This window comes from Parvivirga hydrogeniphila (assembly GCF_023371205.1).
In the GTDB taxonomy this organism is placed as follows: domain Bacteria; phylum Actinomycetota; class Coriobacteriia; order Anaerosomatales; family Anaerosomataceae; genus Parvivirga; species Parvivirga hydrogeniphila.
The window spans coordinates 677,549-735,219 of sequence record NZ_JAMCCO010000001.1 but is presented as its reverse complement, the minus strand read 5'-3'; the positions used below and the strand labels follow the sequence as shown (position 1 = coordinate 735,219).

At 67.2% G+C, this 57,671-nt stretch carries 54 protein-coding genes and 1 other annotated feature (2 of these 55 running past the window's edge); of the genes, 9 read left to right on the top strand and 45 right to left on the bottom strand.

The window, feature by feature from the left end:
* The 16 genes from hisZ to leuC all read right to left on the bottom strand — a co-directional run.
* Positions 1–564, bottom strand: partial view of an ATP phosphoribosyltransferase regulatory subunit gene (hisZ, locus tag MX659_RS03790; protein ID WP_267192136.1) — the beginning only. 702 nt of this gene lie to the left of the window's left edge; only the first 564 of its 1,266 coding nucleotides appear in the window; its start codon is at positions 562–564; the stop codon falls past the left edge of the window.
* Positions 565–644: 80 nt separating this feature from the next.
* The gene (gene dnaE / locus MX659_RS03785) at positions 645–4,121 is read right to left on the bottom strand and encodes a DNA polymerase III subunit alpha (protein WP_267192135.1); all 3,477 of its coding nucleotides are present in this window, start codon (positions 4,119–4,121) and stop codon (positions 645–647) included.
* Complete coding sequence (locus tag MX659_RS03780; RefSeq protein ID WP_267192134.1) at positions 4,118–4,432, bottom strand: YerC/YecD family TrpR-related protein; 315 nt, start codon at positions 4,430–4,432, stop codon at positions 4,118–4,120. The genes dnaE and MX659_RS03780 overlap by 4 nt, the downstream gene beginning before the upstream one ends.
* A 123-nt stretch (positions 4,433–4,555) precedes the next feature.
* Positions 4,556–6,868 carry a cell wall-binding repeat-containing protein gene (locus MX659_RS03775; protein ID WP_267192133.1) on the bottom strand — a complete coding sequence of 771 codons (2,313 nt, stop codon included), beginning with the start codon at positions 6,866–6,868 and terminating at the stop codon, positions 4,556–4,558.
* Positions 6,869–6,932: 64 nt separating this feature from the next.
* A complete protein-coding gene (locus MX659_RS03770; RefSeq protein WP_267192132.1) occupies positions 6,933–7,682 on the bottom strand; it encodes a fumarylacetoacetate hydrolase family protein in 750 nt (249 codons plus the stop codon).
* A gap of 43 nt (positions 7,683–7,725) precedes the next feature.
* On the bottom strand, positions 7,726–9,309 hold the full coding sequence (gene cimA / locus MX659_RS03765) for a citramalate synthase (RefSeq protein WP_267192502.1): 1,584 nt from the start codon (positions 9,307–9,309) through the stop codon (positions 7,726–7,728).
* Entirely contained in the window at positions 9,309–10,226 is a 918-nt protein-coding gene (locus MX659_RS03760) for a branched-chain amino acid transaminase (RefSeq protein ID WP_267192131.1), read from the bottom strand. Before MX659_RS03760 ends, cimA begins: the two co-directional genes overlap by 1 nt.
* A 166-nt stretch (positions 10,227–10,392) precedes the next feature.
* Positions 10,393–11,508, bottom strand: coding sequence for a 3-isopropylmalate dehydrogenase (leuB, locus tag MX659_RS03755; RefSeq protein ID WP_267192130.1), 1,116 nt, complete (start codon positions 11,506–11,508; stop codon positions 10,393–10,395).
* Complete coding sequence (gene leuD, locus MX659_RS03750; protein WP_267192129.1) at positions 11,505–12,002, bottom strand: 3-isopropylmalate dehydratase small subunit; 498 nt, start codon at positions 12,000–12,002, stop codon at positions 11,505–11,507. Before leuD ends, leuB begins: the two co-directional genes overlap by 4 nt.
* Before the next feature lie 91 nt (positions 12,003–12,093).
* A complete protein-coding gene (locus tag MX659_RS03745; protein ID WP_267192128.1) occupies positions 12,094–13,257 on the bottom strand; it encodes a cytochrome c3 family protein in 1,164 nt (387 codons plus the stop codon).
* Positions 13,254–14,201 carry a cytochrome c3 family protein gene (locus tag MX659_RS03740; RefSeq protein WP_267192127.1) on the bottom strand — a complete coding sequence of 316 codons (948 nt, stop codon included), beginning with the start codon at positions 14,199–14,201 and terminating at the stop codon, positions 13,254–13,256. Before MX659_RS03740 ends, MX659_RS03745 begins: the two co-directional genes overlap by 4 nt.
* Positions 14,202–14,382: 181 nt before the next feature.
* Entirely contained in the window at positions 14,383–15,489 is a 1,107-nt protein-coding gene (locus MX659_RS03735; RefSeq protein ID WP_267192126.1) for a multiheme c-type cytochrome, read from the bottom strand.
* Between the two features lie 157 nt (positions 15,490–15,646).
* Positions 15,647–16,885 carry an NHL repeat-containing protein gene (locus MX659_RS03730; protein ID WP_267192125.1) on the bottom strand — a complete coding sequence of 413 codons (1,239 nt, stop codon included), beginning with the start codon at positions 16,883–16,885 and terminating at the stop codon, positions 15,647–15,649.
* On the bottom strand, positions 16,882–17,628 hold the full coding sequence (locus MX659_RS03725; protein WP_267192124.1) for a tetratricopeptide repeat protein: 747 nt from the start codon (positions 17,626–17,628) through the stop codon (positions 16,882–16,884). Before MX659_RS03725 ends, MX659_RS03730 begins: the two co-directional genes overlap by 4 nt.
* A 66-nt stretch (positions 17,629–17,694) precedes the next feature.
* The gene (locus MX659_RS03720; RefSeq protein ID WP_267192123.1) at positions 17,695–19,461 is read right to left on the bottom strand and encodes an O-antigen ligase family protein; all 1,767 of its coding nucleotides are present in this window, start codon (positions 19,459–19,461) and stop codon (positions 17,695–17,697) included.
* Between the two features lie 23 nt (positions 19,462–19,484).
* Positions 19,485–20,753, bottom strand: coding sequence for a 3-isopropylmalate dehydratase large subunit (gene leuC, locus MX659_RS03715; RefSeq protein ID WP_267192122.1), 1,269 nt, complete (start codon positions 20,751–20,753; stop codon positions 19,485–19,487).
* A gap of 133 nt (positions 20,754–20,886) precedes the next feature.
* Between leuC and MX659_RS03710 the strand changes: the two genes are divergently transcribed.
* Together MX659_RS03710 and MX659_RS03705 are read left to right on the top strand one after the other, a co-directional pair.
* Positions 20,887–21,117 carry a hypothetical protein gene (locus MX659_RS03710; protein ID WP_267192121.1) on the top strand — a complete coding sequence of 77 codons (231 nt, stop codon included), beginning with the start codon at positions 20,887–20,889 and terminating at the stop codon, positions 21,115–21,117.
* Positions 21,114–21,533, top strand: coding sequence for a putative toxin-antitoxin system toxin component, PIN family (locus MX659_RS03705; RefSeq protein ID WP_267192120.1), 420 nt, complete (start codon positions 21,114–21,116; stop codon positions 21,531–21,533). The genes MX659_RS03710 and MX659_RS03705 overlap by 4 nt, the downstream gene beginning before the upstream one ends.
* Positions 21,534–21,539: 6 nt before the next feature.
* Here MX659_RS03705 and MX659_RS03700 read toward each other — a convergent pair whose 3' ends face one another.
* From MX659_RS03700 to MX659_RS03610, 20 genes are all read right to left on the bottom strand, one after another.
* Positions 21,540–23,087, bottom strand: a complete 1,548-nt coding sequence (locus tag MX659_RS03700; RefSeq protein ID WP_267192119.1) for a 2-isopropylmalate synthase — start codon at positions 23,085–23,087, stop codon at positions 21,540–21,542.
* A gap of 121 nt (positions 23,088–23,208) precedes the next feature.
* Positions 23,209–24,792 (bottom strand): phosphoglycerate dehydrogenase, encoded by a 1,584-nt coding sequence (gene serA, locus MX659_RS03695; RefSeq protein WP_267192118.1) that lies wholly within the window; start codon positions 24,790–24,792, stop codon positions 23,209–23,211.
* A gap of 4 nt (positions 24,793–24,796) precedes the next feature.
* On the bottom strand, positions 24,797–25,945 hold the full coding sequence (locus MX659_RS03690; protein WP_267192117.1) for a pyridoxal-phosphate-dependent aminotransferase family protein: 1,149 nt from the start codon (positions 25,943–25,945) through the stop codon (positions 24,797–24,799).
* A 51-nt stretch (positions 25,946–25,996) separates the two neighbouring features.
* Positions 25,997–26,998, bottom strand: coding sequence for a ketol-acid reductoisomerase (gene ilvC, locus MX659_RS03685; RefSeq protein WP_267192116.1), 1,002 nt, complete (start codon positions 26,996–26,998; stop codon positions 25,997–25,999).
* A 48-nt stretch (positions 26,999–27,046) separates the two neighbouring features.
* The gene (ilvN, locus tag MX659_RS03680; RefSeq protein WP_267192115.1) at positions 27,047–27,535 is read right to left on the bottom strand and encodes an acetolactate synthase small subunit; all 489 of its coding nucleotides are present in this window, start codon (positions 27,533–27,535) and stop codon (positions 27,047–27,049) included.
* Positions 27,535–29,283, bottom strand: a complete 1,749-nt coding sequence (ilvB, locus tag MX659_RS03675; protein WP_267192114.1) for a biosynthetic-type acetolactate synthase large subunit — start codon at positions 29,281–29,283, stop codon at positions 27,535–27,537. The genes ilvN and ilvB overlap by 1 nt, the downstream gene beginning before the upstream one ends.
* Positions 29,284–29,314: 31 nt before the next feature.
* Positions 29,315–30,973 (bottom strand): dihydroxy-acid dehydratase, encoded by a 1,659-nt coding sequence (ilvD, locus tag MX659_RS03670; protein ID WP_267192501.1) that lies wholly within the window; start codon positions 30,971–30,973, stop codon positions 29,315–29,317.
* Between the two features lie 102 nt (positions 30,974–31,075).
* Positions 31,076–31,333, bottom strand: a binding site (T-box leader).
* Positions 31,334–31,383: 50 nt separating this feature from the next.
* Positions 31,384–32,205 carry a nucleotidyl transferase AbiEii/AbiGii toxin family protein gene (locus tag MX659_RS03665; RefSeq protein WP_267192113.1) on the bottom strand — a complete coding sequence of 274 codons (822 nt, stop codon included), beginning with the start codon at positions 32,203–32,205 and terminating at the stop codon, positions 31,384–31,386.
* On the bottom strand, positions 32,202–32,843 hold the full coding sequence (locus MX659_RS03660; protein ID WP_267192112.1) for a type IV toxin-antitoxin system AbiEi family antitoxin domain-containing protein: 642 nt from the start codon (positions 32,841–32,843) through the stop codon (positions 32,202–32,204). The genes MX659_RS03665 and MX659_RS03660 overlap by 4 nt, the downstream gene beginning before the upstream one ends.
* Positions 32,844–32,896: 53 nt before the next feature.
* Complete coding sequence (gene fcl / locus MX659_RS03655; protein ID WP_267192111.1) at positions 32,897–33,829, bottom strand: GDP-L-fucose synthase; 933 nt, start codon at positions 33,827–33,829, stop codon at positions 32,897–32,899.
* Complete coding sequence (gene gmd, locus MX659_RS03650; protein WP_267192110.1) at positions 33,822–34,868, bottom strand: GDP-mannose 4,6-dehydratase; 1,047 nt, start codon at positions 34,866–34,868, stop codon at positions 33,822–33,824. The genes fcl and gmd overlap by 8 nt, the downstream gene beginning before the upstream one ends.
* A gap of 47 nt (positions 34,869–34,915) precedes the next feature.
* A complete protein-coding gene (locus MX659_RS03645; protein ID WP_267192109.1) occupies positions 34,916–35,689 on the bottom strand; it encodes a WecB/TagA/CpsF family glycosyltransferase in 774 nt (257 codons plus the stop codon).
* Positions 35,686–36,864: a glycosyltransferase family 4 protein gene (locus MX659_RS03640; protein WP_267192108.1), complete on the bottom strand. Its 1,179-nt coding sequence runs from the start codon at positions 36,862–36,864 to the stop codon at positions 35,686–35,688. Before MX659_RS03640 ends, MX659_RS03645 begins: the two co-directional genes overlap by 4 nt.
* A complete protein-coding gene (locus MX659_RS03635; RefSeq protein WP_267192107.1) occupies positions 36,861–38,012 on the bottom strand; it encodes a glycosyltransferase family 4 protein in 1,152 nt (383 codons plus the stop codon). Before MX659_RS03635 ends, MX659_RS03640 begins: the two co-directional genes overlap by 4 nt.
* Positions 38,009–38,917, bottom strand: a complete 909-nt coding sequence (locus tag MX659_RS03630; protein ID WP_267192106.1) for a glycosyltransferase family 2 protein — start codon at positions 38,915–38,917, stop codon at positions 38,009–38,011. Before MX659_RS03630 ends, MX659_RS03635 begins: the two co-directional genes overlap by 4 nt.
* Complete coding sequence (locus tag MX659_RS03625) at positions 38,907–40,286, bottom strand: O-antigen ligase family protein (RefSeq protein WP_267192105.1); 1,380 nt, start codon at positions 40,284–40,286, stop codon at positions 38,907–38,909. The genes MX659_RS03630 and MX659_RS03625 overlap by 11 nt, the downstream gene beginning before the upstream one ends.
* Positions 40,287–40,356: 70 nt before the next feature.
* Positions 40,357–40,692, bottom strand: a complete 336-nt coding sequence (locus tag MX659_RS09170; RefSeq protein WP_407674469.1) for a DapH/DapD/GlmU-related protein — start codon at positions 40,690–40,692, stop codon at positions 40,357–40,359.
* Positions 40,693–40,970: 278 nt separating this feature from the next.
* The gene (locus MX659_RS03620) at positions 40,971–42,161 is read right to left on the bottom strand and encodes a glycosyltransferase family 4 protein (RefSeq protein ID WP_267192104.1); all 1,191 of its coding nucleotides are present in this window, start codon (positions 42,159–42,161) and stop codon (positions 40,971–40,973) included.
* A 36-nt stretch (positions 42,162–42,197) separates the two neighbouring features.
* A complete protein-coding gene (locus MX659_RS03615; protein WP_267192103.1) occupies positions 42,198–43,745 on the bottom strand; it encodes a lipopolysaccharide biosynthesis protein in 1,548 nt (515 codons plus the stop codon).
* The gene (locus MX659_RS03610) at positions 43,742–43,945 is read right to left on the bottom strand and encodes a hypothetical protein (RefSeq protein WP_267192102.1); all 204 of its coding nucleotides are present in this window, start codon (positions 43,943–43,945) and stop codon (positions 43,742–43,744) included. Before MX659_RS03610 ends, MX659_RS03615 begins: the two co-directional genes overlap by 4 nt.
* 172 nt (positions 43,946–44,117) lie before the next feature.
* On the opposite strand from MX659_RS03610, the gene MX659_RS03605 reads away from it, so the two are divergent.
* Complete coding sequence (locus tag MX659_RS03605; protein WP_267192101.1) at positions 44,118–44,759, top strand: arginase family protein; 642 nt, start codon at positions 44,118–44,120, stop codon at positions 44,757–44,759.
* Entirely contained in the window at positions 44,657–45,115 is a 459-nt protein-coding gene (locus MX659_RS03600) for an arginase family protein (protein WP_407674468.1), read from the top strand. The genes MX659_RS03605 and MX659_RS03600 overlap by 103 nt, the downstream gene beginning before the upstream one ends.
* Positions 45,116–45,166: 51 nt before the next feature.
* Here MX659_RS03600 and MX659_RS03595 read toward each other — a convergent pair whose 3' ends face one another.
* The 3 genes from MX659_RS03595 to MX659_RS03585 form a co-directional block, all read right to left on the bottom strand.
* Positions 45,167–46,261, bottom strand: coding sequence for an isocitrate/isopropylmalate dehydrogenase family protein (locus tag MX659_RS03595; RefSeq protein ID WP_267192100.1), 1,095 nt, complete (start codon positions 46,259–46,261; stop codon positions 45,167–45,169).
* Between the two features lie 113 nt (positions 46,262–46,374).
* Complete coding sequence (locus tag MX659_RS03590; protein ID WP_267192099.1) at positions 46,375–46,794, bottom strand: putative toxin-antitoxin system toxin component, PIN family; 420 nt, start codon at positions 46,792–46,794, stop codon at positions 46,375–46,377.
* Positions 46,791–47,078: a type II toxin-antitoxin system Phd/YefM family antitoxin gene (locus MX659_RS03585; RefSeq protein WP_267192098.1), complete on the bottom strand. Its 288-nt coding sequence runs from the start codon at positions 47,076–47,078 to the stop codon at positions 46,791–46,793. Before MX659_RS03585 ends, MX659_RS03590 begins: the two co-directional genes overlap by 4 nt.
* Before the next feature lie 234 nt (positions 47,079–47,312).
* Between MX659_RS03585 and MX659_RS03580 the strand changes: the two genes are divergently transcribed.
* Positions 47,313–49,508 carry a cell wall-binding repeat-containing protein gene (locus tag MX659_RS03580; protein WP_267192097.1) on the top strand — a complete coding sequence of 732 codons (2,196 nt, stop codon included), beginning with the start codon at positions 47,313–47,315 and terminating at the stop codon, positions 49,506–49,508.
* Here the strand turns inward: MX659_RS03580 and MX659_RS03575 are convergent.
* Both MX659_RS03575 and MX659_RS03570 read right to left on the bottom strand, forming a co-directional pair.
* Positions 49,505–50,008, bottom strand: a complete 504-nt coding sequence (locus MX659_RS03575; RefSeq protein WP_267192096.1) for a 3-isopropylmalate dehydratase small subunit — start codon at positions 50,006–50,008, stop codon at positions 49,505–49,507. The genes MX659_RS03580 and MX659_RS03575 overlap by 4 nt on opposite strands.
* A gap of 8 nt (positions 50,009–50,016) precedes the next feature.
* Positions 50,017–51,285, bottom strand: a complete 1,269-nt coding sequence (locus MX659_RS03570) for a 3-isopropylmalate dehydratase large subunit (RefSeq protein ID WP_323745458.1) — start codon at positions 51,283–51,285, stop codon at positions 50,017–50,019.
* 111 nt (positions 51,286–51,396) lie between these two features.
* Here MX659_RS03570 and MX659_RS03565 point away from each other — a divergent pair, with 111 nt between their 5' ends.
* A complete protein-coding gene (locus MX659_RS03565) occupies positions 51,397–51,885 on the top strand; it encodes a GNAT family N-acetyltransferase (protein WP_267192095.1) in 489 nt (162 codons plus the stop codon).
* A gap of 3 nt (positions 51,886–51,888) precedes the next feature.
* Here MX659_RS03565 and MX659_RS03560 read toward each other — a convergent pair whose 3' ends face one another.
* On the bottom strand, positions 51,889–52,464 hold the full coding sequence (locus MX659_RS03560) for a hypothetical protein (RefSeq protein ID WP_267192094.1): 576 nt from the start codon (positions 52,462–52,464) through the stop codon (positions 51,889–51,891).
* Between the two features lie 193 nt (positions 52,465–52,657).
* Here MX659_RS03560 and MX659_RS03555 point away from each other — a divergent pair, with 193 nt between their 5' ends.
* Positions 52,658–52,852, top strand: a complete 195-nt coding sequence (locus MX659_RS03555) for a ferredoxin (protein ID WP_267192093.1) — start codon at positions 52,658–52,660, stop codon at positions 52,850–52,852.
* A 5-nt stretch (positions 52,853–52,857) separates the two neighbouring features.
* On the opposite strand, the gene MX659_RS03550 is transcribed toward MX659_RS03555, so the two are convergent.
* From MX659_RS03550 to MX659_RS03540, 3 genes are all read right to left on the bottom strand, one after another.
* Positions 52,858–54,186, bottom strand: a complete 1,329-nt coding sequence (locus MX659_RS03550) for a glycosyltransferase (protein ID WP_267192092.1) — start codon at positions 54,184–54,186, stop codon at positions 52,858–52,860.
* 4 nt (positions 54,187–54,190) lie between these two features.
* Positions 54,191–54,976: an NYN domain-containing protein gene (locus MX659_RS03545; protein WP_267192091.1), complete on the bottom strand. Its 786-nt coding sequence runs from the start codon at positions 54,974–54,976 to the stop codon at positions 54,191–54,193.
* Between the two features lie 136 nt (positions 54,977–55,112).
* Positions 55,113–55,667: a hypothetical protein gene (locus MX659_RS03540; protein ID WP_267192090.1), complete on the bottom strand. Its 555-nt coding sequence runs from the start codon at positions 55,665–55,667 to the stop codon at positions 55,113–55,115.
* A gap of 123 nt (positions 55,668–55,790) precedes the next feature.
* Between MX659_RS03540 and MX659_RS03535 the strand changes: the two genes are divergently transcribed.
* Together MX659_RS03535 and MX659_RS03530 are read left to right on the top strand one after the other, a co-directional pair.
* Positions 55,791–56,375, top strand: coding sequence for a class I SAM-dependent methyltransferase (locus MX659_RS03535; protein ID WP_267192089.1), 585 nt, complete (start codon positions 55,791–55,793; stop codon positions 56,373–56,375).
* A 105-nt stretch (positions 56,376–56,480) separates the two neighbouring features.
* A protein-coding gene (locus tag MX659_RS03530) for a cyclic 2,3-diphosphoglycerate synthase (protein ID WP_323745457.1) crosses the window boundary here: on the top strand, positions 56,481–57,671 show its 5' portion. It continues 153 nt past the right edge of the window; only the first 1,191 of its 1,344 coding nucleotides appear in the window; its start codon is at positions 56,481–56,483; its stop codon lies off the right edge, out of view.

Sequence of the window (57,671 nt, the reverse complement as noted above, 5' to 3'; positions counted from 1 at the left end):
AGCGTGCGCGGCCCGCAGGACCGCCGTCCCCCACGGATCCGGCATGCCGGCCGCGTCCACCAGCGCTCGCAGCACCTCGACGCTGCCGATGGCGATCGTGAAGCCGGCAAGCCCCGCTGCGCGCAGCGCCTCTGCGGCGAGCGCGACGATCTCGGCGTCGGCAGCAGGCCCCGTCGCGCCGATCAGCTCGACGCCGGCCTGCGTGAACTGACGCGCCTGTCCCCGGAACGACGCGTGCTCGCGGAAGACGGGAGCGAGGTAGCGCACCCGCAGCGGCTCCGGGTCGTCAGCGAGCCGAGTGGCCGCGACCCGCGCGATCGGCAGCGTCATGTCGGGACGGAGCGCGAGAAGCTCCCCGTCGGAGTCGAGCAGCCGGAACGGCTCGGCCTCGCCGCTTTCCGGCCCCGCCGCCGAGACGACCTCGTACGACTCGACGACGGGCGTCTCCACGGGCGCGTAGCCCCAGGCGTCGAAGACCGCGACGAGCGCGGCAGCCACGGCCTCGCGCTCGGCGGCCTCGTCACGGAGCACGTCGCGGAACCCGCGGGGAGTCGCCGGTCGCACAGTCGGTCCTTCCTCTCGCTGCGCCCCTCCCGTGGCAGGCGCTCGGTCACTATAGCACAATATAGTGCTATAGCAACACCCTACTCCTCCCACACCGCCTCCGCGCCGAGCAGCGCCTTGAGCTCTGCGTGCAGACCCACAGCAGCAGCGTCCACACGGCACTCCTCGCCGAGACGCATCCGCTTGATGCGGTCCGGGTACTGGAGCTCCACGACGACGCTGTCCCGCCCCGGGTAGTGCGCGAGTATCTCGCGGAAGCGGTCGTACCCGCCGTTCCCGAGCTCGCTCACCGGAGCGCGCACGTGGAGCACCTTCGGCGGGCGGACGAAGGTGCCGTCATCGGCAAGCGTGTGCACCTCCTGGACGAGCAGCCGCCTGCCGCGGTCGGAGTCCTCCACTTTGGCGCGCACGCGCACGACGGCGTCTTCGGCCACGACGTCGCGGCAGCGCTCGTAGGTCTGCGGGAACATCAGCGCGTCTGCCGAGCTCTCGAGGTCCTCCAGCACGAATGCGCACATGAGCTTCCCGGCCTTCGTCGCGATGCGCTCGACGTCGCGGATCTGGCCTGCGAACCAGCCGACGACGCCGTCTTTGAGCTCCTCGGTTTGGCCGAGCGAGTGCGTGCGTGCCGCCTCGATGATCTCGCGCTTGTCCGACAGCGGGTGGTCCGACACGTAGATGCCGAGCATCTCCTTCTCGAAGGACAGCTTCGTCGCTTTGTCCCACTCGACGCCGTCCGGGGGCGGCGCCTCCTCGCCGAGCCCGTGCTCTTCCGGCGCGAACAGGTCGAACATCGACACCTGGCCGCTTTCTTTGTCGCGCTGCCGCTTGGCTGCCAGCTCCATCGCGTGGTCCATGAGCTCCATGAGCTGCTTGCGCGTGTAGCCGGTCGAGTCGAAGGCGCCTGCCTTGATGAGCGCTTCGACCGTCTTCTTGTTGAGGCTGCGCACATCCACCCGCGCGAGAAAGTCGTGCAGCGACGTGAACGGACCGCCCTCTTTGCGGGCCGCCACGATCGCCTCCACCACCGGCCCGCCGACCCCGCGGATGCCCTCCAGACCGAACCTGATCGCGCCGCCCGTCGCGGTGAAGTCCTTGCCCGAGGAGTTCACGTCCGGCGGAAGCACCGTGATGCCGGCCGCGTTGCACGCTGCGATGTAGCGCACGATCTGCTCGGTCTTGCCGTTGTAGCTGGTGAGCTGCGCAGCCATGAACTCGAGCGGGTAGTGCGCCTTGAGGTACGCGGTCTGGTACGCGAGCAGGCCATATGCCGCCGAGTGGCTCTTGTTGAAGCCGTAGCCGGCGAACTTCTCGATGTCGTCGTACACGCGCTCGGCGAGGGCCCGGCCGTAGCCGTTCGCCACGGCCCCCTCCACGAAGTCCGAGCGCCACTTCGCCATCTCCTCGGGGATCTTCTTGCCCATGGCCTTGCGGAGCTTGTCGGCCTTCGCGGCGCTGAAGCCCGCCATCTCCATCGACAGGCGCATCACCTGCTCCTGGTAGACCATCGTGCCGTAGGTCTCCTCCAGGATGTGCTTGATGCGCTCGTCGTAGTACTCGACGGGCGCGCGCCCGTGCTTGCGGTTCACGAAGTCGCGCACCATGCCCGACTGCAGCGGCCCCGGCCGGTACAGGGCGAGGCACGCGACGATCTCGGCGAACGACTCCGGCTGCAAGTCCTTCACGAGCTGCCGCATCCCCGAAGACTCACCGAGTTGGAAGACGCCGTCCACGTCGCCCCGCTTGAGCATCGCGAAGGTCTCGGGGTCGTCGAGCGGGATGCTGTCGATGTCGATCCCGACGCCGTGGTTCTCCTCGATGGCCTGAACGGCCTTGGCGATGACGGTGAGCGTCCGCAGGCCCAGGAAGTCCATCTTGAGCAGCCCGAGCTCGGCGATCACGGTGCCTTCGTACTGCGTGATGACAGAGCCGCCCTTGGTGTCGAGCTTCACCGGCGCGTGCTCGTGCAGCGGGTCGCGGCAGATCACGACCGCAGCGGCGTGCACGCCCTCGCCGCGCACGTTCCCTTCGAGCGCCCGCGCGGCGTCGATGATCGCCTTCACGTCGCCGCCAGCGTCGTACTCCTCCCGAAGGTCGGGGTTCGTCTCGAGCGCGTCGGCGATGGTCGCGTCCGGCCCTTCCGGGACGAGCTTGGCGATGCGGTCGCCGATCGCGTACGGGTAGCCCAGAACGCGCGCGGCGTCGCGGATCGCCTGGCGCGCCTTCATCGTGCTGTACGTGACCACCTGCGCCACGCGGTCCTCGCCGTACTTCTTGCGCACGTAGTCGATGACCTCGCCTCGACGCTCGTCGTCGAAGTCGATGTCGATGTCGGGCATCTCGGTTCGCTCGGGGTTCAAGAACCGCTCGAAGATGAGCCCATGTGCGAGCGGATCGAGGTTGGTGATGCCGAGCGCGTAGGAGATGATCGACCCGGCCGCGCTCCCCCGGCCCGGCCCGACGCCGATGCCGTTGCGCTTCGCCCACTGCACGAAGTCGGCGACGATGAGGAAGTACGCCGAGAGCCCTTTCGAGGTGATGACCGCAAGCTCGCTTTCGAGGCGAGCGAGCGCGTCTTCCGGGATCGGCTCGCCGTAGCGGCGCGCGAGGCCCTTCATGCACGCTTCGCGCAGGTGCTCGTCCTCGGTCTTCCCGCCAGGAACGTCGAACACGGGGAGGATGATCTTTCCGAACTCGAGCTCCACGGTGCACCGCTCCGCGACCTCCGCGGTCATCGCCAGCGCCTCGGGGTACTCAGGCAGGACTTCTGCCATCTGCTCTGCCGACTTGAGGTAGAACTGGTCAGACGAGAAGCGCAGGCGATCGGTGTCGTCAAGGGTGCGGCCGGTCTGGATGCACACGAGGATGTCTTGCGCCTTCGCGTCGCCGGCCTCCACGTAGTGGATGTCGTTGGTCGCGACGAGCGGCAGCCCGAGCTCTCGCCCCAGGTCCGCGAGCGCGCGGTTGATGTCTGACTGCGTGACGCCGCTGTCCGCCATGATGCCTTGCTGCTGGATCTCGAGGAAGAAGCGCCCTTCGCCGAAGATGCGCGCGTACCGCTCCGCCCACGCGCGCGCGGCTGCCTCGTCGCCCCGCTCGATGCTCTTCGGGACGATGCCGCTCATGCAGGCAGACGTTGCGATGAGCCCATCGCTGAACTGCTCGAGAAGCTCGAGGTCGACCTGCGGCTTGTAGTAGAAGCCCGTCGTCCACGACTGCGACACCAGCGCCATGAGGTTCTTGTAGCCCGTGTTGTCCTCCGCGAGGAGCAGCAGGTGGTACAGTTCAGGCTTCCCGTCGCGCTTCGTGCGCGAGTGCGGCGTGAAGTACACCTCGCACCCGATGATCGGCTTGATGGGCGGCCGTCCGGTCTTCTCGTCTCCGCGCACGGCCTGCTTGTAGAACTCCACCGCGCCGAACATCACGCCGTGGTCGGTGAGCGCGAGCGCCTGCTGCCCGAGCTGGGCGGCCTTGTCCAAGAGCCGCGAGACCTTCGCGTGCCCGTCGAGCACGGAGTACTCGGAGTGCGTGTGCAGGTGGACGAAGCGCTCCGTCACGACGGCTCACCGGTTCCCTCGATGGTGCCAAGACGCTCGATCACCCTGCGATAGCCGCCTGCCCCGTAGTTCACGCAGCGGCTCACCCGGCTGATCGTCGTTGGGGAGGCGCCGGTCGCGCGCTGGATCTCCGGGTAGTGCACGCCGCCAGCGAGCATGCGCGCCACCGCGAGGCGCTGCGCCATCTCCTGGATCTCGCGGATCGTGCAGACGTCGAGCAGAAACGCGTACACGTCGTCGGCGCTGTCGAGCGATGCGAACGCCGCAAGCAGCGACTCGACCTCGGGCGTCCGAAGCGGTTCAGAAGGCATGGTGGGCTCCCTGCGAGCACTCGCGACCACACGATGACGGGTGTATGCTACCACCCCACGACGACATCTTGGGGCTCGTCGCGGCGAGCGGGAGGCGCGTTCCGACAGGCGGCCGACCGAGCGTTACGGTTCCGCGACGATGGCAGCAAGCGCACTCGACACGCTCGTGCCGACCGCGCCCGTCCCGCCGACGACGTTCCATACGAGCACGTCGCGACGGTGCTCGCGGACGATCGTCGCACTGGGGCCGGGAAGCTCGTAGCGTCGGGTGAAGATGACGGCGCTGTTCCGCCTAGCAGCGAGCACGCTCGCCGTGAGCGCGTCCGGGAAGTCCTCTCCCGTGCACACGACGAAGCGCTCCATCGTGATGCCGCGCGCCAGCGCGTGCTCGACGACGGCAGCGGCCGTATCGTATCGCGTCGCTCCGCCCAGACGCGTCGATGCAGCGCCCGGAGCGAGTTCCAGCGCGTGCGCCACCACCGCACCGCTCACGGCCGTCTCTTCACCGAGCACGACCAGCTCCTCTGGAGCTGTCTCAGCCACGACCTCGGCAACCGACGTCGGGATCTCGCTCGGGCGCGTCAAAAGCACCGGCATGTTCTTGCGGGCCGCAAGCACCCCGCCTGCAAGCGCGTCCGGGAAGTTCGCACCGGTGGCGAGCATGAGGCCACGAGGGGCCCCGCGCACGGCCGTCATGTGCCGCGCCACCGCGGCCGACGTGCCGTACCTGTCGTCACCGGCGACCCGCTCCACGCCGCGCTCCTTGGTGAGCTGTGCGCGGACGGCCCGTGCGACGTCTTCCGATACCGCTCCCGGGCCTCCGACGATGATCGCGTACCGCGCGCCGAGCCGCCGGATCTCCGCTGCGACGACGTCGTCGAGCCGGTTCGAGCGCACGAGGAGCAGCGGCGCGCGGAGCGATGCCGCGAGCGGGGCTGCCGCGACGGCGTCTGCGAACCCCTCGCCTGTGGCGACCACCACCGTGGTTGCGCAGGACGGGAACGCCTCGCGCGACACCTGGACTGCGGTCTCGTAGCGGTCGTCTCCCGACAGGCGCGTGCCGCGCGCACGGAAGTCCCTCGATGCGGGCGCTTCGCCGATCTGCAGGAAGACCTTCGAGTCGCTCGACGTGTAGTCGTTGTCGCCCTCGCAGAACAGGACGGCTCGCCTGCCGTCAGGCAAAGCAAGTGCTTGCGGATTGTTGAAGCGCTCCCACGGCCCCGACGCGGCCCGGACGGTATCGCCTCGACGCCATGCGACGCCGTCGTCGGACGTGAATCGGACGAGGTCGCCGCCGCGCGTCGCGAGCGAGGTCGACCAGGCCGGAGTCATCTCGTCAGGGTATCCCCCGACGATGAGGTACGCCTCGAGTCCTCCGCCGTTGGTGAGGAGCGTGCCGGCATCGAAGAGGTTGTCCGTGTCTGCGACCGTCGCCGGCCGGCTGAACGAGCCCTCTTCCGGCGTCCAGCGCACCGATTCCCAGCGGCAGGAGTCGAGGTCTGTCGCATCAGCAGAGACGAACACGATGACGGGCGTCCCGTCGTCGCGCACGCGAACGACCGGCTGGTTGAGGTAGCGGCCCTCTGAAGCGTACGCGAGGCACGTCGCGTCGAGGGCGGAACGGTCGTGCGGCGTCGCTACCGGTGCGCCTGCCGCACTTTCCCAGGCGCCGGTCTCGGCATCTCGCTTCACGTAGTAGAGGTCCTGGCGAGCGAACGCGTCGGCTTTCCAGGCATCATAGTCGAGGCGCGTGGCGACGACGTGAAGGTCGCCGTCAGGTTCGGCCCAGGAGCTCGCGTACCACCCGTACTCCCCGGAAACGCCGTCGAGCACCTGCTCGGGAGCCGACCACGTCGTGCACCCGTCCGAGCTCTCGGCCACCACCCAGTCGCTGAAAAGCCCGCCGTTGTTGCGAAAGAACAGCCGCACCGTGCCGCTGGCGTCGATCGACGGCTGCGGGTACGTGCCCTTCGCCGCTGCTGGCGCGGCCGAGGACTCCGCGCTCCCGAGCAGGACGGGCCCGAGCGCGATCCACCGGCGTGCGTCGTGCGGGCTTGCGCTCCGGGCGTGCAGGATGACCGAATTGTGCGCGCCGTAGAACACGTGGTAGTAGCCCTGCGCGTCTTCTATCAGCGCAGGACCGCCGTGCTCGTCGCCGACGAGCGGGTTGTCCGCGATGCGCCACGGACCCCGCCACTCGCCTGTGCCCACGTCGTAGACGGCCGCGTACGGATCGAAACCGTACCCTTGGTACACCGCCACGAGCGTGCCGTTGGCGTCCTCGTAGTGCAGCTCAGGCCTGATGACGAACTCCTCGTACACCGCCTGGCCCGCAGCGCGGAAGTCGAAGAAGTCCCGCGGAATCGCGTGAGCGGCATCCGGCGTCACGAGCCAGAGCACGACGACGGCAGCGAGCAGCGCGCGCAGACGCTTCACGAACGGCCACCTCCTGGGTCTTGGGACGACGCGGGCGATTGTAGCACGGGCGGCTGACATGCACTCACACGACGTGGTTGATCAGGCTGCCGACGCCCTCGATCCGCACCTCGACCGTGTCGCCTCGCCGCATCGGCCCGACGCCCGAGGGCGTTCCGGTGAGCACGATGTCGCCTGGCAGGAGCGTCATCACGTGGCTGATGAAGCTCACGAGCGCGTACACGTCGAAGAGCATGTCGCTCGTGCGCGACTGCTGCCTCAGCTCGCCGTTGACGTAGGACTCGACGAGCAGGTCGAGCGGGTCGACGTCGGTCTCGATCCACGGACCGAGCGGGCAGAACGTGTCGAAGCCCTTCGCGCGCGCCCACTGTCCGTCCTTGCGTTGCAGATCGCGCGAGGTGACGTCGTTGGCGCACGTGAATCCGAGGATGCTCCGCCGCGCCTCGAGCGGCGACACCCGGTGGGTGCGACGCCCGATCACCGCAGCGAGCTCGGCTTCGTAGTCTACCGCCTCGAGCCCGTCCGGGACGCGGATCTGCCCGTGCGGACCGACGACCGCCGTCGGCGGCTTCAAGAAGATGATGGGCTCGTCGGGAAGCGTGTGCCCCATCTCACGCGCGTGCTCGCGGTAGTTGACGCCCACGCACACGATCTTCGTCGGGATGGTCGGCGGTAGGAGCTGGGCGTGGCCGAGCGGAACCACCCCTTCGGGCTCCCACGCCGCGAACGGCTCGTCCGATATGAGCGTGACGCTCCCCTCGTCCGCCAGGCCGTACCGAACGTCCTCATCGTAAAACACGCGAACGACCCTCATGAGCGACCCCGTTCGCTGGTAAACGTGCGGCTCCCCGTCGTATTCACGTTCGCTCAGGAGGCTCGCTTTCCTGCCTGGGGTGCGAGAGACCGTAGTCCACGGCGGCGACGAGCGCTTCCCACGACGCCTCGATGATGTTCTCCGAGACGCCCACCGTGCCCCAGCTCTTCTCGCCGTCGCTGGACTCGATGAGCACGCGCGTGACCGCCGCCGTGCCCTTCTTCTCGTCGAGCACGCGCACCTTGAAGTCCGTGAGCTCGATGGCCTGAAGCGCTGGATAGAACCGGCCGATGGCGATGCGCAACGCCTTGTCGAGCGCGTTCACCGGGCCGTTGCCTTCCGCGGTGGCGATGAAGCGGTGGCCGCCGACGTGGATCTTGATGGTCGCCTCGGTCATCACCCTGCCGTCCTCGCGCTTCTCCATGATCACGCGGAACGACTCCAGCCGGAAGAACGGCTCGTAGGTCCCGAGCGCCTTGCGCAGCATGATCTCCAGCGACGCATCGGCGGCCTCGAAGGTGTAGCCCTTGTGCTCGAGGCGTTTTATCTGCTCGAGCATCTCGCTCGTGGCAGGGTCGTCCACAGAAAGCGTGATGCCCATCTCGTGCGCTTTGAGCACGAGCGAGGCACGGCCGGCGAGCTCGCTCACCACCACGCGGGCCATGTTGCCGACGAGCGCAGGATCGACGTGCTCGTACGCCTCCGGCAGGCGCGCCGCCGCAGACGCGTGCACGCCGCCTTTGTGCGCGAACGCGCTCGACCCGACGTACGGTTGGTGCGGGTTCGGCGAGATGTTGGCGGTCTCCGCGACGAAGTGCGAGACCTCGGTGAGCAGACGCAGCTGCTCGTCGGTGACGCAGTCGATGCCCATCTTGAGCTTGAGCGCCGGTATGATGGCCGTCAGGTCGGCGTTGCCGGCGCGCTCGCCGTAGCCGTTCATGGTGCCCTGCACGTGCGTGCAGCCGGCATCGACGGCGAGAAGCGAGTTCGCCACGGCGCACCCGCCGTCGTTGTGTGCGTGGATGCCGAGCGGGACGTCGACCTCTCCCGCCACCGTGAGCACGATGCGATGCACGGCCTGGGGCAGCGTCCCTCCGTTGGTGTCGCACAGCACCACCGCGTCGGCGCCGGCCTCGGCGGCGGCACGGCACACCTCGATCGCGTAGCCGGCATTGTGCCGGTATCCGTCGAAGAAGTGCTCCGCGTCGAAGAACACCGTCTTGCCGTGCGACTTGAGGAACGCGACGCTGTCCCGCACCATCCGCACGTTCTCTTCGAGCGTGGCCTTGAGCGTCTCGGTGACGTGCACGTCCCAGGCCTTGCCGAAGATGCACACGGCGTCGCAGCCCGTCTCGAGCAGGGCCTGCAGGCCGGCGTCCCGCTCCGGCGCGAGGTCCTTGCGGCACGTGGCGCCGAACGCCACGATCGTCGCGTTCTCGAGCGTCAGGTTCCGTGCGCGCTCGAAGAACTCCATGTCCTTCGGGTTGCTGCCAGGAAAGCCGCCTTCGATGTAGCGGATGCCGAGGTCGTCGAGCCGCTGCGCGATGCGCAGCTTGTCCTCGACCGACAGCGACATGCCTTCGCGCTGCGTCCCGTCACGGAGCGTCGTGTCGTACAGGACGACCATCAGACCCGGTCCAGCCACTCCTCGTACGCCGGCTCCTCACCGTGCACGACGCGGAAGAACGTCTTCTGGAGCTCGAGGGTCACAGGGCCGGCATCGCCGATCAGCCTGCCGTCCACCGAGCGCACCGGCACCACTTCGGCCGCCGTCCCGGTCATGAAGACCTCGTCGGCCGCATACAGGTCGGTGCGCACGAGCGACTCCTCGATGACCGGGTAGCCCAGCTCGTCCGCGATGACCATGATGGAGTCGCGCGTGATGCCCTCGAGGATGCCGTCCGAGACGGGCGGGGTCGAGATGACGCCGTCTCGCACGATGAAGATGTTCTCGCCCGTTCCCTCGCAGACCTTGCCCTCCTCGTTGAGCAGGATGGCCTCGTTGTACCCGTGCCGGTTCGCCTCGATGCGCGCGAGCGACGAGTTGAGGTAGTTGCCGGTGGCTTTGACAGCGGGCGGAAGCGAGTTGATGCCGCGCTGGCGCCACGACGAGATGCCGACGTCCACGCCGCGCGTGAGCGCCTCTTCGCCCATGTACGTCGCCCACGGCCACGCAGCGATGACGATCTGCACGGGCGCGGGGATCGGGTCGAGCCCCATCACGCCGTACCCGCGGAACGCGATCGGGCGGATGTAGCACTCGGGCAGGTTGTTCGCGCGGACGGTCTCTTTCACGGCCTCGCAGAGGTCATCGACGCTCACCGCGAGGTCCATCATGATCATGCGCGCCGAGCGCTCGAAGCGCTCCATGTGGTCACGCAGGCGGAAGATGGCGGGACCGTCTGCTGTCGCGTAGCAGCGGATGCCCTCGAAGACGCCGGAGCCGTAGTGAAGGGCATGCGTGAGGACGTGTACGGTGGCCTTGTCCCACTCGACGAGCTCGCCGTCCATCCAGATGTAGTCGACTTTCGGCAGACCGGCCATGGCGCTCCCCTTCCTTCTTCGGCCTCATGAAGCAGCGCTCCGTGTGAGTGCTTATACTACCGCTTCTGCACGCACGTGTAAGCGACTGCACACGAGTTTGCACCTGTGTGCCCTCGACATCGCAGCGAACCGGAAACGACGGCGTCCCTCGCGCGAGACGGCGCGGCTACCCTTCCAGCCGTTCGACCACAAGATCGCCCATCGCGCTCGTGCCAACCGTGCGCTGCGGCAGCGTGTCAGGGCCTGCGATGTCGCGGGTGCGCCAGCCGTCCGCGAGCACTGCCTCGATCGCGCCGGCGAGCGCGTCGGCGGCCTCGTGCATCGCGAACGAGTACCGGAGCATCAGCTCCACCGAAAGCAGCATCGCGAGCGGATTCGCCACGCCCTGGCCGGCGATGTCCGGTGCGCTTCCGTGGCTCGGCTCATAGAGCGCCGTGCCGTCGCCTAACGACGCGCTCGCGAGCATCCCGAGCGAGCCGGTGAGCATGCTCGCCTCGTCCGAGAGGATGTCGCCGAACATGTTCTCCGTGAGGACGACGTCGAACTGCGCCGGGTAGCGGACGAGCTGCATGGCGGTGTTGTCGACCAGCTGGTCGATGAGCTCGACGTCCGGGTACTCAGCGTCGTGCACGCGGTGCACGACCTCGCGCCACAGGCGGCTCGACTCGAGCACGTTCGCCTTGTCCACGGAGTGCACCCGTCCTCGCCGGGCGCGCGCCGCCTCGAACGCTTTGCGCGCGATGCGCTCGACCTCGAACTCCGTGTACACGCAGGTGTCGTACGCCCGCATGCCGCGCACGCCGCCTGCGCCCGCGCCCTCCACGTCCCGCTCGCGCGCCCGCGGGCCGAAGTACAGCCCGCCGGTGAGCTCGCGCACGATGAGCATGTCGACGCCGGCAAGCGCTTCGGGCTTGAGCGTGCTCGCGCCGACGAGCGCGTCGAAGATGCGCACCGGACGCAGGTTCGCGTACAGCCCGAGCCCTTTGCGGATGCCGAGAAGCCCCTGCTCGGGCCGGGGCGCGTCAGGGTCGGTGGAGTCCCACTTCGGCCCGCCGATCGCCGCGAGGAGCACCGCGTCTGCCGCACGCGCAGCCGCGAGCGTCTCGTCGGGAAGCGCCGTGCCGGTGGCGTCGATGGCAGCGCCGCCGAGCAGCGCTTCGCGGAACTCGAACCGCGCGCCGAACCGCCGCCCGATCGCTTCGAGCGCCTTGACGGCCTCAACCGTGATCTCCGGCCCGATGCCGTCGCCCGGGAGCAGGCAGATGCGGTAAGTGGGGGTCATCGCCCGCTCACCTTCTCGCGCGCGTACGCGACGAGCCCGCCGCGCTCGATGATCTCGCGGATGAACGGCGGGAATGGCTGCGCCTGCCAGGACTGGCCGGTGGTGAGGTTCGTGATGACGCCGGCGTCCGCGTCGATGGCGACGCGGTCCCCTGAGCGGATGCCGTCGACCGCTTCAGGCGACTCGAGGATGGGCAGCCCGGTGTTGATGGCGTTGCGGTAGAAGATGCGCGCGAAGCTCTTGGCGATGACCGCCGCCACGCCTGCGTGCTTGATCGCGATCGGCGCGTGCTCGCGCGACGAACCGCAGCCGAAGTTCTCCTCCGCCACGAGGATGTCGCCTGGCTGCACCTTCGAGACGAACGACGGGTCGAGGTCTTCCATGCAGTGCGCCGCCAGTTCGTCCGGGTCGCTCGTGTTGAGGTACCGGGCCGGGATGATGACGTCGGTGTCGATGTCGCGGCCGTAGCGGTGAGCGATGCCTTCGAATCGCATGAGGTCCTCCTGGGTGCACGGCGCCGGGCAGACGCGCAAGCGGTGCACGGATTCTACCACAGCGCAGCGGCGCGGCCCCCCCTCGGGCGCCTCAGTGGCACGCCTTGCAGTAGTTCCCTGCTCGCGCGTACGGGCTTCTCACGTGGCAGCCGCAGCCGGCCTGCGCGCCCTTGGGCGTCACCCTGCCGTGTTCGTACCGCCACCAGGTACCGGTGCCGTGCCCCCACGCGCCCGTGCCAGGCGGCTTGACCTGGTGGCACTTGCCGCACTCGGTGTACTGGTGGCAGCGCCAGCACAGGATCTTCTTCTCGAAGCCGGCGTACCGCGCGTGCCCGCCGTCCACGAACGCCTGCGGGTGCGGCATCCTGAGCCCATGGCACGCGTCGCAGACCTTCTGGTCGTGGCAGCCGCCGCAGTCTGTGACCGGCGGCAGGTGGACGAGCGCGAAGGTGCGACGCTGGCGTGCCGCGAACGCGGTGTCCTTCTTGTGGCAGACGGCGCAGTCGGCTGAGGCCGTCGTTCCATCGTGGCACGCGAGGCACGTGTTCATCGACACGCCTTGCGCTCCTGCCGAGTGGCCCGCGTTCTTGTGGCAGTCCGTGCACGGGGCACCGGCGGCCACCGGCTCCTTGTGGGACATCGCCACGCCGGTGGCGGTGGACTCCGTTGTCCGCGCAAGGATCGCGCGGTGGCACGCGAGGCACCGTCGAGTCGGAACGCTCGCATCGGCGGACTTCGGATCCCCGCCCGCGAAGCCCTTGATCGCCCACCGGAGCCGCTGAGAGACGTTGTCGACGAGCCCGAGCGGCAGACGGTCCTCGTGACACGCGACGCACCGCACGCCTGCGTGGACAAGACCGGCGCTCGCCGTCGCGTCTGCCGAGCCGGTCGCCGGCTGCGCTTGCGTGAGCGACTGCTCGGCGTGGCACGACACGCAGTAGTCGTCCGTCGAGGTCCCGACGTACCCGCCCACCAGCGCCGCCAGAACCAAAAGCGCGACGATGATGCCAGCGCCAGAGACCACGCGCTTCTGTGGGCCGCGCGCCGTTCGTGCCGCCGTCGTGCGCGAGCGCGTGGCGCGCGGCGGCTTGGGCGACGGCAGGACCAGCAGCGCGAGCACAGTCACGACGATCAGCAAGAGCAGCGCGAGCGCTGCGAGCAAGAGCATGGCAGCGCCGAGGTTCGCCATCGGCGCCGCGATGACCTCTTGGATCGCCTGAAGCGCGCGGTGAAGCGTCTCTGCAGGCCCGCTCACGGCGTGCCCCCCTCCAGTCCGATCTCACCGGGCCGGGGCAGTCGGGCCGTGCCGTTGGTGGAGCCGGGGTGGATGTGCAGCGTGTGACACGCGGTGCAGTCCTTCTGGAAGTGGCACGACAAGCACTTCGGGTCGCTCGCGGATGCGGCCACCTTCGAGTGCGAGGCCAAGAACCCCTTCGGGTGCGGCATCTCGACGCCGTGGCACGAGTCGCAGAGCGTCGTCGCGTCGTGGCAGGTGAGGCACTTCGCGTCCGGCCGTTTCGCGAAGGCGCCGTGCGTGCGACCGAAGTCTGCGGGGTGCGGCAGGTCGACACCGTGGCACCGGGCGCAGTACCCGGCCGGATGGCACGTCGAGCACCACTCGAGCGTCCCCATCCCGTGCGTGCGCTCCCAGCCAGGGCCGTGGGTCACCTGCCAGGGCCCTCGCGCGAGCCGTTCGCGCTCGCTTCTCTCGGAGTGGCAGGCGTCGCACGCCGCCGGAGCGCCCGCCTGCTTGTGGCAGGAGACGCACTCCTCCATCACCGGCTGCCCCGCCCACCGCACCTTCTCGCCGTGCGCGGCGCGTGCGTGGCACGCACCGCAGGTGCGCCCCTGCGCGCAATCGGCGTGCGAGATGCGGAGCCCCTTCGACTCTGACGTGCGGCGCATGACCTGCTCGTGGCAGCGCAGGCACGCGCCACGCGAAACGGGATCGCCCGCCGACGACGGCCGCTTGCCAGCGATGGCCTTCGGATACATCACGAAGATCTCGCGGACCTTGGATCCCGGCCAGCTCCAGACCCCGTCGCGCAGGTGACAGGCGTAGCACGAGGCGCGGGCGTGGGCCTCAGGGACGTCCGCTGCGCTCGTCGTGCCGTGGCAGGTGCGGCACGCCGCGTTCGTCGAGCCAGCGCCGATGATGACGAGGACCGCAGCGACCACGGCAACGAGGGCGCCTGCCACCTGCACGCGCCTGCGCGCGTGGGGGCCCCGCGAGTCGTGCGCGATGTCGGACAGAGAGGAACGCACTGTGTCAGCACCTCGTGGAAAGAACGCCGAGACATGAGCGGCGGGCGAGACCCAGGATACCCCAGGTCCCGCCCGTCCGTTCCGATCCGTCTACGGACGGATGCGTGTCACGCGACTAGAAGGTCACGTTCACGCCGGCCGTCGCGTTGTTCGGCGGGCCGCTCGAGCCGTTGGTGTGGCAGCGCAGGCACACGCCGTCCTCGGCGCCGTCCATGACGGTGTGAGAGCCGGAAGGCTTGCCCGTGTTGGCACCGGACGTGCCAAGGCCGATGTTGGCGTCGCTGACGCCCCAGCCGGACACCAGGAACTGCGCGTTGCCGTTCGTCCAGTGCGGGAACGACCAGGACACGAGACCGCCCGGTCCGCCATAGGAGGTCGACACGCGGTTGTTACCGGCCGCGTGGCACGAGCGGCAGGTGTACGCATCAGCCCAGGCCACCCGGCCGCTGTAGTTCGCACCGCTGGCGACGAACGTGGCCTCGGCAGCCTTCAGCGGGTGGTTCTTGTAGGAGCGCGAACCGAACGTGACGCTGCCGTCCCACTCCTCGAAGTACCCCCCGGCCGTGATCGTGGTCTCGGAGGCGTCCGAGAACGTCTTGTGGCAGCGCGTGCAGAACGCGGTGACCTGGTAGTCGCCGTCGCTCGCAGCCGGCGCCGTGAAGACGGTGCCACCACTGACGAGCGTGTTCAGCGTCGCAGCAGCCTCGGTCTGGACACCGCCGCTGACGTTGCTGACGAGGTTGCCTTGCGCCTTCAGGATCTTGCCGGCGATGAAGCCCTTGAAGGTGTCAGCGCCGTGCACGGCGTGGCAGTCAGCGCACTCGGCCGACGTCGAGCCGTTGTGGCCGTACTGATCGTCGGTCGTGTAGTTCGACGCGACGCCGTTGTAGATCTGCAGGCCCGAGACGTTCGTGGTGATGTGGCAGTAGGTGCACGCATCAGCGACAGACGAACGCAGCAACAGCTGGGTCTCAGCGGCGCCAATCGGATCTGGACCGAATTCACCAGCCGCCGCGTTGGAGACCGCCGCAGCGTGCACCGAGTGGCACACCGCACACTTCTCGGTGGTGAGCCGATAGTCCTGGTGCGGGCCGCCCGTACCGGCGTTGGCGCCACCGGCGTTCCAGGTAATGTACACGGGGCCGATAGCGTACGCCGACACGGCGAAGCCGAGCACCATCACCGCAACGATTGCCGTGATGAAGAGCGATTTGCGAGCCATAGCATTTCCCCTCTCCGTAGCATTGGTTTTCATGGGTACCGTTCCACCTCCTTTCGCTTAAGAATCCTGCACGCGTCTTAACAACGCGGAGCATCCATGCTCACATTATCGGCGCTTGTTCGATTGAGCACAAGAGGGAATCTGCTCTCTTGCGCGTTCATTCTGCCTCGCCTGCCTCTGATCCCGACGCGGCGCGCCGAGTGCGCCGCCTGCTGGTCGCAGCGACGATGATGGCGAGCAGCAGCAGGACGAGCGGTCCGTAGCAGGCCCACAGCGGGCCGCCCCACGCTCTGCGCACGGCCGCGGCCACTCCGCCGCCGCTTCCGGGCAACCGGACGATCTGCACCCTGTTGTTCGCGGTGTCGGCGACCACGAACCAGTCCCGCGCTGGGTCGTAGTCGATCGAGGTCGGATACCCGAAGTACCCGTCACGCTCGCCGAACTCGCCCCAGCGCGCGAGGACGTGCCCGTTCGCGGTGTCGATGCTCATGATCGCGAACTCGAACGGGTCGACGACGAGCAGCCGGCCCGCTCCATCGAAAGTCATCCCCGCCGGTATCTGGAACGGCGCCTTCGCCGCCTCGGTTTCCTCGAGACTGGCGTTCTTCTTGAAACGCTTCATCTCCTCGGGGCTCGGGTAGACCCACTTGAGCTCGCCTTTCTCCGAGTACGCCTTCAGACGCGCGTTCTGCGTGTCCGAGAGGTAGATCGTCCCGTCCGGTCCGATGGCGATGCCGCGCACCACGTCGAAGTCATCAGGTCCGCTGCCGCGCTGGCCCCAGTAGGAGATGACGTTGCCCTGGCGGTCGTACACGGCGATGCCCGCCCGCGAGCCGACGACGACCCGGTCGCCGCGAACGGCGATCTCCATCGGCAACTGGACCTTCCACTGGCGGACCACCTTGTTGTCCGGCGTGAGCACGACGATGCGGTCGTGCGCGAAGTCGCAGACGTACAGCTCGCCGTTCTCGGCGACGTCGAACGACTGTGGGAACATCGCCCCGTTGCCCTGGGAGAGAATCGCCTTGAGCGCACCGGTCGGCGTGAACCCCACGATCTGGAACCGGGACGAGTCGGACACCCAGATGGTACCGTCAGGGCCGACGCCCACGTCCGACGGGCCGTACAGCTGCGTGTCCTCGGTGTTTCCCCAGCCGTAGATCGACCGCACCCAGGTGAGGCCCTCCGGGAGCTCGTCTGCATTCGGCTTGCCCACGGGCGTCACGATCCGAGCGACGAACGCCAGGACCGTCAGCAGGAGCACGAACAGCACAACGAGTCCGACCGACAAGAGCAGCCGCGTCCGCCGTGCGCGCTCGTACTCGCGCTCGTCGCGTTCAGCGTCCGTGAGCCCGGGCGCCTGCTCGTCGGATCCGTCGAACTCAGGTGTCGTCACTTGGCAGCCTCCGCTTCCTTCAACCCATCGAGGGCCGGCTGGTAGCCAGGGATGAACTTCAACGCCTGCTTGAAGTCGGCGGTCGCAGACTCCACCTCGCTCATCTTCAGGTACACGGTCCCGCGCAGCACGAGAGCGTCTGCGGACGTCGGCTCCTCGTCGAGCGCCTTGCTGAGCGCCTCAGCGGCCTCTGGCCACTTCTTCTCGTCTGCGTACAGTTGCGCCTGGAAGTAGTACGCGGAGGCGAGGATCGGGCCTTTGATGACCCTCGGATCGGGGAAAGTGCCCTGTTCCGCCAACCGTTCGAGCTCCTTCTTCCGGAACTCGAGGCCGGCCTTGATGGCCTTGTCCACAAGCGCGAGCGCCTCGTCCGCGTCACCGCGAGCGGCCGCGAGCCGCGCCTTGACGTACAAGATGTCGACCACGTTCGGGCCGACGGCCTTCTCTGCTTGGCGGATGACCTGATCGGCTTTCGAGTACTGCTTGGCGGCAACGAGCGCGAGGACGTAGTCGGCCCATGCCTTTTCGGACTGCGGTTTCTGCTTGACGACCGTCTCGAGCATGGCGATCTGCCGCTCCTCGAACGTCCGCGGGGTCTGCCGGCCCGGGAAGTTCGTGGCGAGCACCCACGCGATGACGAGCAGCACGCCGATGACGGTGATGAGCATCGCCACCACGAGCCGCCTGTTCGTTCGCTTCAAACGTTCGAGGCTGTCGATGCCAGCGCGACGCGATCGAGCCATCCGGTCTCCTTTCGGGCAAGCGACCGCAAGTGTAGCAAACCGCGTACCGGAATCCAGCCGGGAAGGTCAGTTCTTTAAGATTTCTTCAACTGCGCGGAGCGCAGCGGCCACTTCCGGGTCATCGCCTTCGAATGCGCGCGCGACGGCCGCCTCGCGCACCGCCTCCTGGACGCGCCCCGTGCTCGCGAGGTAGCGCGCGCGCTCGGCGTGCGCGAGCGGGAACGCGGGCCAGCGCCGGAAGACCTCCGCGTACGCTGCGTCGACGTCAGACGCCGGCGCGTCGTAGAAGACGAGCGTCCGCGCCGCTTCGAGCGCGTAGAAGGGGCTTCTGCGGTCGAGCTCGCTCGCCCGCATGGCTGCGGCAAGGTCGGGTCTCTCGGCGGCAGATACCGTGCCCGCGCGCATCCCCCACCCGAGGTGCTGCGAGGCGAGGTACCACAGGTACGGGTCTGCGCGCACGAGCGCGGCGGCCCGTGCCGCTGCGGCTGCGACGCGCGGAGACCGTACCTGATCCGGCGCCTCGAACGGCAGCCGCACCAGAGCACCGGCCGCGAACGCTGCCGAGGCCAGGCACAGGGCCGCGAGCAGCGACGCCCACGCCCGACGTCCGAGGCCCGCGCGCGATGCAGGTGGCCGTGGAAGCGACACGCCCGCGACGAGCGCGAGCACGGGCGCGACCTGCATGACCAGCGGAGCCGTGAGCAGAACGGCCGCCACCATGCACACGGCCCAGACGGCGGCGCGGCGGTGCGCGGGAAGCGGTGCGGCGCGCCACGCACGCACGACTTCCACGCCCGACCACACCGTCAGCGCAAGGCCGACGAGCCCCGTCGAGACGGCGATCCACGCGATCGCGCTGTGCGGGTCGACCGCGCCGTACAGCCGGTAGACGAGCACCGGCCCGTGCTGCATCCGCTCGACCGTCGAGACGGACGCGCCGCCTGCCACGAACCCGTCCGGACCGAAGCCGAGCACGGGGCGCGCGAGCGTCGCGCGCCACGCGTCGCTCCACATGAGCGGCCGCTCGCCCCACGCTTCGGGCGAGAACGAGCCGAAGACCTCCTCGCGCGCGAACAGAAGCGCGCCCGCAACGGCTGAAGCGACAGCGCCGAGAGCGTACAGCACCCGCTCGCGAACAGACCTCGCGAGCCGCGGCACGTGCTCGACGATAAGCCACACGCCTGCGGCGAGCGCAGCAACGCGCGACCCGCCTGCAGCGAGCACCGCCACGCCGCCGAGGGCGAGGAGGTCCGCTGCCCGCGGCGGCACCACCTCCGGCCTCAGCGCCACGAAGGGGAGCAGCAGCACCACGAGCTCGCCGAGGTAGGTCGAGTTCGGAAGCGTGCCTCGGACGGGCTGCCGGGTCAGCACCTGCGAGAAGGCGAAGGCCAGCTCGAGCGCAAGGACGGCAGGAGCGACGACGCCGAGCAAGCGCGCGACCTCGTCGGACAACGCGGCGGCCGCAAGAGCGACAGACAGAAGCGCGGCGAGCGCGAGCCAGCCGAGAAGGTTGGTCGGCTCGCCCATGAACGCAGACAGACCGCGACCGGATGCGACAGCGCACGCGAACGACCAGCCGAGGAATGCGAGCAGCGGAGCGACGACGCCCAGTGGCAGTCGCGGCTCCGCTTCGGTCCGCGCCACAAGCACGAGCGCCCCAATGGCTCCAGCGACGCCGGTAGCGATCGCGGCGGCATCGACGGCAGAGGCTGCAGAGCGCCCCACAACCGAGAGCGCCAGCCCCGCGAGGCACGCCCCGACGAGCGCGAGCGCGCGAGGGTCAGGCGACCCTCTCCGAGCGGCGGCTCCGCCCGCGCGCTTGTAGCTCGCCATGCGCCCCTCGCCCCCTCCGCTTCCTACTCCACGTCCTCCGGCAGCGCGATGTGGCCCGCCACTGCGGTCGCCGCGGCGACGACCGGGCTCGCGAGGTACACCTCGCTCGTGGGGTCGCCCATGCGGCCCACGAAGTTGCGGTTCGTGGTCGCGAGCGCGCGCTCGCCTGCCGCAAGGATGCCCATGTGGCCGCCCAGGCACGGCCCGCAGGTCGGCGTGGAGACCGCAGCGCCCGCGTCAAGGAACACGTCGATGAGCCCCTCGTGCATCGCGTCCCGGTAGATCTGCTGCGTGGCGGGGATGACGATGAGCCGGACGTCGCGGTGGACCTTCCGCCCGCGCAGGATCTCGGCGGCCGCCCGCAGGTCGGCAAGCCGCCCGTTCGTGCACGACCCGATCACGACCTGATCGACGCGCACGTCCCGCGCCTCGCGCACCGGGCGCGTGTTGCTCGGCAGGTGCGGGAACGCCACCGTCGGCTCGATGGCGGCGGCGTCGATCTCGTAGGTACGCGCGTACTCCGCGTCCGGGTCGCTCGCGTGCTCCACCCACTCGCGCTCCGCACGCGTGCGCACGTACTCGCGCGTGGTGTCGTCGACGGCGATGATGCCGCTCTTGCCGCCGGCCTCGATGGCCATGTTGCAGATCGTCATGCGGCCGTCCATGTCCAGCCGCTCGATCGTGTCCCCGCAGAACTCCATCGCCTGATACAGCGCGCCGTCCACCCCGATCATGCCGATCACGTGCAAGATGATGTCCTTGGCGCCCACCCAGGGGCCCAACTCGCCCGTCACGTGGAACTTGAGCGACGCGGGCACCTTGAACCACGCCTCGCCTGTGGCCATCCCCACCGCGGCGTCGGTGGAGCCGACGCCGGTCGCGAACGCCCCGAGCGCGCCGTAGGTGCAGGTGTGGCTGTCCGCCCCGATGATCGCGTCGCCCGGCACCACGACGCCCTGCTCCGGCAGCAGCGCGTGTTCCACGCCCATGCAGCCGATCTCGTAGTAGTGCGTGATGCCCTGCTCGCGCGCGAACTCGCGGACCATCTTGGCCTGCTCGGCGCTCTTGATGTCCTTGTTCGGCGTGTAGTGGTCGGGCACGAGCGCCACCCGCTCAGGGTCCCACACGCGCTCGACGCCGATCTTGCGGAACTCCTTGATGGCGATCGGCGCCGTGACGTCGTTAGCGAGCACGAGGTCCAGCCGGCAGTTGACGAGCTGGCCAGGAACGACCTCGGGCAGTCCAGCGTGAGCGGCCAGGATCTTCTCGGTGATGGTCATCGGGCGTGGCATCGGCGGACTCTCCTATCGCGCGTCGAAACGGTCCGGATGGAGGTCTGCGTATTGTACGCGATTCGGACCCGCTCCGGAACGGCGCAGGCGGTCGCGTCTTGCCATCTTGCCGTCATGATGGTATTCTGCACGCGTGGCAAAGACCAAGACAACCATCTACCTCGACGAGGACGTGCTGCGCAGCGCCCGCATCTACGCCGCTCGCCTTGGGAAACGCGACTACGAAGTCGTCGAAGAAGCGCTCCGCGAGTACCTGGGCGTGTCGGCGCTCGAGAACGCATGGCGCTCGGCCGACATGGCCCCCGATGAAGCGCTCGCGCTTGCGGTCGCCGAGACGCACGCAGAGCGCCGCGCGAAGCGGTGATCCGCGCCGTTCTCGACACGAACGTGCTCGTCGCCGCGCTGCTCGCGCGCGACGGCGCCCCTGCCGCGATCGTGCGCGCCTTGCACGACGGACGCTTCGACTTCGTCGCGTGCCCGGCCCTGCTGGACGAGCTTGCCCGGGTGCCCGCCAGGCCGCGCATCGCGTGCCGCGTCGAGCCCGGGACCGCCGCCGCCTACGTCGACTGGCTGCGCCGGATCTGCGTGCTCTTCCCGGACCCCGAGCGCGTCGCGCACGTCTCCCCGGACCCCGATGACGACTACCTCATCGCGCTGGCCGAAGCGGCCGCCGCCCACGTGCTCGTCAGCGGCGACCACCACCTCATCGACCTTGCCGGAGCCCTGGTGCGCGTCCTTCCGCCTGCAGCGTTCCTGGAGGTCGTCCAGAAGCTGCCGTGAGCGCGCTTACAGCTCCTCTTCGACGGTCCTCTTCTGCGACTGCGCGGCCAGCAGCCGGTTGAGCGCGTTGGTGTACGCCTTGGCCGACGCCACGATGATGTCCGGGTGCGCACCGCGGCCGGTGAACACCTGGCCGTCTTCGGCCCGCACGCGGATCGTGACCTCGCCGATCGCGTCGATGCCGCGCGTGACCGACTGCACCGAGAACTCCGTGAGGTCGTTCGGCACCTGCACGATGCGGCTGATCGCGTTGTAGACGGCGTCCACCGGACCGTTGCCGTGGCTGGAGTCGATGAGGTGGCGCCCGTCGCGCGCGACGAGCTCGACGGTGGCGGTCGGGATGCCCGGCTCGCCGCAGCTCACGTGCACCTGCTGCAGGTGGTAGGTCTCGTCGAGCGTGCGCTCGCTCTCGCCGACGATCGCTTCGAGGTCCTCGTCGTAGACCTCCTTCTTCTTGTCCGCCACCTCGAGAAACGCCTGGTAGACCCGCTCGAACTCGTCGTCTCTGAGCTCGAAGCCGAGCTCCTCCAGCCGGTGCCTGAGCGCGTGGCGGCCCGAGCGCGCCGTGAGCACGATGCGGGAAGCGCCAGCGCCCACCTCGGCAGGATCGATGATCTCGTAGGTCGTGCGCTCCTTGAGCACGCCGTCTTGATGGATGCCGGACGAGTGTGCGAAGGCGTTAGCGCCCACGATGGCCTTGTTCGGCTGGACGCGGATGCCGGTGATTGAGGACACCAGGCGCGAGGTGCGCATGATCTCGCGCGTGTTGATACCGGTCTCCACGCCGAAGACGTCGCGACGCTGCTTGAGCGCCATCACGACCTCTTCGAGCGCGGTGTTGCCCGCCCGCTCGCCGATGCCGTTGATGGTGCACTCGACCTGCCTGGCGCCCGCGCGCACGCCCGCGAGAGCATTGGCCGTCGCCATGCCGAGATCGTTGTGGCAGTGCACCGAGACGATGACGTCCTCGATGCCCTCGACGTGCTCCATGAGCCCCCGGATGAGCTCGCCGAAGACCTCCGGGTAGGCGTAGCCCGTGGTGTCGGGGATATTCACGACGGTCGCGCCGGCCTTGATGGCCGCCTCCACCATCCGGTACAGGAACTCCGGCTCCGCCCTGCCGGCGTCCTCGGCGTAGAACTCGACGTCGTCGACGAAGCTTCTCGCGAGCTTGACCGCCGCTACGGCACGCTCGAGCGCTTCTTCGCGCGTGATGCGGAGCTTGTCGCGCAGGTGGCTTTCGCTCACGCCGATGCCCGTGTGGATGCGAGGTCGCTTGGCGGTCGCCAGCGCCTCTGCCGCGACCTCGATGTCTTTCGCGATCGCGCGCGAAAGCCCGCACACCACCACGGCGTCGCCGACCTCGGCGCCGATGCGCCGCACGCTCTCGAAGTCGCCGGGGCTCGAGATCGGGAAGCCCGCCTCGATGACGTCCACGCCCAGGCGCACCAGCTGGCGCGCGATCTCCAGCTTCTCTTCCGTGTTCATGCTCGCGCCGGGGGACTGCTCCCCGTCGCGCAGCGTGGTGTCGAAAATGTAGACCCTGTCAGCCATCGTTCTCACGCTCCTGTCCATGCGGATTCCCGTCGTCCGTCGAGCCGGCGAGACCGCACGCGGCGGCCCGCCGGCTACCTAAGTCGACGGAGAAGCGTGGCAGGGTGTGCGACAGCGATGCTCACAGCTCGATGCTCCAGGCGTCGTTCATAGCCGCCGACTGCTTGATCTCGGCGAGCAGATCCGGCTCGATCGGGGTGTCCACCACGAGGCCCATGAGCGCGGTGCCGCCCTCGGCCGTGCGGCCGACCTGCATCGAGGCGATGTTGATGCCGCGGTCGCCGAGGATGGTGCCGACCTTGCCGATCATGCCCGGCCGGTCGGGGTAGCGGAAGAACGCCATGTAGCGTCCGGGCGCCATGTCGAGGTCGTACCCGAACAGCGAGACCAGCCTCGGCTCATCGTTCTTGCCGATGAGCGCGGCCGCGATCTCCACCGGCTCGGTCGCCGTCGTAGCGCGCACCACGAGCAGGCTCGTGTAGTCGTGCGTCTCGGGCCGCTTGGTCTCGGTGACGTGCAGCCCGCGCTGCTGCGCGTAGTAGTCAGCGTTGACGAAGTTCACCGGCTCCGCCGAGATCTGACCGAGCAGGCCCTTGAGCACGGCCGTCTTCAGGATGCGCGTGTCGACCTCGGCGAGCTGGCCGACGGTGAGCACGTCCAGCGCGCTCACGCCGCCTGAGGCGATCTGCGCAACGGCCGAACCCATCTTCTCCGCGAGCGGGATGTACGGACCGACCGCCTCCATGACCTCGGGCGGCACGGGTGCGATGTTGACGGCCGTCGGCACCATCTGGCCAGACAGCCCCGCGATGACGTACTCCGCGATCTGGTCGCCGGCGCGGTCCTGCGCCTCGTCGGTGGACGCGCCGAGGTGCGGCGTCAAGATGACGTTCTCCATGCCGTGCAGCGGCGATTCGGTGCACGGCTCCACCTCGAACACGTCGATGGCCGCCGAAGCGACCTTGCCGCTTTTCAGCGCCTCGACGAGCGCGTCTTGCTGGTAGATGCCGCCGCGCGCGGTGTTCACGATGCGCACGCCGTCTTTCATCTTCGCGAACTCCGCCGGCCCGAACATGCCGATCGTCTCTTTGGTCTTCGGCAGGTGCACGGTGATGAAGTCGGCGCGCGGCAGAAGCTCGTCGAGCGAGCGCACGAGTTCGATGCCGAGCTGCGCGGCCCGCTCCTCCGACACGTACGGGTCGAAGCCGAGGACTCTCATCCCCAGGCCGCGCGCACGCTCCGCCACGAGCGTCCCGATGCGGCCGAGGCCGACGACGGCAAGCGTCTTGTCGAGGACCTCGGAGCCGGTGAACTTGGAGCGCTCCCACTTGCACGCATGCATCGACGCGTTGGCTTGCGGGATGTTGCGCGCTTGGGCGAGCAGAAGCGCGATCGTGTGCTCAGCTGCCGACACGATGTTGGAGGTGGGCGCGTTGCAGACCACCACGCCGCGCTCGGTCGCGGCCTCGACGTCCACGTTGTCGACGCCCACGCCCGCACGGCCGATGATCTTGAGGTTGTCCGCGGCCTCGATGATCCGCCGCGTGGCCTTCGTCGCCGAGCGCACGACGAGCGCGTCGTACGCGCCGATGATGGCTGCGAGCTCGTCTTCGGACAGACCGGTCTTGACGTCGACTTCTAAGCCGGCGTCGCGCATCTTGGCGATGCCTGAGTCGGAGATCTTGTCTGCTACCAGGACCTTCATCGTCTCACGCTCCCATGAAGACGGCCTCGGCAGCCTTGATGCCTGCGCCGCGCTCGAACTCGTAGCCCAGCTCGGCGAGCGTCATCTCCAGCGCCGCAAGCGTGGTGATGATGTCGAACTCGCCGAAGTACCCGAGGTGCCCGACGCGGAAGATGCGGCCCGCGTACTCGTCCTGACCGCCCGCGATCGTCACGCCGTACTTGTCCTTCATGATCTTCACGATCGCCTTGCCGTCGACGCCGTCCGGCACCCACACCGGCGTGACCGCATTCCCGCGGCCTTCAGGCGGCGCGAACAGCTGCAGCCCGAGCGCCTCGCAGCCCTTTCGCGTGGCCTCCGCGAGCCGCGCGTGCCGCGCGATGACGTTCTCGATGCCCTCCGCGCGGATCATCTTGAGCGCCTCATTGAGCCCGAGCACGAGCGAGACCGCCGGCGTGAACGGCGTCGTCTGCTTCTCAAGGTTCTTCTTGTACTTCTTCCAGTCGAAGTAGAACTTCGGGAGGGTGGAGCGCTCGTAGGCGCGCCACGCCTTCTCGGAGACCGTGATGGCCGCAAGCCCTGGCGGCAGCATGAGGCCCTTCTGCGAGCCCGTCATCACCACGTCCAGGCCCCACTCGTCGGTCTTGCACTCGACGGCCCCGATGCCCGTGATGCTGTCGACGATCAGCACGACGTCCGGATACTCGCGCACGATGGCGCCGATCCGCTCGACGTCGTTCAGCACGCCCGAGGACGTCTCGGACTGCGTGACGATGACGCCGCGCACGCCAGGGTTCTCCTCGAGCGCCGTGGCGACGTCGGCGGGATCGACCACCTGCGTCCACTCGTAGTTGAGGTCGATGACGTTCAGGCCGTAGACCTCGGCGATCTGCTTCATCCGGTCGCCGAACTTGCCGTTGCGGCACACGATGACGGAGTCTCCCGCGCAGAAGCAGTTCGCGATCGAGGACTCCATCGCGCCCGTGCCCGAGGACGCGAAGATGAGCACGTCGCTCGCCTCGGTCTGGAACACGTACTTCAGCCCGTCGATCGCTTCCATGAACGCCGCGGAGAAGTCCGGCGTCCGGTGGTGGATCATGGGCGCGGCCTGCGTGAGCAGGACCTCCGCGGGCACCGGCGTCGGCCCCGGCGTCATCAGGTACTTCTTCTGCATGGCGTCCTCTCCCCTATCGTCTCGTCGGCCGCACGGCGCGGCCCCGCCACCCTACTTGTCGTCCTTGCCGATCCACGCGAACATGCCGCGCAGCTCGCGGCCCACGTCCTCGATCAGGTGCTCCGCGTGGATGCGCCGCATCGCCCGGAAGTGCGGCTGGCCTGCGCGGTTCTCCAAGATCCAGTCGCGCGCGAACTGGCCGGACTGGATCTCCCAGAGCACCTGCGCCATCGTCGCGCGGGTCTCGTCGGTGATGATCCGCGGGCCGGTCTTGTAGTCGCCGTACTCGGCGGTGTTCGAGATCGAGTCGCGCATCTTGGCCATGCCGCCCTCGTACATGAGGTCGACGATGAGCTTGACCTCGTGCAGGCACTCGAAGTACGCGATCTCCGGCTGGTAGCCGGCCTCGACGAGCGTCTCGAACCCCGCCTGGATGAGGTGCGTGAGCCCGCCGCACAGCACGCACTGCTCGCCGAACAGGTCGGTCTCGGTCTCCTCGGCGAAGGTGGTCTCGATCACGGCCGCGCGCGCGCCGCCGATGCCTGCGGCGTACGACAGCGCGATCTCCTTCGCACGCCCGCTCGCGTCCTGGGCGACGGCGATCAGGCACGGCACGCCGGAGCCTTCGGTGAACACGCGGCGCACCATGTGGCCCGGGCCCTTCGGCGCGATCATCACGACGTCCACGCCCGCGGGCGGGACGATCTGCCCGAAGTGGATGTTGAAGCCGTGGGCGAAGGCGAGCACGTCGCCGTCGTTCATGTGTTCGTGGATCTCGGAGTAGTAGATGTGCGCCTGGGTCTCGTCCGGCGTGAGCATCATCACGAGGTCCGCTTCCTGCGCGGCCTCGCGCGGCGTCATCACCTTCAGACCCGCCTCTTTGGCCTTGTCCCAGCTCTTCGACTCAGCCCGCAGGCCCACGCGCACGTCCACGCCCGAATCGTGCAGGTTGAGCGCGTGCGCGTGCCCCTGGCTGCCGTAGCCGATGATCGCGACCTTGCGGCCACGGATGATCGACAGGTCGCAGTCCTTCTCGTAGTAGACGGTCGCCATCTGCGTCGTCCCTTCCTCCTCGGCGCCCGAAGCCCGGGCGCGTGCCGTCTAGCCCTGGTCCCTCGCCCCGCGCGAGAGCGCGATGCGCCCGGTGCGCGCGAGCTCCTTGATGCCGTACGCCCGGAGCAGGTCCTCCATGGCCTCGAGCTTGTCGCTCGCGCCCGTGGCCTCGATGGTGAGCGTGTTGCGGCCGACGTCCACGACCTTGGCGCGGAAGACGTTCGCGATCTCGATGATCTCGTGGCGCCGCTCCGGTGGCGCGTTCACTTTGAACAGCACGAGCTCGCGGTCGACCATCTCCTCCGGGTCGAGGTCTTGGATCTTGATGACGTTGATGAGCTTGTGGAGCTGCTTGGTGACCTGCTCGAGCGGCGTGTCCTCGGCGTTCACGACGATCGTCATGCGCGAGAGCGTGGGATCTTCGGTGGTGCCGACCGCAAGCGACTCGATGTTGAAGCCGCGCCTAGCGAACAGCCCCGCCACGCGCGTGAGCACGCCCGGCTTGTTCTCCACGAGCACAGAGATCGTGTGGCGCATCACTCCCACACCTCCTCGAGCAGCTCCTCGTCCAGCATGTCGGAGACCGGACCTCCCGGGATCCCGCCGAGCATCTCGTCGATCGAGCCGCCGGGCGCCACCATCGGGAACACGTTCTCCTCGCGCTCCACCCGGACGTCCACCACGGCCGGGCCGTCGTGCTCGAACGCCCGCACGAGCGCAGCGTCGAGCTCGTCCGGGCGCGTGACCCGAAGCCCCAGGCACCCGTACGCCTCGGCGAGCTTGACGAAGTCCGGACAGTCCTGCGGCAGCGTGCTGGACGCGTACCGCCGGTCGTAGAACAGCTCCTGCCACTGCCGGACCATCCCGAGGTAGCCGTTGTTCAAGACGATCACCTTCACCGGCAGCTTGTTGATGGCCGCCGTCGCGAGCTCCTGGCTGTTCATCTGGATGCTGCCGTCGCCGGCGATGTCCACCACGAGGTAGTCAGGTCGCCCGACCTGCGCGCCGATTGCGGCAGGCAGCCCGAAGCCCATCGTGCCGAGGCCCCCCGAGGACACCCAGGTCCGCGGCTCGCGGATGCGCAGGTACTGGGCGGCCCACATCTGGTTCTGCCCGACTTCCGTGCAGTAGACGGTCGGCCGGTCCTTGGTGAGCTCGCGGACGCGCTCGACGACGAACTCCGGCATGACGCTCTCATCGCTCGGGTGGTAGTGGAACGGATACCGCGAGCGCCAGTCGTCGATGAGCCGCATCCAGGCCGTCGTGCGCGGCTCCGCCGCCATCTTGCGGAGCTCGGCTGTGATCGCCGACAGCACCTGTTTGGCGTCGCCGACGATGGGGACGTCCACCGTGCGGTTCTTGCCGATCTCGGCCGGGTCGATGTCGACGTGGATGACCTTCGCCTTCGTCGCGAACGCCGCGAGCTTTCCGGTAACGCGGTCGTCGAACCGGACGCCCACGCCGATGAGCAGGTCGGTCTCGGTGATCGCGTAGTTGGTGTACTTGCCGCCGTGCATGCCGGGCATCCCCACGAACAGGTAGTGGTCTTCCGGGAAGGCCCCCTTGCCCATGAGCGTCGTCACGACGGGAAGCTGCATGAGCTCTGCGAGCTCCTTGAGCTCCTTCCAGGCGCCCGAGGAGATGACGCCGCCGCCGACGTACAGGAGCGGCTTGCGCGCCTTGGCGATCATGCTCGCGGCCTGCTTCACCTGCTTGGCGTGCCCGCGGTAGGTGGGCTTGTAGCCCGGCAGGTTGACGGTCTCTGGCAGCCGGTAGGAGATCTCGGCCTTGCTCACGTCCACCGGTATGTCGACGAGCACCGGGCCGGGCCTGCCCGTCGTCGCGATGTGGTGCGCCTCCTTGATGATCTCCGGGAGGTCGTTCGCGTCCGTCACGAGGTAGTTGTGCTTCGTGATCGGCAGCGTGATGCCCGTGATGTCCGACTCTTGGAACGCGTCCGTCCCGATGACGTGCGTGGCCACCTGGCCGGTGATGACCACCATCGGGATCGAGTCCATGTACGCGTTCGCGATGCCGGTGACCGTGTTCGTGGCGCCCGGGCCGCTCGTCACGATGACGGCCGCGGCGCGCCCCGTCGCGCGCGCGTACCCGTCCGCCGCGTGCGCCGCGCCCTGTTCGTGCCGCACGAGGATCGTCCGCAGGTCGTCTGCATCGTACAGGGCGTCGAAGATCGGCAGCACAACGCCGCCTGGGTAGCCGAACACCGTGTCGATACCGACCGCCTGAAGCGTCTTGACGAGCGCTTGTGCACCTGTCAGCTTCACGCGACCACCTCCTCCTGGCGCGCCCGCGCCCTCATTCGAGCACCGCGCCCGTGTCGGCGCTGCCCACGAACCGCGCGTACCGCGCGAGGTACCCGCTCGTCACCTTCGGCTCGGGCGGCGTCCACGCGCGCCGCCGCATCGCGAGCCGCTCGTCGGTGACCGCCAGGGTGATTAGGCCCGCGTCGATGTCGATCTCGATGGCGTCGCCTTCCTCGACGAGCGCGATCGGACCGCCTTCTGCGGCCTCCGGCGAGACGTGGCCGATGCACGGGCCCTTCGTCGCCCCGGAGAAGCGCCCGTCGGTGATGAGCGCGACCGAGGTGGAAAGCCCCATCCCGGAGATCGCCGAGGTGGGCTGCAGCATCTCGCGCATGCCCGGACCGCCCTTCGGCCCCTCGTAGCGGATGACGACCACGTCGCCCGGCTTGATCCGCCCGTGGAGGATCGCATCGACGGCGGCCTCCTCGGAGTCGAAGACGCGCGCCGGGCCCGTGTGCTTGCGCATCTCCGGCGCGACGGCGGACTGCTTGACGACGGCCCCGCGCGGAGCGAGGTTGCCCTTGAGCACGCGCAGGCCGCCTTCCGGGTAGTACGGGTCGTCGATCGGGCGGATGACCTGCCCGTCCGCGCCGCGTGACCGCTTGACGACCTCGCCCATCTTCTCGCCGGTGACGGTGAGCGCCTTGCGTTCGATGAGCCCCGCCTTGTCGAGCTCCGCCAAGATGGCCGTCACACCGCCTGCGTAGTACAGGTCCTCGATGCGGTACTCGCTTGCCGGCGAGATGCGCACGAGGTTGGGCGTGCGCGCGGAGACCTCGGCCCAGTCGTCCAGCGTGATGGGGACCCCGGCCTCGTGCGCGATCGCGGTGAGGTGCAGCACCGTGTTCGAGGAGCCGCCGAAGGCCATGTCGAGCGTCATCGCGTTGCGCACGGCCTCGCGCGTGATGACATCGCGGGCCGTGATGCCGTGACGCAGCAGCTCCATGATCTGCATGCCGGCCTTCTTCGCCAGCCGCAGCCGCTCGGAGTACACCGCCGGCACCGTGCCGTTGCCCGGAAGCCCCATGCCGATGGCCTCCGTGAGGCAGTTCATCGAGTTCGCGGTGAACAGCCCGGCGCACGACCCGCACGTCGGGCAGGCGGCGTCTTCGAGAGCGCACAGGTCGTCCTCGCTCATCTCGCCCGTGGCCACCGCGCCCACGGAGGTGAACACGGTGTCGAGGTCGACCGGTTTGCCGCGGAGCCGGCCGGCGAGCATCGGGCCGCCCGACACCACGATCGTCGGGATGTCCAGCCGAGCGGCCGCCATGAGCATCCCGGGGATGATCTTGTCGCAGTTCGGGATGAGCACCATCGCGTCGAAGGCGTGCGCCTGCATCACGAGTTCGACCGAGTCGGCGATGACCTCGCGGGACGCCAGCGAGTACCGCATGCCGGGGTGTCCCATCGCGATGCCGTCGCAGATGCCGATCGTCGAGAACTCGAGCGGCGTGCCGCCCGCCATGCGGATGCCCGCTTTGACGGCGTCTGCGATGGCGTCGAGCTGCAGGTGCCCGGGAATGACCTCGTTGGCGGAGTTGACGACGGCGACGATCGGCCGGGAGATCTCCTCGTCGGTGAGGCCGTCGGCCTTGAGCAGGCTCCTGTGGGGGGCCCGTGTGACGCCTCGCTTCATGCGATCGCTGCGCAGCTGCATGCTCCCACCTCTCTCGTGGGCCGGCGCCGCACCGCCGCATGAGCAAGGCCGAAAGACAGGGTGTGATGAAAGACCGCGCAGCACGCGCCGCCCACATCCAGGGACGAGAGCGTGCTCCCGCGGTACCACCCTGATTGACGCGCGATGTCTCGCGCGCCCGCTCATACGGCAGATAACGGATGCCACCGACCCGGTCTACTTGCCCCTCGCCGAGCGGAGGTCGTCCGCGCAGCGTCGAGGCGTTCTTCCAGGCGGCTCAGGGGCCAGGTTCGAGACGTCCTGCACCGGGATTCCAGCGTCCCCGGCTCTCTGGAGCGAGGATTGGCCTCTACTCGTCCCCGTCACAGCCATTCCCGTATTGGGTTGACGGCGAGTATAGCGCGGGCGGTGCCCGCGGGCAACGCTCACTCCGACGCCCAGCCCCGCTGCTCGAGCACCGACAGCACCGCTTCGCGTTCGAGCATCCATGCGTCTTCGGGACGCTCCAGGAACCGCTGCGCGTCAGAGAGGACGTGGTCCCACGGCGCTTCGCGGAGCCGCGACACGAGCGCCTGGCGCCACGCGCGCGCATCGCGGGCCAGGTCGGTTCGGCCGGCCCGGCGCACAGTATCCACGAGCAGCGCTTCGTTCGGCTCGGGCCACGCCGGGTCGCTGAGATACCAGACGAGGTCGTACACGTCCCTGCCCTTGACCCAGTCCCTGAGCAGGAGCGCGGCCGTCTTGCCCGCCAGCAACGACGGCTTGTCGTGGTGCGGCAGCCGCAGCGTGACGAATCGGCGAACGGTCGTCACCGCAAGACCCGCTCCCGCGGGAGGGTCGGTATCGACCTCGATCTTCACCGAGAAGACGCGGTTCGCGTCAGGACTGAGGCCGAACTCGTGCTCGAGGCCCGGGAACCGGACGAACGCCTTGTTGACCGTGGCTCTCGCGTTGACCTTCGCCTCGACCGTGTACCCCTCTCGCTGGAACTGATGACGCACGGCATCGATCAGGCCGGCGAAGTCGTACTCCGAGGCCCTGCCCTCCAGAGCGAAATCCAGGTCCTCGGAGAACCGTGGGATGCCGTAGAGGAACCGCAGCGCCGTGCCGCCCATGAACGCGATGGAGCTCCAAGCTCCCCGTGTCTGCAGGGTCTCCAGGATGCGCGCCTGGAGGTACTCGCGCATGACGTTCGTGGCGTTTCTCGGCGTCGCGTCAGCGAGGAGCTCCGCGATACGTTCTTTCATCCGCCCCGATACTCCTCCCGCTCTTCGTCGCGCAGCGCGATCACGTTGCGCGCAAAACGCACGACCTTCTTCACGCCGAACCGCTCTGCGAAAGCACCGAGGCGCTCCGGATCGATCGTCTCGAGATTCTGCAAGCGCAATTCGCGAGCGAACGCCATCTCGTCGGAATGCGTGCGCAGGTACGCGAGGTCCAGGAGCGCCTTCTCTGGCGTGGCGACAAGCGCGCTCCTCCCGTCACCGATCGGCTCTGACCTGTAGCCCCAGAAGAGGTCCGGCTTGATGTGTTGATACACGAAGAACCCGAACGGCGTCTGTCGAGAACCTTGCCGACCGGTGGTGACGGCCGTCGTCGAGAAGACCGCCTCCGGGATGAGGCCGTGGGCGGCAAGGACCGTCTCCAGGCTCACGTACGACGCTGGGACGAGCGCGTTCGAGACCTCGTACGGGTGCGGCTCGCGGAGGCGGTACCGCGGACCGAGCGCGTACAGCCCCCGACGCAGCTGGACGACGGTGCCGTCGCGGGTCCACCGGGAGAGCTGCTTCCTGACGTCTTTCGGATCGGCCCCAGGCGTCAGGAGCATGCCCGTCGTGAACAAGGGCTCGCGCGAGACGATGTCGATGAGTGCGCTGCGTTTCATAGCAACAAGTTACCACGTTTGGTAACTTGCTGCTACGAAATGCCCCCCTGCCGCTACTGCGCCACGTTGGCGAGGTACCACTCGTAGGTCGAGGCGATGCCTTCTTCGAGCCCGATGCGGGCGCGCCACCCGAGCGCGCTCAAGCGGGACACGTCGAGGAGCTTGCGCGGGGTGCCGTCGGGCTTGGAGGTGTCGTAGACGATCTCGCCTTCGTACCCGACGATCCGCGCGATGAGCGCAGCGAGCTCGGCGATGCTCACGTCTTCGCCGACGCCGACGTTGACGATCTCCTCGTCGTCGTAGTTCTGCATCAAGAAGAGGCACGCGTCGGCCAGGTCGTCCACGTGCAGGAACTCGCGCCGTGGCCGCCCGGTGCCCCAGATCGTGACGCTCGGCGCACCCGCGACCTTCGCCTCGTGGAACTTGCGGATGAGCGCCGGCAGCACGTGCGAGGTCTCCAGGTCGAAGTTGTCGCCAGGGCCGTAGAGGTTCGTCGGCATGAGGGAGATGCCGTTGAAGCCGTACTGGCGCCGGTAGGACTTGACCATCGTGATGCCGGCGATTTTCGCTACTGCGTACGCCTCGTTGGTGGGTTCGAGCGGGCCTGTGAGCAGGTGCTCTTCCTTCATCGGTTGCGGCGCGTGCTTCGGGTAGATGCAGCTCGACCCCAAGAACAGCAGCTTACGCGCGCCGGCGCGATAGGCCGCGTCGATGACGTTCGTCTGGATGAGCAGGTTCTCGCGGATGAAGTCCGCCGGATAGGTGGCGTTGGCGAGGATCCCGCCGACCTTCGCTGCGGCCAGGAAGACGTACTCGGGGCGCTCCTCGTCGAAGAAGCGCCGCACCGCGTCTTGGGAGGTGAGGTCGAGCTCCGCGTGCGTGCGGGCGATGATGCGCTCGAAGCCCTCGCGCTGCAGCCGCCGGAGGATGGCGCCCCCGACGAGCCCGCGATGACCGGCAACGTAGATGCGGCTGGACCTATCCATGCGAAATGCCCCTCAGCGCCACGTCGTGGCCGGCGTCGCGGAGCGTCTTCTCCTGCGCCGCAAGCTCCATGTCGTGCGCGACCATGCGCGTGACGAGCTCGGCGAAGCTCACCTTGGGCGCCCAGCCGAGCTTCTCGCGCGTCGCCGAGGCGTCGCCGAGCAGGTAGTCCACCTCGGTGGGTCGGAAGTAGCGCGGGTCGATCTCGACGTGGTCCTCCCAATCGAGACCCGCCTCCGCGAACGCCGCCTCGCAGAACTCGCGCACCGAGTGCGCCTCGCCGGTGGCCACCACGTAGTCGCCCGGCTCGTCTTGCTGCAGCATCAGCCACATCGCCTCGACGTAGTCCGGCGCGTAGCCCCAGTCGCGCTTCGCGTCCAGGTTGCCGAGGTAGAGCTTGTCTTGCAGCCCGTGCTTGATGCGGCCGACCGCGCGGGTGATCTTGCGCGTCACGAACGTCTCGCCGCGCCGCTCGGACTCGTGGTTGAACAGGATGCCGTTGCAGATGAACATCCCGTACGCCTCGCGGTAGTTGACGCAGTACCAGTGCGCCGCCACCTTCGCGGCCGCGTACGGGCTGCGCGGGTAGAACGGCGTGGCGAGCGACTGCGGGGGCGGCGCCGCGCCGAACATCTCCGACGACCCGGCCTGGTACATGCGCACGTGCGCGCCGGAGTTCTGCGCATAGTCGCGCAGCGCGTCGAGCAGCCGGAGCGTCCCGGTGGCGACCACGTCTGCGGTGTACTCCGGCTGGTCGAACGAGACCTTCACGTGCGACTGGGCGCCAAGGTTGTAGACCTCGTCGGGGTGCACCTTCTCCAGGATGCGGCGCAGCCCGGTGCCGTCCGTGAGGTCGCCGTAGTGCAGGAACAGCCGCGTGCCCGGCTCGTGCGGGTCGCGGTAGAGGTGATCGATGCGGTCGGTGTTGAACGTGGAGGCGCGACGGATGATGCCGTGCACCTCGTAGCCCTTGGACAGCAGCAGCTCCGCGAGGTACGAGCCGTCCTGGCCGGTGATGCCGGTGATGAGAGCGGTCGTCATGGGTGTCTCCTTAGGAGGTTGCAGCCGACACCATGGTACCAGTAGGTTCAGCGCGGTGAAGGAGCGGGCTTCCGGCGGTATCGCAGGACGTCCCACACGAACAGGGCGTTTCCCACGAGGTACCGCTTCCACATCCGGCGTGGTTCGGACAGCAGCCGATGCACCCACTCCAGACCCGCCTTGCGCATCCACATCGGAGCGCGCGGCTTGCGTCCGGAGTTGAAGTCGAATGCAGCGCCAACGCACACGATGGGGATGCCAAGCTCGTCAACGTGCCGGTACGCCCAGATCTCCTGCTTGGGGGCCGACACGCCGAGCCAGAGGATCCGAGCGCCGGACGACCTGACCGCTTCGACGAGTCGCCGGTTGTCCTCTCTCGACCACTCGCCGAACGGCGGAGTCGCCGTGCCCGCCACCACCAGCCCCCGGTGACGAGCGGCGAGCGTCTCGGCCAGCGTTTCTGCCACGCCTTCCGCGCCCCCTAAGAGGAAGACCGGCACGCCCCGTTGCGCCGCCAAAGCGCACCCGGCTTCGAGCAGATCCGGCCCGGGGCAGCGCCCGATGTCGCCGTAACCGAGCAGCCGAGCAGCATAGGTCACCGACGCGCCATCAGGAAGGCACACGACGCGATCGGTGTCCGCAAGAAGCCGTGCGTACTCGGCGCTCTCTCGCCGCAGCTTCGCGGAATGAGCGTTGAAGAGGACGTAGACGCGCCGCTGGCGAAGAGTGCCGTCTTCGATAACCGCCTTCGCCGCTTCATCGAGCGCTGCACGGGCCACCGCCGCACCCGCAACGAGCACCTCTGGAAAGACGCTCGTCATCGTCTTTCCCTTGCCGTGGCGAGCGCCGCCTCGTAGACCTCGGTCAGTGCGGCAAGATTCTTCTCGTGCGAGTACTTCGCCCTATGAATCCCCAGAGCTCGGGAAGAGCACTCGCTCCACGTCTGCTCATCGGCCTCGCACAGGGCTGCCGCTTGAGACACCAGCCCTGCGAAGTCGCCGAGGGCGATGTCCTCGAAACCCTGGCTCCGCATGTGCTCCTGAAGAGCGCCTCGCGAGAACGAGGCCACGGGCGTCCCCTCCGAGAACGCTTCGATCGTCACTAGGTGGGAGGTCTCGTAACACAGCGATGACACAATCGCCACCCGAGACGATCGGATGAGCTGCCTAACATCTTCCGCCGACCTGGGCCCGGCGAAGACCACGTTCTTCTTCGCTGCACTCGCTTGTTCCACTTCTCCACGCAGCGGGCCGTCTCCGACAATCGTGAGAGGCGGCGCTTCGACCGGCCACGACTCGACCAGTGGCAGCACGCCTTTCTCCACAGAAAGCCGGCCGACAAAGCACGCCCCTCGTCGTTCTCGGTGCGCATATGGCCGCCCGCGCTCCACCGAGTTCGGCTTCAGGTGCAAGCGAGCAGCGGGATACCCACGCTCGGTCATGTGGCGGAGCAAGAAATCCGATACGCAGATCGTCACATGGGGGATTGCTTCCTGACTCGCGAAGCGCCATTCCGTGACGCAAGCACGAGCCATTGCGGCCGACTGGATCCTGGATCCTCGATAGCAGGCGCGCAAGACCCCGCTGGTGTGGCGTGCAGCCGTACACAGGTTGCAGGTTTGACCATTCCTGAAGTGCGTGCCGGCGATGCACGAAAGGCGGAAGTTGTGGAGTGTCCGCACCACGGCACACCCCAGCGCCGCCGCTTCAGCCATGGCACCAACCCCGAGCAGAGGGTAGAGGTTGTGAAAATGCACCACATCAGGGTGATGCTCCTTCACGGCAGCGCGAATCAGCGCACGGCCGTACGGGTGATCGCCCATGTTGAGACCGATGCGTACTTGCTCAAGCCTCGGTAGACCGTAGAAGTCCGAGCTGGGCACCACGAGCGTCGAGACTGCATGCCCGGCCTCACGCAGCAGCCGGGCCTCCATCTCAACAACGACTTCTTCGCCGCCGCGGTATTGGTACGCGACATGAGCAACAAGGACTCTCATCGGCGTCCTGCCCGGTGCTCCACCGCATAGGCTATTGCATCCTCAAACGCTCGCACCATGTTGTCGTAATCCACTTTAGCTACGCGGGCTTTGCCTTCATCTCCAAGACGCCGAGCCAGCGCACGGTCGCGCAAGACCGTGGCCAAAGCCGTGCCCAGCGCCATCGAATCTCTCTCTGGCACAACCAACCCTGTGACGCCGTTCTCCACAAGACCACCAGCTGCCGCACCCACTGCATCGGTAGCGATCACCGGCACACCCTGCAGCATAGCCTCGTTACAGGCGAGACCCCATGGTTCCTTGAAGGTCCGAGTCGTTACCGACGGCATCACGAACACGTCGGCCGCTGCATAGTAGGGAGGCATCTCCGCAGGCTGGAGGCCCGATACAATCACGATTGACACTCCAAGCTCCTGTGCCCGATGCTTCAGGTGATTCTCCAGTGGGCCCGTGCCTACGACAACAATAGTCGGTCGCGCACCAGGCAGAGCCCCTACGGCGTCGAGTAGCACATCAAGCCCCTTCTCCGGGACCAAACGCGACACCGCAAGAACCATTCCGCCTGAACCGACGCCGCATTCGCTGCGGACGCGCCCAATCTCATCCCCGCTCACTTGCCGCCCGAACGCTTGGTTGTTGGTGGCGTTGTCGGCCTCAAAGACCTTCCTCGCGTTCGCGCCTTCACCGACCACGAACCGCGAGACATGCGAACCGTAGGTCACGATGGCGTCTGAGTGGCGGTAGATCCATCTGGTGAAGGGTCTCGATACGGTATGGAAGGCGCTTCTCGGGTGCATCCACATGCCGGTCCACAAGACAAACGCCGCGCCCTTGCGTCGCGCTGCCGCGTAGGCCATAGGCAACTCAAGACGACCGTTCATGCACTTGACAACGACGTCATACGGCCTGGCGTTCAGTTCCTGCCACAGCTGAGTGTTGAATCTGAGCTTGCCGAGATGCGGACCATCTGCAACGGTTTTCGCCGGGAAAGCACCTCGAGTTGTCCCCAGGTGCGGCTGCCAGTACCCCTCTCCACCCCTAGAGAAGAAGATGAACTCGGCCCCAAGCCGCTCATGCAATCGCTCGAAGAGCGGTGCGCGATAGTGGCTCGCGAAGTTCGTCACGACCAGAAGGCGAGGTGCGCTCATCGCTTTGCCATCCGGAGCTGATCGCGAAGGCCGCCACCAACCACACGGACAGTATCGGCCAAAAGGAAGAACGGCCTCGTGGGGAGTGGCGGCGCCATCAACGCGAAGCGCCAGCGGTAGAGCAGGCAGGCCGGGGACCGGCGGGAGAAATACATCCCGAGGAACGCGCGCCACGGTAGACGACCGCGAGTCGTTGATATACCCGTCGCATCAACACGACTGAACACGGGAGCCTCGTACGACATGATGAGCGAATACCCGGCGCGTGCTGCGCGGGCAGAGAACTCGTAGTCGGCCGCATAGTGCGGCAAGCGACGGGCATCGAAGTTGCCAACATCCCGTATGCACGCGACAGGTATGAGCGTGCCTCGCCCAGGGAGGAACGTGGGGTGGGTGGCTGTGGCACCGTCGTCGACGACTTCTCGCAATGAGCGACCGATGTTGTAGGATCCGCCCTTGGCGGTAAGCCATTCAACGTAGGGCCCACCGTCAACGATCGTATCGCCATCTCTGACATCGACTGAAACAGAACCGACTACTGCGCGTCCCCCAGCCCTGCTCCACGCATCCACAAGAGTGTCAATGTAGCCCGGACCGACCGACGTGTCGTTGTTCAAGGTGAGAATCAAATCATCCTCGCGGCAGTGCTCCAAGACCCACTCGACTCCCAGCGCAGTTGCGCCTGCCCACCAGAGGCTGCCGTCTCCCTTCAAGACGGTGACACTCGGGAACTCCCTCGCAATCATCTCAGCCGTGCCGTCCGTAGACCCGTCGTCGACAACGATCACCCTGAGATTGGTGTAGGTCTGATCTTGCAGAGATCGCAGACAGGCAGCGGTGAAGTCTCGGCGGTTGTGCACGGGGATGATGACATGCACCACAGGTACTTTCAGGTCAGCGTTCATTGGGACTGATCTCGCTCTCGGGGCTGAAAACGGCCGCCAGACCAATTCCAATCCATGCGAGCGGCCAGAAATCGAGTGAGTATGCGGTACCGAAAGTCAGCGACGCCGCCACTCCCAACAACCCCATCAAAGCCAGTGCCCGGGCACTCGTCGACTCACTGGCGGCCCGTTTGATCTGAGCAACCAAAGCACTCGCCGCAGCACCAAACCAAGCCAATAGAGCCATCATTCCCGTAACACCTAGCTTCACCAGCGTCTGAACGTACAGGCTGTGCGGCATCACCGTAATCCGCGCATCAAACTCGGGGACATAGACATCCCAATAGCCACCGAATCCCTCACCCAGCCAAGGATGCTCCATGAAAACGTTGAGGTAGGACTTCCACGTAACGAGCCGCCAATACGAGGTTGGATCGCTTGTGGGTCGAATGAACGCAGAGCCGCGTGACGTGATGTAGGCAATCAATTGCGGCACGGTCAGCCCAACAGTGGAAAGAATCGCCGCTCCACTGACAACTATGACCAAGAGCCACGGCGCAAGCCGCCCAACCTCGACTACGCGTAGCCGCATCAAAATCAGCAGAATCACAGCCGCCACAAGCCAAACCGACCTGTGAGCATCTTTGAGTACGATGAATGCAACGAAGAGCAGCGTGAGATATCGAAGAGCCTGCGAAACGCTCCGGCTTGCAACCCTACTCGATACAAACAGCCATGTTGCGGCCAGTAAGAGACCGAGAGAGATCGAGGCGGGATACCAACGCGAAGACGCGCTTAATTGAATCCCCTGCTTCGCAACCGCAATGGGCAGTACCGCCAGTGCTCCGATTACCGGAGACCAGCTGAGTAATGATGCAAGACTCTCGCGCATCTTCTCGTCAGTCAGATGGATGGCAAGAAAGATAGGAAGACCGAGTATCAGATACCTGAATCTGAACTCTCCTGGAGCGCTAAGCCCATAGGTCGTCCAGTTGCGCAGTATCGCCACCAAAAGGAGTGCTGAGAGCAGGGCAGAAGCGGCGAGGAGCCGCTTCGCCTCAGGCGACCGGTCGATTCTGCGAAACAGAGTCGCAACGCTTGCGCCCCACATGCCGACGAGTATGAGATCACTGATGCGCACCCCGCCGGGCAGGACATCCCATCCCTCCGGCAGTAGATTCATCATCAAGGACAGCTGCGAGATCAACACGACTACTAGTAAGGCGAATGCGGCGAGGATTGGAAAACGGTGAGCGGCCCACGAAATGACGATGATGCCGGCCACTGCGGCAAGCAAAACAATGCCTGCCCAGTACACAGCCACCGCCAGTGTAGCCAGCAGTAGAAGGTGCTGTAAGACTGAAATGCCCCCATAAGTTCGTGAACCCACAAGACACGCCTTCCCACGCGAACCCTTGGTCGAAAAGGGCACCTCGCCACAGGCCGATTTGGCGTCGTGCCTACAGCTGAGAACCCTCACGAGGCAACTGCCGCAAGACTCGTGCAGGATTGCCAGCGGCAAGAACGCCGGCCGGAATACTGCCTGTAACGACACTCCCGGCGCCAATTACAGAGCCGTCTCCTATAGTCGATCCCTTCAGTACGATACTGTTGCCACCGATGAAGACATCGTCTCCAATCACAACAGGAGCGCTTCGCACACCTTCACGAAGGTAGCGCCTCGGAATTCTGTCAACCGCATGAGAATCGGTGTCAGTGATTGTCACATTCGCACCCACGAGGACTCTGTTACCAATCCTGATACTCTGTCTGCAAACGATTGTGGCACCCGACATCCCCACATCATCCCCATTCTCAAGCGTAGCGTCGCTCGACAGACTGATGTGGCACCGATGATTGAGCGCCCATTCTGAGAACTGACTCGCGGAGATAAGAACAAGACGCTTGCCCGCACGCAGCCTTGAACCGGGCGCGAGACGGACGAGCGGCCATCCAAATACTCTCGCCCCCGCACCCACATTGCGCCGATAGAGCACTCCGAAAGCAAGGCTTTGCAAGCGCACCACCAAGCCACGAACGCGTGGCACTGCGTACAAGAGGCTCGTCAGCGCCATCACTCCGAGCCTCCGTGAGCTATGTCCACTAGATATTCCACGTATAGATTCATGACGACGTCCCTGTGGTAAGACTCGATTGCTCGCTGCCTGGCTGCCTCTCCAACACATTCGCGAAGACCCACATTCGCAGTCATCAAATCAATTGCAGCTGCCAGACTGTCGACTGACTCAACATCGCACAAGATGCCTGCGCCATCCGACAAAAGGTAAGGCACGTTTCCGGCCCTTTCGCCACCGATCACCGGGGTGCCCATCGCCATGGACTCCAATACGCTCATTCCAAATGACTCTTCGCGTGATGGGTGCACCATGACACTAGAGCTCGAAATCAGTTCGAGCGTCCGAAGATACGGCAAGGGACCATTGAAAACGACGCCTTCTTCTAATCCGTGGGCGCGCGCCCACCGGGCAGCCGACCCGTCGGGCTCCATGTCCTGTCCTACAAGTTCCAAGGCCCATCCCGCCTGTCTTGACTGAGAGCGATTGAATGCCTCCAGCGCTGTGTCCACGTTCTTCCATCCGTGAAATCCATTCGAGACGACAACAATAGAGCGTTTTCGCGCATGCACGGGCTTGTATTCAGGCAGAGTTTCGGTCTCGATGAAGTCCGGTATGATTCGAGCCTTTGCCCGATGCCTTGGCGGCAGCGTGCCCACGAGATACTGCGACGGGCAGGAGAGGTAGCACGCACGATTCAGGACCGAAGCACTCATAAGCATCCGAAGGCCCCTGTAGATAGTCTGCTTGGCTTTCGGCACCAGACTCTCTCCGCTACGTAGTGTCTCGAGCAAGACCCTCGGCGCGCTGTCATGTACGGTGACTAGCGTCGGCAGTCCAGAATCGAGAGCAGCCCCCGCAAACTCATACGACCAGTGGGCATGGAGGACGTCCGGGCTCGACTGCCTGATGGCGTGAAGGAGCTGCTCCCTTTCTCTCTTGAAGAAATCCAAAGCAGACCTGGGGCCATAACGAGGCACAACGACAAGCGTAAGCCCATCTTCCGCGAAGGTCTGCGGTTCGCTGATCCCGAATGAGGTGGTGATAGCCGTAACGCGAAAGCCTTTTTCGAGCAGTCCGCGCACGATGCCGGAGACAATCGGAGCGGGATAGCCTTCCGGCAGTGCATCAGACGCTCCATCTAGGGGCAATAAGTCCAGGCTCATCGGCCCCAACACTGCGATGTGCATGCTTCGTGACCCGCTCCGCAATCTGCTACCTCTCCGTCAGCTTGAACGTGGTCTTTGCTTCATGGCAACGCTGTCAGCAACGCCAACCACTCGCAACAGTATCGAAGACTTGGACTCGAGCAGGAGTGGGCGCATAGCCCCGTACAAACGGCCTCCGTCCACGAGCAGACCTCCTAGACACAGCACGGCACAGCCGGACAGTACTTGTAAAGCCAGAACAAGACCGGCAGGAGCTCCAATGGCACGCCCTGCCCCCGACTCGGCATAGAGCAGCGCCCAGCTCGCCACGCCAGCCAGCATGCCGGGCCTGTACACCCTCAACAAGTCACTCCAGTCCAAGTGCGTGATCTTGACAACATCACAAGTCTGCACGACAAGGAGTAGCACTTGCGCAGAGGCGAACGCGACCGCGTAACCGGCAAGTCCGTGTCTGGAAAGGAAGAGCAGCAGCAGGGCAAAAACGCATATCTGGAAGATGTTCAGAGCTAGCTTGACACGGAGCCTTGCAATAGCCTCCATGAGAATCCCGCCGAAGTGCGACAGCATGGAGGCACCAGCAGCGACTGCGACAATCCGCATCGGCAGAATGGTCGGCCCCCAGCGAGGCCCCAAGACTACGACCACGATTTCTCGAGCCGCCCCGGACATACCCAGAACCAGCGGCAGCCCCACTCCAGAGAACAACTCGATAATTCTCAAATAGGCACGACCGACTCGCTTGAGATCGTGTTGAAGGCGGCTGAGCGATGGCATGACTACCTTCGAGAGACTGGTGCTGAGGTAATACACAGGAATGCCCGTCACGGACAACGCGCGGTTGTAGTATCCGAGGCTGGTTGCGCCAAGAAATCTGCCGACCGTCAACGTGTCCAGATTCTGATTCAGGAATTCGAAGAACGAAATCACGGAGACCAACGAGCCGAACGCGAGAAGATCACGGTAAGGCGCGAGCCGAATGACCGGCATAGAGACTGTTCTGCGAATCGCATTGTAGGCGACGCTCGCTACGGCACTCTGGCACAGACCGGCAAAAACAAGCGACCACACGCCCAGGCCAAGAAATGCCAGCAGTACCGCACCTCCATAGCCCACCACGTAGGCCACCGTCTCGGTGAATGCGATTGCTTTGAAGCGCATCTCCCTGCGAAGCACCGCGTTAGACGCCGTGGATGTCCCAGATATTAGAAATGAAAGGCTCATCCACTTCAGGACTGGTGAGAGCGCCGGATTATTGAAAGCCTTGGCCGCTAAGGGCGACACCGACCAAACAAGAAGCGTGAACAGCGAGCCAATCAGCACAGACGCCCAGAACCCAGCGGCGACGTGGTCTCGCGAGAGATCCTGGCGCTGTACCAGCGCCTGTCCAATACCCATCTGAGCGAAGTATTGACCGAAGCGCAGAACAAGTCCTGCCATCGCGACAAGACCGAAAGCGCTCGGCGCGACAAGTCGTGCCAGAGCGGCTGTCACGATGATTTGCAGTGCTGCCGTGATGAAGGTCGAAAGGTACGTCCATTTCGCTGACTCAAGGGTCTTTCTGGTCAGCCCTTCCACTTCCTCTGGACGTCCCCCCTCTCCCCTCACTCCCACTCCTCGAGCTCCTTCTCCAGGCCGTGCGATCCGATGAACGCTCGCATCCGTTCGTTCTCCTCAGCCATCTCTCGCACGAGCGCGCCCAGCCGCTCGAGCTTCTCGTCCAGCCAGCGGAACCCGGGCTTGCCACGCGACATCAGCCGCAAGGACTCGATGAACGCGAGCGCTTCGGCCGCTCGGTCGTCTTCCATGGCCGCCTCCCGCCGCCCGTGCGCACCGCTCGCGCACAGCGCACATCGTACCGTTTCGGGCGCACGCGCGCGACGGCTGCGCGCGAACCACCCGCCCGCGACGCACTGCTGCACCTTCGTTCGGGTACTCACTATACTGGTAGCGCTGACATCCATACGCTGGGGGGTCGCCGTGCGGGTCTCGCTCGTGCACTCGGATGAGTTGGCGTCGTACGACCTGGGAGTGAACCACCCCCTGCGGCCCGAGCGCTTCACGCGCTCCGTCGACCTCATGCGGCAGCTCCACCTGCTCGACGAAGGCGCCATCCGGATCGTCCCGCCGCGGCCCGCCTCCGACGATGACCTCCTGCGCGTGCACGACGCCGCCTATCTCGCCACCGTCAAGGCCGCCGGCGCCGACCCCGACCGCTTCGCCCCCAGACGCGGCATCGGCCCTGGCGACACGCCGGCGTTCCCGCACATGCACGAGGCCTCGGCGCTCGTCGCTGGCGCCGCCGTCGTCGCCTTCGACGAGGTGCTCGCCGCTCGCGCCGACCGCGCGCTGTCCCTCGCGGGCGGCCTGCACCACGCGCACCGCGACCGCGCCGCGGGCTTCTGCGTCTACAACGACGTGGCCGTCGGCATCGCCTGGGCGCTCGCGCGCGAACCGGCGCTGCGCATCGCCTACGTCGACATCGACGCCCACCACGGCGACGGCGTGCAGGAGGCGTTCTGGAACGACCGCCGCGTGCTCACCGTCTCGATGCACGAGTCGGGTCGCTTCCTGTTCCCCGGCACCGGCTGGGAGCGCGAGACGGCGGGCCCGACGCGCTGAGAACGGCCGTCAACGTGCCGTTCGAGCCGTACGCGAGCGACCTCGACTACCTGAACGCCTTCGACGACGTCGTCGCTCCCGCCGTGCGCTCGTTCGGGCCCGACCTGCTCGTGACGCAGAACGGCGCTGACGCGCTCGCCACCGACCCGCTCACCCACCTCGCCCTCACGCTTCGCGGCTACCACGCGCTCGTCGAGCGGCTCGCCGCGCTCAGCCACGAGCTCTGCGATGGGCGGATGGTCGCGTTCGGCGGCGGCGGGTACGACTGGGGCAGCGCCGTTCCGCGCGCGTGGGCGCTGCTCGCCTACTCGCTTCTCGACCGCGAGCCGCCCCGCGAGCTTCTCGCGGAGCACTGAGCCCGGGTGCGACGAGGGGCGCCTCGTGAGCGCCCCTCCCAGGACCGCCGCTTACGCCATCGCCTCGATGATCGCGTCGGCGTACGCCTGCGTGCCCACGCACCCCTCTGTCGAGCCGGTGCGCGTGCGCATGATGTCGTACGTGACGCGGACGTCCTCGGCCAGCACCGTGCGCACGGCTGCAAGCACCCGCTCCGCCGCTTCGCGCTCGCCGATGTGCTTGAGCATGAGCACCGCCGAGAGGATCTCCGCCGTCGGGTTCGCCATGTCCTTGCCGGCGTACTTCGGCGCGCTGCCGTGCACCGGCTCGAACACCGCGCACTCGTCGCCGATGTTCGCACCGGGCGCGATGCCGAGGCCGCCGATGAGGCCGGCCGCGAGGTCGCTCACGATGTCGCCGTACAGGTTCGGCAGCACGAGCACGTCCCACTGCTCCGGATGCAGCACGAGCTGCATGCAGGTGGCGTCCACGATGTAGTCCTCGAACTCGATGCCGGAACCGGCGTACTCCTCGGCCACCTCGCGCGCCACCCGCAAGAACAGCCCGTCGGTGTGCTTCATGATGTTGGCCTTGTGGACGGCCGTGACTTTCTTCCTGCCGTTGGCGATCGCGTAGTCGAACGCGAAGCGCACGATGCGCTGCGTGGCGCTCACGGAGATCGGCTTCACGGAGATGCCGGAGTCCGGCCGGATCGTGCCTGCGCCGTCGGCCGCGATAAGCTCGATGAGGCGCTTGGCGCCCTCGCTCCCCTCCTCGAACTCGATGCCCGCGTACAGGTCCTCGGTGTTCTCGCGCACGATCACGAGGTCCACGTCGTCGTAGCGGGCGCCGGTGCCCGGGATGGTGAACGACGGGCGCAGGCACGCGTACAGGTCGAGCTCCTTGCGCAGCGCGACGTTCACGCTGCGGAAACCGGTGCCCACCGGCGTCGTGATGGGGCCTTTGATGGCGACCTTATTGCGGCGGATCGACTCGAGCACGTGGTCGGGAAGCGGCGTGCCGTACCTGTCCATCACCTCGGCGCCCGCGTCGACGCGCTCCCACTCGATGTCCACGCCGGCCGCCTCGACCACTCGCGTCATCGCGTGCGTGATCTCCGGGCCGATGCCATCGCCAGGGATGAGCGTCACCGTATGCTTCGCCACTGCGTCTCCTCCTTCGTGTCAGGGCGGGTCACAGCGCCCGCCGAGCGCAGGTGCGATTGTACGCGACGCGCCCGCGACAGGCGAGGCGAAGGGGGCGAGTTCGCCGCGAACGCCTAACGCTCCGAACCTTCGGAGCGCATCAAGGCCACGAACTCCGCAGGCGACACCACCCGCACGCCTGCGCGCAACTCGGGAGGAAAGTGCGCGAGGTTCCCGGTGATCAGACAGTCCGCGCCGCAGGCGGACGCGACCTCCAGAAACGGCTCGTCATCAGGATCTGGCAGGAGCGCTGCGAGAGGCCGAGGCGCGACGATCTCGCCCGAGAATTCCACATAATCGAGCAAAGCGGCCACGTCGTCGGGATCGAACTCGAAGCGTGGGCGAGCGAGGACCTCGCTGTACTCAGCGAGAATGCGCGCGTCGAAGCACAGCGTCACCTCACCGGATGACACCAGCCGTACGATCTCGCCAGGCGGTCCGTAAGGCGACAGCAGGCCCGCGACCAGCACGTTGGTGTCAAGGACGATCCTCAACGAGTGCGCGCCTTACGGACGGCAGCGATCTCGGCCTCGACGTCATCAGCGGAGAGAGCATCAAGCCCACGAGCGACCGATGCGCGCTGCAGCGCGGCCACCGCATCGATCGCACGTGCGCGACGGAAGGCCGCGAGGGTCTCCTCCAGGTTCGACTCGTTGACTGCTGCAAGGACAGCCACCGGGCGGCCGTTGCTGGTGACGACCATCTCTCGCTCGTCGCGGAGATCTCGCCAGATGTCCGCAGACTTGCTGCGCAGGTCACGCACGCTCACGAACTTCATTCTGCGCCTCCAATCGTGACACTATTGTGTACACTAACGTCACCCAAGTCAACACACAGACGGCGCGCTCCCCGCGTGTTTCAAACGCGCGGAGAACGGTAATAGCCAACCTGTGGCGCCTGCCGGCCCGGGCATCGCGTGCCCCCGCAGACAGACGTCTGGTACGGGTCTTGGGGCTAGGGGGCGGTCACGATGTCGATGTTCACGCGGGGTTCCCTTTTGTTGAGGCTCATCTTGACGTTGTCGCTGCTCGCAGCTGTCACGGGCTTCTCCAGCCCAGCACGCGCCCTGCACGCGACGGCCGCACGAGAGATCTGGGTCTCACCCGAAGGCGATGACGCGACCGGCGACGGCACGCGTGCGAAGCCGTTCCGCAGCATCACGAAAGGGATCGCTGTATCAGCAACCGGCGACACGGTGTGGGTGATGCCGGGCGATTACAGCACCGCCACAGGCGAGGTCTTCCCGCTCTTCCCGAAGTCAGGCACCAGCATCAAAGGGTTCGGACCCACGCGGCCGAGGGTCGTCGGCGATGGCGCCAACCCCACCTTCACGCTCCTCGACTGCAATGAGGACACCATCCTGGACTTCCTGGAGATGGACGGCGACGGGTTGACAGCATCCACGCCGTACGCAGGCGTGACCATCTGGGGCAACGCGAGCACAGGCGGGCCGCGGATCTTCGACTGCTGGATACACGACTTCCGATCCACGAGCGGCATCGGCGCCGGCGGCATCGCGATGTTCGGACTGACAGGCACCGACCTTCTGACCGTGCTGCTGTACCGCTGCCGCATAGAGCAGAACCAGAGCGCGGGATCGGGCGGCGGCGTGTATGCTACTGGCGACAGCGGAGCGAGCGTCGGCGTCGCGAAGTGCTCCATCGTGCGCAACACGTCCGGAGGCGCTGGTGGCGTCGCGTCCATCGGCGGCGTGGAGCTGACCGTCTTCCAGACGTACATCGCCTACAATCACGCGACCACCGTGGGAGGCATCTCCGCGTCCAGCAACGCTCGCCTCATGATCGGCGACTGCATCATCACCAACAACTGGGCCGACTCCGGTCCCCGCGCCATCGCCATCAACGCGGTCCCCGAGTACGTGATCGAGCTCTCGACCGTGGCCATGAACGGGCCCTCGGGCTCGCCGAATGCTGCGATCAGCGTCGCCGGAAGCACCGGGCAGGTGCACGGGTCGATCGTGTGGGGTCACCAGTCCAAGGACCTGTCGGGGTGCTCGGCGACCTACTCGTGCATCGAAGACACCGCCATCTCGGACACTGGGGTGATGCACACGGATCCGAAGTTCTACTGGGACGGGGCGATGCACGGCTGGCGCCTCGCGGCGGATTCGCCGTGCAAGGACACCGTCGAGCGGACGTCCGATTCGCCGCCTGTCGATTTCGACGGGAACCCCCGATTCCAGAAGTCCGTGAGCACGGCTCCCGAGTTGGCGGACATGGGCGCGTTCGAAATCGCGAGCTACGAGGTCGAGCGGTGGTCCGGCGCCGACCGGTACAAGACGGCGTGTGCGGCGTGGGAGACCCTCGAAGACCCGGCCTGGCCTCGGTTCCGCTGGGCGGTGCTTGCCACCGGTGAGAATTTCCCCGACGCATTGTCGGCCAGCGCGCTCGCAGGCGCGATCGAAGGTCCGCTGCTTCTGACCAGACGCGATTCGTTGCCGGCGTCGGTCACGGCGTTTCTGGAGGACCACCAGATCCGAGGCGTCTACATCGTCGGCGGCACCGGCGCCGTCAGCTCAGCGGTTCAAACCGAGCTTCTGACGCACGTGGACGCAGTCACGCGCATCAGCGGCGCGGACCGGTACGCGACCGCCGCCAACGTGGCACGCGAAGTCAAGCGCTTGGCGTTTCCTGACACGAACGCCTCGAAGGTGATGGTGGCGCGCGGAGACTCGTTCCCTGACGCGCTCGCGGCCGCGCCGATGGCGTACACGATGCGGTACCCCATCGTCTTGACGCGAACGACTGCCCTGCCGGATCAGACGCGGTCGGTGCTCGCCGACCTCGCGCCAGAGCACGTGGCGATCCTCGGCGGAACCGGAGCGGTGAGCAACGCGGTGGAGCTCGACATCGAGGCCATCGTCGGGTACGACGCGCAGCGTTTCAGCGGCACCGATCGCTACGAGACGGCAAAACTCGTCGCCGACGACAGCCTGCGGTGGGGCGCCACCTTCGCCCAACGACCAGGCATCGCCACGGGCCAGAACTTCCCTGACGGGCTTTCTGGCGGCGCTGCGCTCGGGGCGCTGAGCTCGCCGTTGCTGCTCACGCGCACGACGTCACTGCCCCCGTACACGCACGACTACCTCGACGCGCTCGGCACCTGGGCGCACCGGGTCATCGTGATAGGAGGCACCGGCGCCGTCAGCAGTTCGACGGCTGCAGCGGCGCTCGCTGCGATACGCTAGACCGCGAACCCGCCGTGCTTCTTGAAGTGCTCGACGAGCCCGCCGTCGGCGAGAAGCTGCGCCATCACCGGCGGCAGCGGCGAGAACGGGACCTCGACGCCTTTGGTGAGGTCGCGCACGATGCCGCCCTCGAGGTCGATCTCGAGCTCGTCGCCGTCGTCGATGAGGTCGGTGTCGCACTCCACGACCGGCAGCCCGGTGTTGATGGCGTTGCGGAAGAAGATGCGCGCGAAGCTCTTGGCGAGCACGGCCTTCGTGTTGCTGTGGATGAGCACGAGCGGCGCCTGCTCGCGGCTTGAGCCCATGCCGAAGTTCTTGCCCGCCACCAGGATGCCGCCTTCGGGCTTCACTTTGGCGTAGTAGTCGGGGTCGAGGTCCTCCATCGCGTGGACGGCCATGGCCTCCATGTCGGCGGACTTGAACTTGTACTTGCCGGAGATGATGTAGTCGGTGTTGATGTCGTCGCCGTACTTGAACGCGCGTGCGCGGATGGTCGACATTCGTCCTCCTAGCCCAGGTACCTGCGCGGGTCGGTGATCTTCCCCTCGATGACCGAAGCCGCCACCGTGGCGGGGCTTCCGAGGTAGATGAACGCGTTGGAGTTGCCCATGCGGCCCTTGAAGTTGCGGTTTGCCGTGGAGATCACGTTCTCCCCGTCCGACGGGACGCCGTTGTGCGTGCCGACGCACGGCCCGCACCCGGGCGTGACGAGCGCGGCCCCTGCCTCCACGAGCGTCTGGATGTAGCCTGCCTCGATGGCGTCGAGCAGGATCCTGCGAGACGCCGGCGCGACGATGAACCGCACGTCCGGGTGCACGCGGCGACCCGCAAGGATGCTCGCAGCGATCGCGAGGTCCTCCAGGCGACCGTTCGTGCAGGTGCCGAGGTAGCCTTGCTGGATCGGCGTCCCCTCGACCTCCTCGACGGGCGAGACGTTGTCGACCGAGTGAGGTTTGGCGATCTGCGGGCCCACCGTGCTCGCGTCGATCTCGATCGTGCGCGCGTACACGGCGTCCGGGTCCGGCTCCACCGGCGCGGGCGTCCGCTCGCTCCGGCCCTCGTACCAGGCGAGCGTCTTGGCGTCGGCCCGCATGAGGCCTGCCTTCGCGCCCACCTCGATCGCCATGTTGGAGATGGTCATGCGCGCCTCCACCGACAGCGCGTCGATGACCGGCCCGTCGAACTCCAGCGCCATGTACGTCGCGCCGTCAGCTCCGATCTGCCCCGCAAGGTACAAGATGAGGTCCTTGCTGAAGACGCCTGGCTTGAGCTCGCCAGTGTAGGTCACGCGCATCGTCTCGGGCACTTTGAACCAAAGCTTGCCTGACGCCATCGCCGCGGCGCCGTCCGTGGAGCCGACGCCGGTGGAGAAGACGTTGAGCGCGCCGTACGTGCAGGTGTGGCTGTCGCACCCGACCATGAGGTCGCCCGGCACCACGTGCCCGTTCTCGGGGATGAGCTGGTGGCACACGCCGCAGCCGATGTCGTACACCTTCGCGCCCGTGCGCTTGCCGAACTCCCGCATCACGGTGTGGAGCGCGCTTACGCCCTCGAGCGGGCTCGGTGCGGAGTGGTCGATCACCAGCGCGACCTTCGTAGGGTCGAACACGCCCTCGACGCCCATACGTTCGAGCGCGCGGATGGCGAGCGGCGAGGTGCCGTCCTGCCCCATCACGAAGTCGATGTCAGCGACGACGATGTCTCCTGCCCTGGCGTCCGTTCCCGAGTGGGCCGACAAGATCTTCTCGGCGATGGTCTTTCCAGGAATCGCAATCACCTTCCTTGCTCGAACGCGATCGCGCTTCAGCGCGCCTCCACGGGGAGATGATAGTGTACGCTAGCCACCCGGACCGGACAAACGCGACCACGCCGACGAAGCGGAGGTGCGATGCGCATCAGACCCGCCACGCCTGACGACGCCGCGGCCATCGCGGCCATCTACAACCACGCCGTCGAGAACACGACCGCCACCTTCGACACGGAGCCGGTGACTGCCGAGAGCAGGAAGACGTGGCTTGCGGCGCGCGGTCCCGAACACCCCGTCGTGGTCGCCGAGGACGGCGAGGCGGTGGTCGGGTGGGCGGCGCTCTCGCCGTGGTCGGACAGGTGCGCGTACCGCTCGAGCGTGGAGATGTCGGTCTACGTCGACCCGCAGCACCACCGGCGCGGCATCGGCCGTGCGCTCGCCGAGCACCTGATCGGCGTCGCGCCGTCCTTGGGCGTGCACGCGATACTGGCACGCATCTGCACGGAGAATGCGCCCAGCCTCGCGATGGTCGAGAAGCTCGGATTCGAGCCGTGCGGCGTCCAGCGCGAGGTCGGCCGGAAGTTCGACCGCTGGCTTGACGTCGCCGTCTACGAGCTCCTGCTGGACTGAGGATCAGGGCGCAGGCTGCGGCTCGACCGTCTCTGTGGGCTCCACCGTGCTCGTGGGCTCGACAGTGCTCGTCGGCTCGACGGTCCCCGTGGGCTCCTCGCTCGCGCCGCCGTCATCGTCCGGCAGCGTCCCGGAGCCGTCGCCGCCGATTCCCAGCCACGCCATGAACTTGGCGATGACCTGCTGAAGCCCGAGAGGAAGCGACGTGCGCTGGCCGGCGTCGAGCTGCGCTTGCATGCGCGCGAGGTTGCGCTGCAGACGTTCGAGCGCGTTCGCGATGCCCGTGCGCTTCTGCTCGGGGGCCGGCGCCTGATCGCCGTCGCCTTCGTCAGCGTCTTCGGACGCGTCGGCAGTGTCTTCGGAGGCGGCCGCCCGACCGCTCTTGCCGGCCTTGGCGGTCCCAGCGCCCTTTCCATGCTGCGCGGCGTCCGTCGCCTCGGTGTCGGGTGCCGCGACGACGCCGTGGCCGCGACCTCGCGATGATGCAGGCACGCCGCCCTTCTTCGCGAACGCGACGCCCGGAAGCGCAAGCGCTACGATCAGCACCGCGACAAGCACGGCAGCGATGAGCCGTTTCACCGTGCACCTCCTTGGACGACTACGCTCTCGATACCCTCTCATCGGCACGCAGGCGCGATCCTCGACACCGAACTGACGAGCGGCGCGGCACCTGCACGCGCGCTGGTCGTGGCCGTGATGGCCGTCACGGTGAGACACTGGCCGTCGGATTGGGTACGCTCAGTACGAGCCGCCGACGGACAGGAGGACTGCCATGAAACCGACAGTCGACCGCGCGCTGTGCATCGGGTGCAGGCTGTGCGAAGACACCTGCCCGGACGTGTTCCGCATCGATGAGGGCGGGCTTGCGTACGTGTTGCGGAGCGACCCACCGCACGAGCTGTACGGAGATGTCAAGGCGGCCGCCGAGATCTGCCCGACGAACGCCATCAGCATCCAGGCCGTCTGAGCGCCTTACGCCTCGACAGGCAGGCCCGCTCCCGCCGCTGCCGCCGTCTGGCGGTACAGCTCCTCGAGTTCGCTCACCACGAGCCCGATCTCGTGCCGCTGCACGTCGCCCCGTGCGGCGCGGCCCATGCGCTCCCGCAGCGCATCGTCGCTCTCGAGGCGCTCGATGGCGCGAGCGAGCGACTGGACGTCGCCAGGAGCCACGACGATGCCGCTCCTTCCGGTGCGCACGATCTCGGGTATGGCGAGCGCGCGGACGCCTATCACCGGCAGGCCCGACGCCATCGCTTCGAGCAGCACGATGCCTTGCGTCTCGATGGTGCTCGCCGTGACGAACGCGTCGTACTCCCAGTAACGCTGCACGAGCTCGTCGCGTGCCACGAAGCCGAGGAACCGCACGCGGCCCTCGATGCCCAACCGGGACGCGAGCCGTTCCAGCGAGTCCCGCGCCGGGCCGTCGCCCACGACATCCAGCGTCGCGTCGACGCCGTGCGCGAGCGCGCGGGCGAACGCCTTCACGACGACGTCGACGTTCTTCTCGTAGCCGAGCCGCCCTGCGTGCACGAGCCGACCGCTCCTGGCGTACGACTCCTTCACGCGCACGAGCGCAAGGTCGATGCCGTTGCTCAGGTGGTCCACGGGCGCGGTCACGCCGTGGCGCATCAGCTCGCGCTTGAGGGTGACCGATGGGGTGAGAACGAGGTCGGAACGGTTGTACAGCAACCGCGTGTACCGCCACGCCAATCGCGCCGTGAGCTCCGGGGTGCTCTGATTCACGTCGGCCGTGATGCCGAGCCACGCCTCGGCGAAGTCATCGAGGCCCGTTTCGATGAGCGCGCGCGACTTCACGATCCGCTGCCACAGACCGGACTCCAGCACGCGCTCGAACACGAGCGAGTTCACCACGCGCTCCTGGAGCGTGTCGATGCCGAGCAGCCGCGAGATCTCGAGGTACTGCATGAAGTCGGGGATGTAGGTGTGGTAGGTCTGCACGATCGGCAGCCTGAGCGCCTTCGCGGCAAGCAGCCCCACCACGCCGAGCGAGAGCGGCGTGTGCACGTGCACGAGGTCGGGATCGAACGCCTTGATCTTGCGCGTGACCGACGCGATGGCGGGCAGCGCCACGCGCGTCGCCTTGTTCGTCACGAAGCTGAACGCGGGGTACCGCTCGATCCGGACGCCCCGCTGCGGTTCGTCGACGTGCTCCCCGTAGCGCGGCGCGATGATGAGGATCTCGTGGCCGCGCTCCGCAAGCAGACGCGTGTGCGTCGCGATGGCGGTGACGACGCCGTTGACCTCCGGCACGTAGGTGTCGGTGACGATGACGATGCGCACGGCGCTACTTCCCGTTCGCGAAGCCCTCGACGACCCAGGTGCCCGAACGCTGGTCGGTCCGAAGCGTGATCACGCCCATCTTCTGGGCGTCTTGCAGCAGCTCGGAGAACGACCGGTACCCGAACGACGATTCCGAGAACTGCGGCTGCTTGCGCTTCATGGTGTCCTTGACCATGGACGAGTACATCACGTCCTTGTTCTCGCGCTGCAGCGCCTCGACCGCCTCGATGAGCAGCTTGATCGCCGGACGCTTGGCCTTCGGGATCGACGTGAGCGGCACCGCCGGGCCGCTCGGCGCGTGCACGATGTCCTCGTAGTAGATGAACTCGTCGCAGTTCGCCGCGAGCAGGTCGCTCGTCGAGTCCTTCATGCCCAGACCGATGACGGCCTTGCCGTTCTCCTTGAGTTTGCTCACGAGCGGCGTGAAGTCGCTGTCGCCCGAGACGATCACGAAGGTGTCGATGTGCTCCTTCGAGTAGCACAAGTCGAGCGCGTCGACGGCGAGCTGGATGTCGGCGTAGTTCTTGCCGGTCATGCCCCGCTCCGGGATCTCCATCATCTGGATCCCGGCGTCGTGCATGACCTCGCGGTACTGCGCGAACCGCCCCCAGTCCGCGTACGCGCGCTTGACGATGAGCTTGCCCTTCTCGACGAGCCGCTCGAGCACGGCCTTGATGTCGAACGTGCCCGGCGCGCCCTTCCCGCGACCTCCTTGCCCGCTGCGCTCGAATCCGAGCGCGAGGTTCTCGAAGTCGATGAGCACCGCAAGCGAGTGCGCTTCTTCTGACATGTCGGCCTTCCTTCCCGTGGCCCCCTGCACATCATGCCACACGCGGCCGAGGCTGGGTACTCGGCGCACATGACACCACGGGCGGCCGCTGGTGCGACCGCCCGCGATGCGAGGGAGGGGAGATGAGGTATGGCTGCTACTGCGTCGCGGTCGTGCCCGTGCACGCCCCGCAGAACCCGGCGCCGTTGCCGCCGCGGCCAGCGCCGCGACCAGCGCCCTGGCCCTGACCGGCCCACGAGGGGCGGCCGGTCGCGGTGGTGGTGACGCGCTCGGTCAGGCGCTCTTTCATCTGCGCGTACGCGGCGTCTGCCTGCTCCTGCGTGATCGTGCCGTCAGCGACCTTCTGGTCGAGCAGCGCCTTGCGCGCTTCGAGCGCCTTGGCGACGACGTCATCAGGATCCACGCCTTCGGCCTTCGCGATGTCCGCGATGGACTCGCCTGCGGCCCGCTTCGCCTGGATGTCGGCGGCGCTCAGGCCGGTGAGGTCGGCGAGCACGTCGATCAGACGTCCGCCGGCGCCACGGATCGCCTGGCCGAGGCCGATGCACGCGCCGAGGACGCCGGACGCCTGCGGCGCCGGGGTGCCCGTGGCCGTCGTTGCCGGGGCTGCCGCCGCCAGGCCGACGCTCCCGAGCACGATGCCGGCCACCAGGCCGGCGGCGATGAGCGCGATGGACTTGCTATGCTTCATTGCTGACACCTCCTGTGTCGGATCTGCGAGGTCTTCTCGCCTCGCACTTCCGATTGTGTCCGCTGCTCGTGAAGACGGCGTGAACACGGCGCGCCCATGCCGTGAAGCCGGATAGGAGCGACGATGGCTGCGCACAGGTTCGACCCGAAGAAGCTTCCGTCCCTGAATGACGTGGCTCGCCTCGAGGACCTCGTCCCGGACGCGATCTGGGACGCCTTCGGTGTCCCCGATGCCCGCGTGGCGATCGAGGTCGGCGCGGGCACCGGCATGTTCGCGCGCGAGTTCGCGGCGCGGATGGCGCCCGAGAGCGTCGTGTACGCCGTCGACGCGGAGCCGGCGATGACGGCGTGGATGCGCGAGCACCTCATCGAGACCGGCGGCGCTCGCATCGAGGTCGTGGACGCGCGCGCAGAGGAGCTCCCGTTCGGAAAGAGCGTGGCGGACCTCCTCTACATGATCAACCTCCACCACGAGCTGGACGACGTGGACGCCGCCCTTTCGGAGGCGATGCGGGTCCTCCGGCCGGGCGGCACGATCGGCGTCGTCGACTGGAAGCGCGAGCCGACGCCGAAAGGCCCGCCGGTGGAGCACCGTGCTGGAGCCGAGACGATCGCCCGCGACCTCGAGCGCGCAGGGTTCGCCGACGTGCGCGCCGTGCCGGTGCTGCGCTACCACGACATCGTGGTGGCCCTACGGCCGCTCGGCTGAACGCACGCGATTGGGATACACCTGAATCGCATATCGGGGTATGCTCTCACTGTAGGACACCGCACAGTCGCACGGTGCGACTGCATACAAACGGAGGTGCGTTGCATGAAGCGCACGCGCACGGTCATCATGGGCGCCGCAGGCCGCGACTTCCACGACTTCCTCGCTCGGTTCCGGGACGACGAGTCCACCGAGGTCGTGGCGTTCACCGCGACGCAGATCCCTGGCATCGACGGCAGGACCTTCCCGCCCGACCTCGCGGGCCCGCTGTATCCGGACGGCATCCCGATCCTGCCCGAGTCCGAGCTTGGCCGCCTCATCCGCGAAGAGGGCGTGGAGCGCGTCGTGTTCGCGTACAGCGACATCGCGCACGTCGACCTCATGCACAAGGCCTCGCTCGTGATCGCGGAAGGCGCCGACTTCGTGCTGATGGGGTCGACGCCGACCATGCTGAAGTCGAGCAAGCCCGTCATCTCGATCTGCGCAGTGAGGACCGGCGTCGGCAAGAGCGGCATCTCCAAGTACGTCATCCGCGCGCTCCGCTCGCGCGGCATCCGCGCCGTCGACGTGCGGCACCCGATGCCCTACCGCGACCTGCTCGCGATGCGCGTGGAGCGCTACGCCTCGGTGGAGGACCTCGACCGCTTCGGCGTGACGATCGAGGAGCGCGAGGAGTACGAGCACCTCGTCCGCGACGGGATCGTGGTGTACGCAGGCGTCGACTACGAGGCCATCCTGCGGGAGGCGGAGCGCGAGGCCGACGTGGTGATCTGGGACGGCGGCAACAACGACATGCCGTTCTTCGCGCCCGACCTCGAGATCGTCGCGCTCGACCCGCACCGCCCCGGCCACGAGCGGCTGTACCACCCCGGCGAAGCGAATCTGCTCAGGGCCGACGTGCTCGTCATCAACAAGGTGAACACCGCGGACCGCGCCGTCGTGGACGACCTGAAGGCGACCGCCGCCAAGCTCAACCACAGCGCCGTCGTGATCGAGACCTCCTCTGAGATCACCCTCGCAGACCCGCAGGCCGTCAACGGCAAGCGCGCGCTCGTGATCGAGGACGGCCCGACGGTGACCCACGGCGGCATGGCGTACGGCGCCGGCGCGCTTGCTGCGCGCGCCGCGGGGGCCGCCGCGCTCGTGGACCCGCGCCCGTACGCCGTCGGCTCGATCGCGCAGACCTTCGCCGCGTACCCGCACCTCACCGAGGTCCTGCCTGCGATGGGGTACTCCAAGCAGCAGCTCGCTGAGCTCGAAGCGACCATCCGCGCGACCGAGTGCGACGTCGTCGTG

Coding starts and splice junctions, on each gene's coding strand:
- MX659_RS03735 (WP_267192126.1), bottom strand. CDS start 15,489: ATGGCTCGCAAATCGCTCTTCATCACGGCAATCGTTGCGGTGATGGTG.
- MX659_RS03575 (WP_267192096.1), bottom strand. CDS start 50,008: ATGTCGACCATCCGCGCACGCGCGTTCAAGTACGGCGACGACATCAAC.
- leuC (WP_267192122.1), bottom strand. CDS start 20,753: ATGCCACGCCCGATGACCATCACCGAGAAGATCCTGGCCGCTCACGCT.
- serA (WP_267192118.1), bottom strand. CDS start 24,792: ATGAAGGTCCTGGTAGCAGACAAGATCTCCGACTCAGGCATCGCCAAG.
- ilvN (WP_267192115.1), bottom strand. CDS start 27,535: ATGCGCCACACGATCTCTGTGCTCGTGGAGAACAAGCCGGGCGTGCTC.
- MX659_RS03780 (WP_267192134.1), bottom strand. CDS start 4,432: ATGCCTTCTGAACCGCTTCGGACGCCCGAGGTCGAGTCGCTGCTTGCG.
- gmd (WP_267192110.1), bottom strand. CDS start 34,868: ATGACGACCGCTCTCATCACCGGCATCACCGGCCAGGACGGCTCGTAC.
- MX659_RS03665 (WP_267192113.1), bottom strand. CDS start 32,205: ATGAAAGAACGTATCGCGGAGCTCCTCGCTGACGCGACGCCGAGAAAC.
- MX659_RS03620 (WP_267192104.1), bottom strand. CDS start 42,161: ATGCACATCGCAGTGTTGGGGCCGATGAGCCTGGACTTATTGCCCCTA.
- MX659_RS09170 (WP_407674469.1), bottom strand. CDS start 40,692: ATGTCGGGTGCCACAATCGTTTGCAGACAGAGTATCAGGATTGGTAAC.
- MX659_RS03640 (WP_267192108.1), bottom strand. CDS start 36,864: ATGAGAGTCCTTGTTGCTCATGTCGCGTACCAATACCGCGGCGGCGAA.
- MX659_RS03700 (WP_267192119.1), bottom strand. CDS start 23,087: ATGGCTGACAGGGTCTACATTTTCGACACCACGCTGCGCGACGGGGAG.
- MX659_RS03540 (WP_267192090.1), bottom strand. CDS start 55,667: ATGAAGCATAGCAAGTCCATCGCGCTCATCGCCGCCGGCCTGGTGGCC.
- MX659_RS03585 (WP_267192098.1), bottom strand. CDS start 47,078: ATGAAGTTCGTGAGCGTGCGTGACCTGCGCAGCAAGTCTGCGGACATC.
- MX659_RS03660 (WP_267192112.1), bottom strand. CDS start 32,843: ATGAAACGCAGCGCACTCATCGACATCGTCTCGCGCGAGCCCTTGTTC.
- MX659_RS03690 (WP_267192117.1), bottom strand. CDS start 25,945: ATGCAGAAGAAGTACCTGATGACGCCGGGGCCGACGCCGGTGCCCGCG.
- MX659_RS03760 (WP_267192131.1), bottom strand. CDS start 10,226: ATGGCCGGTCTGCCGAAAGTCGACTACATCTGGATGGACGGCGAGCTC.
- MX659_RS03770 (WP_267192132.1), bottom strand. CDS start 7,682: ATGAGGGTCGTTCGCGTGTTTTACGATGAGGACGTTCGGTACGGCCTG.
- leuB (WP_267192130.1), bottom strand. CDS start 11,508: ATGACCCCCACTTACCGCATCTGCCTGCTCCCGGGCGACGGCATCGGG.
- MX659_RS03725 (WP_267192124.1), bottom strand. CDS start 17,628: ATGGCTCGATCGCGTCGCGCTGGCATCGACAGCCTCGAACGTTTGAAG.
- MX659_RS03535 (WP_267192089.1), top strand. CDS start 55,791: ATGGCTGCGCACAGGTTCGACCCGAAGAAGCTTCCGTCCCTGAATGAC.
- MX659_RS03555 (WP_267192093.1), top strand. CDS start 52,658: ATGAAACCGACAGTCGACCGCGCGCTGTGCATCGGGTGCAGGCTGTGC.
- MX659_RS03545 (WP_267192091.1), bottom strand. CDS start 54,976: ATGTCAGAAGAAGCGCACTCGCTTGCGGTGCTCATCGACTTCGAGAAC.
- MX659_RS03635 (WP_267192107.1), bottom strand. CDS start 38,012: ATGAGCGCACCTCGCCTTCTGGTCGTGACGAACTTCGCGAGCCACTAT.
- fcl (WP_267192111.1), bottom strand. CDS start 33,829: ATGGATAGGTCCAGCCGCATCTACGTTGCCGGTCATCGCGGGCTCGTC.
- cimA (WP_267192502.1), bottom strand. CDS start 9,309: ATGGTCGTCCTGTACGACACGACGCTCCGTGACGGGACGCAGCGCGAA.
- MX659_RS03610 (WP_267192102.1), bottom strand. CDS start 43,945: ATGGAAGACGACCGAGCGGCCGAAGCGCTCGCGTTCATCGAGTCCTTG.
- leuD (WP_267192129.1), bottom strand. CDS start 12,002: ATGCGATTCGAAGGCATCGCTCACCGCTACGGCCGCGACATCGACACC.
- MX659_RS03630 (WP_267192106.1), bottom strand. CDS start 38,917: ATGAACGCTGACCTGAAAGTACCTGTGGTGCATGTCATCATCCCCGTG.
- MX659_RS03645 (WP_267192109.1), bottom strand. CDS start 35,689: ATGACGAGCGTCTTTCCAGAGGTGCTCGTTGCGGGTGCGGCGGTGGCC.
- MX659_RS03565 (WP_267192095.1), top strand. CDS start 51,397: ATGCGCATCAGACCCGCCACGCCTGACGACGCCGCGGCCATCGCGGCC.
- ilvC (WP_267192116.1), bottom strand. CDS start 26,998: ATGGCGACCGTCTACTACGAGAAGGACTGCGACCTGTCGATCATCCGT.
- MX659_RS03720 (WP_267192123.1), bottom strand. CDS start 19,461: ATGGCGAGCTACAAGCGCGCGGGCGGAGCCGCCGCTCGGAGAGGGTCG.